Raw genomic sequence first — 56,134 nt, forward strand, 5'->3', positions numbered from 1 at the left:
CGATGACGCCGAGGCCTCGCCGGCGGGCGGGGGCGTCTACGACGCCCTCGACGCCGTCTGGGCGCGCGCCCGCTGGGGTCGGCTCGCCGGGTCGATCCTGCTTCACCTGGCCGCCTGGGGGCTCGGCGCCCTGGAGATCTGGATCGCCCTGGCCTGCATCGGCGTCGGGTCGGTGAGCTTCACCGAGGTCGTGGTGATCGAGGCGCTGAGCCAGGCGATCAAGTCGGCGGCCTTCCCGGTGCCGAGCGGCCTCGGGGTGCAGGAGGGCGGCTTCGTCCTCCTCGGCAGCCTGTTCGGCATCGATGCGGGCACCGCCCTCGCCCTGTCGCTGATCAAGCGCGTACCCGACGTCGTACTCGGCCTGCCGGCCCTGCTGCTCTGGCAGGCCCTGGAGGCGCGACGCGCCATGATCCTGCCTCCGGCGACGTGAAGCGGCTGACATGGATTCCCCACCGCGCGGGCCGTCGGCCGTGCCCGTCGGCCTGGCCGCGACGCTCCTGCCGGTGGTGGCCCTTCTCGGCAGCATCGTCTCCCTCAGCGTCGGCACGTCCTTCGCCAAGCACCTGTTCCCGGTCCTGGGCGCGGAGGGCACCACCACGCTGCGCGTCGGCCTGTCGGCGCTGATGCTGGTGATGATCTGGCGGCCCTGGCGCCTGCGCCTGAGCGGTGCCGATCGCCGGTCTCTGCTGCTCTACGGCGCCGTCCTGGGCGCGATGAACCTGCTGTTCTACCTGTCGCTGCGCACGATCCCGCTGGGACTCGCCATCGCCATCGAGTTCTCCGGGCCGCTGACGCTCGCCCTCGCGGTGTCGCGGCGGGCCATCGACTTCGCCTGGATCGCCTGCGCCGTCCTGGGCCTGTCCCTCCTGCTGCCCCTCGGCGGCGTCTCCACCGGGCTCGATCCGATCGGGGTGGGCTGCGCCCTCGGCGCGGCCCTGTGCTGGGCGCTGTACATCGTCTTCGGCCAGCGGGTCGGGCATCTCCACGGCGGGCGGGCGGTGGCCGTCGGCATGTCGGTGGCGGCCCTGGTGGTGATGCCCTTCGGGATCGCGAAGGCGGGCGCGCTGCTGCTGGAGCCGGCCATGCTCGGCTTCGGCCTCGCGGTGGCGGCCCTGTCGAGCGCCCTGCCCTACACCCTGGAGATGGTCGCCCTGAAGCGGATGTCGAAGCAGAGCTTCGGCGTGCTCCTCAGCCTGGAACCCGCCGTCGGCTCCCTCGCCGGCCTCGCGATCCTCGGCGAGCGTCTCAGCCCCATCGAGTGGCTGGCGATCGCCCTGATCGTGGTGGCGTCCCTGGGCAATACGGTGAGCAGCCACCGCGGGCGCGTCGCCGCGGCGGCTGCGATGACCCCGACCTGACCCGGTCCCGCAAAGCCGAGCGCCCGCACCCCAACCGATTCGGGGCCGCGGAAGCGGCCCTGTGCCGGATCGGGGGCCTCGCCGGATGAGGGCCTTCGCCCCGCCTCAGGCGGCGCGCACGGTCTGGAGGAAGCGCGCGACCTCGGTGTTGAGGTGCTCGGACTGGTGCGAGAGCTCGGAGGCCGCGGACAGCACCTGACCGGCTGCCGTGCCGGTCTCTTCCGAAGCCTGGGCCACGCGCGCGATGTTGCTCGTCACCTCGGTCGTTCCGGTGGAAGCCCGGGCGACGTTGCGGACGATCTCCTGCGTCGCCGCACCCTGCTCCTCGACCGCGGCGGCGATCGAGGAGGCGACCCCGTTGATCTCGCGGATGCGCGTCGTGATCGAGCCGATGGCGGCGACGGCCTGGCCGGTGACGCCCTGGATCTGGCCGATCTGCGTCCCGATCTCCTCGGTCGCCCGCGCCGTCTGCGAAGCGAGTTCCTTGACCTCGGTGGCGACGACCGCGAAGCCGCGTCCCGCCTCGCCGGCCCGCGCCGCCTCGATGGTGGCGTTGAGCGCCAGGAGGTTGGTCTGGCTCGCGATGTTCGAGATCAGCCCGACCATGTCGCCGATCCGGGCCGAGGCCTGGCTCAGGGCCTGGACCAGCTGCACCGTCTGGTCGGCCTCGCCGACGGCCGTCTGGGCGAGGTCCGACGAGCCCGAGACCTGCCGCCCGATCTCCTGGACCGAGGAGCCGAGTTCTTCGGCCGCCGCCGCCACCGTGGTGACGTTGGCCGCGGCCTGCTCGGCCGCGGCGGCGACGCTGACGGACTGGTTCGCCGTCTCGGCCGCCGTCACCGTCATGGTCTGCGCGGTCGCCTGCAATTCCGTCGCCGCGGACGAGACCATGCCGACGATGCCGCCCACCGCCTGCTCGAAGGCGTCGGCCATCTGGCGCATGCCGGCCTTGCGCTGCTGCTCGGCATCGAGGCGCGCCTGCGCCGTCTCCGCCTCGAGCTGGCGGGCCTGGATCATGTTCTCCCGGAAGATCAGGACGGCGGCCGCCATGGCGCCGATCTCGTCCCGGCGACCGGTCGCCGGGACCTCCGCCGCGGTGTCGCCCGAAGCGAGCCGGCGCATGGCGCCGGTCATGTGCGACAGCGGCCGGGTGATCGCCAGGACCAGCATGACGACGGCGCCGCTCGCGACGAGCGCGGCGAAGAGGACGAAGCCCAGCATCTGGCTCCGCGCATTGTCGTAGGCGCCCTGTGCCTCGGCGCCGCTCGCGGCCGCCGCGGCGACCTCGATGTCCGAGAGCTTGGTCAGGCTGGCGATGACGGTCCGCATCGTCTCGGACATCGTGGTGTTGTACTGCTCCTGCGCCGTCGCCAGGTCGCCGCGCTCCGCCGCGGCGAGGCCGTCCGTCTGCTGGGCGAGGTAGGTCGCCCACTGGCGCTCGAAGGTGGCGTAGATCTCCCGGGTCGACGCGGTCCGGATCTGCTGGGCGTAGCGCGCCTGCTGCGTGCCGAGTTCGGCGATCCGCTGCTGGATCAGCGCCAGAGCCTCCGCCTTCTGTTGCGGGGTCTTGGCGGACAGCACGCGGCCGCCGTTGATGCGAACGCGAAGGGTCGCGCCCTGGATCGCCCCGATGGCTTGCGTCGCGGGAAGCCGAGCCATGCGCAGTTCGGTGGCCGCGCTGTTGATGGTCTCGATCTGCTGGTAGGCCAGTGCGGCCAGACCGAAGATCAGGATCAGCATCACCGAGAAGCAGGCGATGAGTTTGCCCTGGAGCGAGGTCGCGATACGCATTATTGTTACTCTATCTCAATTTGGATGAAATATTACTCCCAGCTATCCTTCCACGAAGTTTCGAACAGGCCGTTAATTCACATCGTACAGAGCGATCGATAAGTCGATTGCACGATCGTCACATTCTAATACGTATCGACCGACGATACTTGGCGCATTGTGCATCTCTGTTGCTGGATCGCGTCAGTTTTATCGCAATCGGTAAGTATGTCCGCTGTCTTCGCGCGATGTCGAAACGTCCATCACGACGGACGATGCCGATCCGCGTGTATTGGCGGGCCGACGCCCAGAGCGGAAAAACCCTCGCTTCCGTGGCGACGTCCGGTTCGACCCGGCCGGCCGGTCGTCGGGCCCGGTCTGTCCGACCCACGATCGGGCTCCGCCGGCCCGGGTCCGATCCGATACGCGCAGGCCGCGCCGGATCGTCCGAGCGCGCCGAACCGAGATCTGGCCCCGATCAGTCCCGCCGATCCAGCGCCGCGACGATGGCCTCCAGGGCGGTCTTCAGCCCCTCTTCCACGGTCGGATGATAGAAGGGCCGGTCGAGGAGGGCCCGTGCGGTCAGCCCGTCCTCGATGGCGAGAGCGAGGAACTGGGCGAGGTGCTCGCAGGCCGGCCCGAGCATCTCGGCGCCCGTCAGGGTGCCGCTGCGGTCGGCATGCAGCCGCAGCGCGCCGGCATTCTCGGCCATGATCCGGGCCCGGCCCTGATCGCCGAAATCCACCGTGCCGAGGACCCTGTCCGCATCCGCGGGATCGTAGGCCTCGCCGACGCTGGCCGCCTGGGGCTCGGTGAAGACCATGGTGAGCCGGGTCCAGGGCCGGGGCGCCTCGACGGCCGCCCGGCCGGAGGCGACGAGGCGCGCGGCGTTGGCGCCGGCGATCCGGCCCTGGCGGGCGGCCTCGTGCAGCACCGGCCGGTCGGCATTGGCGTCGCCCGCGATGAAGATCGGCGCGCCGGTGCAGAGCAGGCTGCGCGGATCGAAGTCCGGCAGGCCGTGATCGTCGAGGCGCAGGCCCGCTTCGGCGAGGCCGAGATGCCGGACGTTGGGCGGCCGCCCCGCCGCCGCGAGGACCCGGGCGAAGGTGCCCGTGGCGCGGGTTCCGGCCTCGTCCGTCCAGGTCAGGCGCACGCCGTCTCCCGCGCGGGCGCCCGCCTCGACCGTGCAGCCGAGGCGGAGGCACATCTCTTCGCCGAAGAGGCGGCGCGCCTCCGCGGCGAGGCCGTCGTCGCGCAGGGCGGCGAGATGCGTGCCCGGATCGAACAGGGTGACGGCGACCCCGAGCCGGGCCATGGCCTGCGCCAGTTCGAGGCCGACGGCGCCGCCGCCGAGCACGGCGAGAGTCTCCGGCAGGTCGGCGATCTCGAACACCGTGTCGCTGGTGAGCAGCCGGTCGCCGAGGTCGCGCAGGGGCTCCGGCACGGCCGGGCTCGATCCGGTGGCGACGATCGCGGCGCGGAAGCGGAGGGCGGTGTGGTCGTCCACCGCCAGGGTGTCGGCACCGGTGAAGCGGGCAAAGCCGGCGACGCGGCGCTCTGCGGGAATGGCGTCGAGGCCCTCGAACACCCCGGCCACGAAGCGGTCGCGCTCGCGCCGGACCCGCTCCAGCACGCGGCGGCCATCCACCCGCACCGGGCCGGCCTCGATGCCGAAGACGCCGGCGTGGCGCGCCGCGTGCGCGGCGTTGGCGGCGGTGATGAGCAGCTTCGAGGGCATGCAGCCCACCCGGGCGCAGGTGGTGCCGCCGGGGCCGGCCTCGATCAGGACGGCGTCGGCGCCGCCGTCCCGGGCGGCGTGGAAGGCGGCGAGGCCGGCGGTGCCGGCGCCGATCACGGCGATGTCACAGGATCTCTCGCGCATCGCGACGGCTCTCGGGTTCGCGCCTCTCGACCCCGGCCACCGGAATCGCGGGCCAACCCGCGGCCTGCGGCGAACGTTCCTGTCTGCGGCAACCCGCCCGTCAGTCGGGCTCGGCGAGCAGGCCCTCGACGAAGGAGGCCAGGCCGGTGCGGCGGGCGCGCTTCAGCCGCTCGGCGATGAGGATGCCCTCCAGGGAGCGGAAGGCGTCGTCGAGGTCGTCGTTGACGATGACGTAGTCGTATTCGCTCCAGCGCTGGATCTCCAGCCGGGCGTTGGCGAGGCGCTTCTCGATGGTGTCCGGGGAATCCTCGGCTCGGCGCTCGAGGCGGTGGCGCAGTTCGGCCAGCGACGGCGGCAGGATGAACACCGTCACCACGTCCTCGGTGAGCTTGGCCCGCACCTGGCGGGTGCCCTGGTAGTCGATGTCGAAGATCATGTCCCGGCCGGCGCCCAGCACCTTCTCAACCGGGCGGCGCGGGGTGCCGTAGAAATTGCCGTGCACCTCGGCCCATTCGAGCAGGTTGTCGGCGCTGCGCAGGGCGTCGAAGGCCTCGCGGTCGATGAAGTTGTAGTGCTTCCCGTCGATCTCCGAGGGGCGGCGCTGCCGGGTCGTCACCGAGATCGAGAGGTCGAGCCCCCATTTCGGATCGGCGGCGACGGCCCGGGTCAGGGTCGTCTTCCCCGCGCCCGAGGGCGAGGACAGGATGAGGATGAACCCGCGCCGCGCGATCGCCCCGGCATTCATCGTCAATGCGTCGCGCATCTCTAAAAAGCCTATTCGACGTTCTGAACCTGCTCCCGGAATTGCTCCACCACGGCCTTCAAGTCGAGTCCGATCCGCGACAGCGCGATGTCATTCGCCTTGGCGCACAGGGTATTGGCCTCGCGCCCGAGCTCCTGGGCCAGGAAATCGAGCTTGCGGCCGATGGCGCCGCCGGCGGCCAGCAGCTCGGCCGCGGAGGCGAGATGGGCCTGGAGCCGGTCGAGCTCCTCGCGCACGTCGGCCTTGGCGGCCAGCAGCACCGCCTCCTGGTGCAGGCGGTCGGGATCGAGGGTGCCGGCCTCCAGCAGCGTCGCGACGGTGGCGGAAAGGCGCGCCTTCACCGCCTCCGGCTTGCGGGCCGGGCAGGCCTCGGCGGCGGCGGTGAGCCGGGCCATCTCGGCGAGCTGGCCCTCGATCACCCCGAGGAGCGCGCGCCCCTCGGCCCGGCGCGCCTCGACGAGGTCGGCCACGAGGCGGATCACCCCCTCGGCGAGGTCGCGGGCCAGGGCCTCCGCGTCGGCGCCCGGCTCCTCGTCGGATTCGATCACCCCGCGGATGCCGAGGAGCCCGTCGAGGGTGGCGGGGGCCAGCCCCTCGGGCCGGGGCACGCGGGCGATGGCGGCGGCGAGCTGGCCGAGCAGCGCCTCGTTGATGCGCACGCGGGGCGCGGCCTCGGGCCGGGTCAGGTTGAGGGAGAGCTGGCACTGGCCGCGGGCCAGGGTCTTCTGCAGGGCGGTGCGGGCGACCTCGCCGACGGCGTCGTAGCCGTTCGGCACCCGCAGGCGCACGTCGAGGCCGCGCCCGTTCACGCTGCGGACCTCCCAGGCCCATTGCACCGGCCCGGTGGTGCCCGCCGCCCGGGCGAAGCCCGTCATGCTGGAGAGGATCATGGCTGTCTTCGCGTTCGTCCCGCCCTCTGTGGGGAAGGGCTGGGGGTGTAGATGGAGGGATGACCCTACGGGAGCGGAGGCCGGTGGCGCCAGCCCCGGCCCTGCCCGGTGGAACGGCACATCGTCATTCCGCGGCGCCGCAGGCGAGCCCGGACCCGAAGGGGCGCGCCGGCGGCGGGCGATCCGGAGCCGCCGACGGGCCGAGGCCTCGCACCACCTGTGTGTCCGGATCCCGGGCTCCGCTGCGCGGCCCCGGGACGACGGGGCGGGTCGTCCGGTTTCGTGGGCGGACGCTACGGCTGCTTGAGCACCGGCACGGTCTTGGGCGAGTTCAGGTCGAAGGTCTTGTTGCGCAGGGGGTCGAGGCGGGTGCCTTCCGAGGCGTCGAAGGCCTTCGGCCGGTTGGCGCCGCCCTCCGGGGTCGCCGCCATGTTGGTGCCCTCGGGGGCGTAGGCCGAGGCGGTGCCGGGAACGGCGGAGGCGCCCGGCGGATCGGCCTTGTCGACCACCGCGTCCGGCGTCGGCGTCTGGCGGGCGCGCTCGACCTGGCGCCAGCGGGCGACGTTGCGGGAATGGCCCTCCAGGGTCTCGGCGAAGGCATGGCCGCCGGTGCCGTCGGCCACGAAGAACAGGTCCTTGGTGCGCGAGGGGTTGGCCACCGCCTCCAGGGCGGCGCGGCCCGGATTGGCGATGGGACCCGGGGGCAGGCCCTCGATCACGTAGGTGTTGTAGGGCGTCGCGCGCTCGATCTCGGCCCGCTGGATGCCGCGCCCGAGGGTGCCGCGCCCGCCCACCAGCCCGTACACGATGGTCGGGTCCGATTGCAGCTTCATGCGCTTGTTGAGGCGGTTGACGAACACCCCGGCGACGCGGGGCCGCTCGTCGGCCCGGCCGGTCTCCTTCTCGACGATGGAGGCCAGGGTCACCATCTCGGCCGGCGTCTTCACCGGGATCTCGGCCGAGCGCCGCAGCCAGATCTGGTTGAGCACCTCGCGCTGCTTGGCGCGCATCAGGTTGACGATCTGCTGGCGGGTGGCGCCGCGCTCGAACTTGTAGGTGTCGGGCAGGAGCGAGCCCTCGGGTGGGATCTCGTTGATGTCGCCGGTGAGCACGTCGTTGTCGTTGAGCCGCATCACGATCTGCTCGGAGGTCAGCCCCTCCGGGAAGGTGATGGCGTGCTGCACCTGCCGGCCGGAGGCGAGGGTGTCGATGGCCTCGCCGATGCTCGCATGGGCCTTGAACGTGTACTCGCCGGCCTTCAGGGCCTTGCCCGAGAAGCGGGCGGCCCACTCGAACAGGGCGGTGTGGGTGATGACGCCCTCGCGGGAGAGCGCCTCGGCGATCTCGGTGGTGCCGCTGCGGGGCGGGATGACCACGACCTTGTCGGCGGGCAGCGGCCCCGGCTCCTTGGTCTGGCGCTCGAACAAGGTCACGCCGATCATCACGGCGATGGCCAGAACGACCGAGGCGGTGAGCAGGCCGGAGATGCGGGCGAGCAGCCCGCCGCGCTCACGGACCGGACGGTCGGGCGGCGGCGGCGCGGCGGTGGGCTTGATCGCCTCGCTCGGGCTGCGGGGCGACAGGCGGTTGGGCAGGGCCGGCTCGTCGGAGGCGATCGGCGCGGGCGCCGGGGTTTTGTCGCGCTTGCGGAAGAACATGGACATCCTGTTCGGGCCTCAGGTCCCCGCCCCGGCCGCCGCCGGAGTGTTGGGGAATCCGCGCGTCGGAGTCGAGGGGGTGGGCGCACGGGACGGGTATCTTGGCGCGCGAACTTGGTAGGTTTTGTGGCGGAAGGAGGAATCGGTGTTACATCCTCTAGTCGTATCGACAGAACCACGATTGGCTGCATTTCCTGCTAACGGCGACACAGACACCGGTGCAGTACGCGAGGAAATAATATGAACGTTGTGTTTAACGAATTTCATTCTGAATCATCTAATAAAGACATAAGCTGTAAAGTAAGCAAAATACATTTTTGTCAAGGAGAAGAAATCGAATTTGATCAGAACGGAATTACTATTGTAACCGGACCGAATAACTCCGGTAAATCTCAAATACTCCGGGAGATCGCTAGAAGATTACCTATGCGACGCTCACAAAATTCTCAACATCCATCCATCGCTAATAATATTGTCTATAACTTTCTTGGGACTTCTATTGATTTATGTGAAGTTGCCCAAAAGAGTACGATTGTTAAAGGGAACGAGGGATGGTTCATTCAATATCTTCAACAAAAAGTCCCAATCCAAGTTCTTTTAAGTCAAGTAGGGCACCATCCTCAAATTATTGAGGCTTTGTTGCGAGCAATGTTGACTTATTTGCCCACAAATTCGCGGCTACAAGAGCTAAGAACGTCTCCCATGCAGATTTTGGGAGGGACCTACGGGCCTAATTCGCAGCCACCAGCGTTAAGAAGAATGCATGAAGATATTCGGATAGAAAAGAAACTGAATCGACTAACTCAAGAAATATTTGGAATGAAATTTATTATAAATCGTTTTGCATTTCATGATTCGCGACCCTACTTACTTGATTTCGATATTCCTGAAAATATTGACAGAGATAGCGACGAATTAGCGAGGTGGTTCGAGTCTCAGCCGATTTTGGACCAACAAGGGGACGGAGTAACCGCATTTTGTGGAATATTGGCTACAATATTCGCCGATCCACGCCCCCTAATAGTCCTCGATGAACCGGAACTATTTTTGCATCCTCCGCAAATTAGGCAATTGGCTAGAATTATCGCAACGGAAACACCAGACAGCACTCAAGTGTTTGTTGCGACGCATTCGGATGAATTTGTACGTGGCATGATAGAATTTGGATCGGAGAGAGTAAATGTTATTAGAATAACTAGAAATACAAAATTGTTTACGGGAAACAAAATAAATATCCTGGACTCAGATCGAATAGAAGAGCTTTGGAGAGATCCGCTCCTCAAGACCTCAGATGCGCTATCGAGTTTATTTTATAGTACTGCTGTAGTTGTAGAAGGCGACAGCGATGCAAGATTTCTTAGGTCTATGGTCGATACATTAGAAAACGATGAGACTCTTGCAACTGAGATTCGATTTTTTCATTGCGGCGGGAAAGACAGAATTCATCGTATTGCAAGTGCTTTTCGCGCGATAGGGATAACTACTGCAGCAGTAGTGGACATTGATATCTTGGACGATAAATCAAAAATTATGCAACTCGTCGAAGCCTTTGGCGGCGACACCACGGAATTTTCGGATGATTTGAATATCGTTAGCAAGCATGTACTGGAGAAAAAAAGCCTAGAAAATGTCGGTCTTGCTAGAAGTAAAATTATTGAGATTCTAGATAAGCTCGACTCGAAGAGACCACTTACAACGAAAGCTATAAATTCTTGCTTAGAAATATTTAAAAGCTCTAATCCATGGGCCCCACTTAAAACCGCCGGTATCGAAGCTTTCGATCCAGGGGAACCGTCGATGGCCATCGATCGTATTATCACAAATTCGAAATCTTTGGGAATAATTATCAATCGTTACGGAGAATTAGAAAGTCTATGGAAATTCGCTTCAGGCAGTAAAAGCCAATGGCTTGCTGCTGCTCTTGAGAGAAATTTGAAGTCTGACCCAAAAATGAAAAAAGCTAGAGATTTTACTAAAGAAATAATCGAAGTAATCTCACAGCTTAGCTTGCGGCAGGCTTAATCCACGCGCCGCATCACCAAGCTCGCATTCGTCCCACCGAACCCGAACGAATTCGACAGCACCGTATCCACCCGCTTGCGCTTGGCCTCGTGCGGCACGAGGTCGATCGCGGTCTCGACGGAGGGATTGTCGAGGTTGAGGGTCGGCGGCAGGATGCCGTCGCGGATGGTCAGGATCGAGAAGATCGCTTCCACGGAGCCGGCCGCACCCAGCAGGTGGCCGATGGAGGACTTGGTGGAGGACATCGAGGCGCGGGCCGCGTGGTCGCCCAACAGGCGCTCCACGGCCTTCAGCTCGAGCTCGTCGCCCATGGGCGTCGAGGTGCCGTGGGCGTTGATGTAGTCGAGGTCCGAGGCCTGGATGCCGGCGCGCTTCACGGCGGCGCTCATGCAGCGGAAGGCGCCGTCGCCGTCCGGGGCCGGCGAGGTGATGTGGTAGGCGTCGCCCGTGAGGCCGTAGCCGATGACCTCGGCGTAGATCTTGGCGCCGCGGGCCTTGGCGTGCTCGTACTCCTCGAGCACGACGACGCCGGCGCCCTCGCCCATCACGAAGCCGTCGCGGTCGCGATCGTAGGGGCGCGAGGCCTTGGTCGGGTCGTCGTTGAAGCCGGTGGAGAGGGCGCGGCAGGCGGCGAAGCCCGCGAGCGCGAGGCGGTTCACCGGCGATTCGGCGCCGCCCGCCACCATGACGTCGGCATCGCCGAACTGGATCAGCCGGGCCGCGTCGCCGATGGCGTGGGCGCCGGTGGAGCAGGCCGTCACCACCGCGTGGTTCGGGCCCTTGAGGCCGTGCGCGATCGAGATCTGGCCGGAGGCCAGGTTGATGATGCGGCCGGGAATGAAGAAGGGGGAGATGCGGCGCGGACCCTTGTCGTGCAGGGTCACGGAGGCGTCGTAGATGCCGCCGATGCCGCCGATGCCGGAGCCGACCATGACGCCGGTGGCGCACTGGTCCTCGTAGCTCGTCGGGTGCCAGTCGGCGTCGTTCAGGGCCTCGCCGGCGGCCGCCATCGCGTAGACGATGAACGGATCGACCTTGCGCTGCTCCTTCACCTCCATGAAGGCGTCGGGATCGAAGCTGCCCTCGGAGCCGTCGCCGAAGGGCACGGAACACGCGATGCGGCAGGCCAGGTCGTCGACGGGGAATGCCGTCACGACCTTGGCGGCCGATTCGCCGGCGATCAACCGGCTCCAGGTGGCTTCGACCCCGCTGGCCAGCGGCGTCACCATCCCCAAGCCCGTCACCACTACCCGACGCATCGCGCTATCCCGAACCGGTCCTGTCATCACAACGAATGGCGCGCGGGGTCCGTTTCACGAGACCCCGCTGGCGCGCGACCCGTGGCCTTAAGCGGAGTTCTTCTCGAGGAACTTCACCGCATCGCCGACCGTCTGGATGGTCTCGGCGGCATCGTCGGGGATCTCGACGTTGAACTCTTCCTCGAACGCCATCACGAGCTCGACGGTGTCGAGGCTGTCGGCGCCGAGATCATCGATGAAGTTCGCGCCCTCGACCACCTTCTCCGGCTCAACGCCGAGGTGCTCGACAACGATCTTCTTCACGCGCTCAGCGATATCGCTCATCGGTCTTGGTCCTTAGCTCTTCAAGGTCGTGATGGTGCAAGGATCTTGTTGGTGAAGAGTCTTGCTGGTGGAAGGTCTTGCTGGTGGGAAGGTCTGTGAAGGTGCCGTGGCCGCCGTCCCGTCCCCGGGACTGGCTGTTCGGATTGAGCGGCCGGTGTGTTCGATCGCGCGTTTCGGGCAAGTCACCGTACTTGTCCAGTCAGTGACCCACGTTTTTCAAACATCCGCAACACGCTGAATCGGCACCCCCCTCGCACGGCAGCCGGGGTGTTAACACAGGGTTCCGACGCTGGCGAGAGCCTGTTCACAACCCGTTCATCGCTGTGGCCTTTTCGAGCCAATCGCCCGTTTTTCGGGCTGTGCGGTGCAGCGAGACGGGGGCGCCGGCGCCTCAGTACATCGCCATGCCGCCGTTCACGTGCAGGGTCTGGCCGGTGACGTAGGCGGCCTCGTCGGAGGCGAGGTAGATCGCGGCCGCGGCGATGTCGGTGCCGGTGCCGAGCCGCCCCATCGGCACGCGCCCGAGGATGCCCTCGCGCTGCTTGTCGTTGAGGGCGTCGGTCATCGGCGAGGTGATGAAGCCCGGCGCGATGCAGTTGACGGTGAGGTTGCGGGTGGCGACCTCGGCCGCCAGCGCCTTGGTCATGCCCACGAGGCCCGCCTTGGCCGCGGCGTAGTTCACCTGCCCCGGATTGCCGGTGGCGCCCACCACCGAGCCGATGTTCACGATGCGGCCGTGCCGGCGCTTCATCATGCCCTTCACGGCCGCCCGCGAGAGCCGGAACGCCGCCGAGAGGTTGACGGCGATCACCGCGTCCCACTCGTCGTCCTTCATCCGCAGCACGAGGTTGTCGCGGGTGATGCCGGCATTGTTCACCAGGATGTCGAGGCCGCCCATCGCGGCCTCCGCCGCCGGCACCAGGGCCTCCACCGAGGCCTTGTCGGAGAGGTCGCCCGGCACGACGTGGACGCGCTCCCCGCCGAGCTCCGCCGCGAAGGCCTCCAGGGCGGCCTGGCGGGTGCCCGAGACGGCGAGGGTCGCCCCCTGCGCGTGCAGGCCCCGCGCGATGGCGCCGCCGAGGCCGCCGGTGGCGCCGGTGACGAGGGCCTTGCGGCCGGTCAGGTCGAACATGGGCTTTCCTGTGGTTCAGCCGAAGGCGGGGAAGGACGCGATGTCGTCGGGGGTGCCGACCGCGCTCGCCGCGGCGCCGGGCGCAATTCGCTTGACGAGTCCGGTGAGCACCTTGCCGGTGCCGATCTCGCTGAACTGGTCGATTCCGGCGGCTGCCATGGCGGCGATGCATTCGCGCCAGCGCACGGTGCCGGTGACCTGGGCGACCAGCGCTTCGCGGATCGCGGACGGATCGGTGACGGGGGCGGCCAGAACGTTGGCGTAGACCGGCACCACGGGGCTGTGCATCGCGACCTCGACAAGCGCTCTCTGCATACGAGCGGCGGCCGGCGCCATCAGCGAGCAGTGGAACGGGGCCGAGACGTTGAGCATGACGGCCCGCTTGATCCCGCGCGACGGGGCCAGCGCCACCGCGCGCTCGACCGCGGCCCGCTCGCCGGAGAGCACCACCTGGCCGCCGCCATTGTCGTTGGCGACCTCGCAGACCGCGCCCTCGGCGGCATCCGCGGCGATCGCCTGGGCGGCCTCGGCATCGGCCCCGATCAGGGCCGCCATGGCACCGGCCCCGGGGGCCACCGCGTCCTGCATGGCGGTGCCGCGAATGCGCAGCAGCCGGGCGGCATCCGCGATGGAGAAGGTGCCGGCGGCGGCGAGCGCGGTGTACTCGCCCAGCGAATGCCCGGCGACGCAGGCCACGTCGCGCTTCAGATCGAGGCCGCGCTCGGCCTCCAGCACCCGCAGCGTCGCGAGGCTCGCGGCCATCAGGGCCGGCTGGGCGTTGGCCGTGAGGGTCAGTTCCTCCACCGGCCCCTCGAACATCAGGCGCGAGAGCGGCTGGCCCAGGGCCTCGTCGACCTCCGCGAACACGTCCCGGGCCTGGTGGAAGTGCTCGGCCAGCGCCCGCCCCATGCCGACCGCCTGGCTGCCCTGGCCCGGGAAGATGCAAGCGCGCGCCATCTGAAGTCCTCGTCGTGCCGGATCGCCCCGAGAGGCTTGGCCCCGGGGCAGGAAGGGCGGCGCAGTCGCACCGCCCGCCACCTGTGTCAACATGGCACTGCAGCGACGCGGAGCGCCTTCACCCCTCGTTGAAGAAGTCGACCGTACCGGAATCGAGGCTGTAGGAGGCCCCGACGATCCGCAGCTTGCCGGCCTTCAGCGGGTCCAGCAGTGACGGTTCGGAGGCGCTGCGCAGGCGCTCCACCACGCGATTGACGTTGGCGCGCACGCAGTTCTCGGTGAAGTCGCCCGGTTTGTCGCGCTGCGACAGCACCGCGGGCACGATCGGCTCGATCATCCGCCCGATCGAGCCCGGGAAGACGGTGTTGTTCCTGACGACGTCGATGGCCGCCTCCACCGCACCGCAGCGGCTGTGGCCCATCACCAGCACCAACGGCACGCCGAGTTGCGAGACGCCGTATTCGATCGAGCCGAGGGCCGCGGTATCCACGCAGTTCCCTGCATTCCTCACGATGAAGAGCTCGCCGAGACCACGCCCGAACAGGATCTCAGGCGACACGCGCGAATCGGAGCAGCTCACCAGCACCACGAAGGGAGTCTGCCCGAGCGCGATCTCGATCCGGCGCTCGCGCCCCTGCACCGCCCGGACCGGGCTATCGGTCTGGTAGAGGCGGTTGCCCTCCTTCAGGGCCTCCAGCGCCTGGTCGGCGGTCAGGGTCGTCTTCCTGGTCGACGGAGCCGCCGCGGAGGCGATGCCAGGGACGGCGGTGGCCGCGAAGCAGCCGGCCGCAAATCCGCATCCGCAGCCGAGCAGGCCGCGGCGGGTGAGCTGTGTCGTCATGGCCGCGTTCGTCCCCTTCCCCGCGTCGGAGCTTCGCCGCGGCAACTCCCGTCTACAGCCGACCGAAGCGCTGCGTCGCTGAGGCGTTATGCGGGGGACGGAGCGCGGATTGCCGGAGGATCGTCGAACGTGCGCAACAGGATAGACGGGCCGCGGCGCTTGTTGCCCGACGTCAAGGGGTGTATGAGGCGAGCTCAGCCCAGAAATTCCGTCCGAGGAAGGAGCCGTCCGCCATGGCTCGCGTCACCGTTGAAGACTGCATCGACAAGGTCGAGAACCGCTTCGAGCTGGTTCTGCTGGCCAGTCACCGTGCCCGCCTGCTCGCCGCGGGTGCACCGCTGACGATCGACCGCGACCGCGACAAGAATCCCGTCTGCGCCCTGCGCGAGATCGGCGACGCGACGATCACCGCGGACGACCTCAAGGAACAGCTCATCCACTCGATGCAGAAGTACGTCGAGGTCGACGAGCCCGAGGCCGAGACCGTGCCGCTCCTGTCGAGCTCGCCCGCCGCTGCTGCGGTCGCTCCGCCCTCGTCGAGCGACGACAGCGCGGTTCAGTTCGACCGCATGAGCGAGGAAGACCTCCTGCGTGGCCTCGAGAACCTCGCTCCGCCGACCGAGACGGACGACGAGGCCGAGTAAACCTCTTCCGACCCGATCGATCATTCGAAGAACCCGGCCTCCGAGCCGGGTTTTTTCGTTTCCAAGGCTCGAATCGCGGCCGATGCGACGCCGTGGGGCTGGCGTGCTCGCGTGCGATGCGGGACACATCCAGGGAGCGGGTCCGGGACCGGGTCCGCCGCGCGTGAAAGGGTCTTCCGGCGGATGATGCGCCAATACGAACTTGTCGAACGGGTGAAGCGCTACAATCCCGCGGCGAACGAGGCCCTGCTCAACCGCGCCTACGTCTACGCCATGCGTGCCCATGGCACGCAGAAGCGCGCCTCGGGCGATCCGTTCTTTGCCCATCCCCTCGAAGTCGCCGGAATTCTCACCGACCTCCGGCTCGACGACGCCACCATCGTCGCCGCGGTGCTGCACGACACCGTAGAGGACACGGCCGCCACCCTCGACGAGATCCGCGAGCTGTTCAGCCCGGAAATCGGCGCGCTGGTGGACGGCCTGACCAAGCTGAAGCGCCTCGACCTCGTCTCGAAGCGCGCGGCGCAAGGCGAGAACTTCCGCAAGCTGCTCCTGGCGGTGGCGGCCGATGTCCGCGTGCTTCTCGTCAAGCTCGCCGACCGCCTGCACAACATGCGCACGCTCCATCACATGCGCGCGGACAAGCGCGAGCGCATCGCGGAGGAGACCCTCGACATCTACGCGCCGCTCGCCGGCCGTATGGGTATGCAGGAACTGCGCGAGGAATTGGAAGACCTCGCGCTCCGGAACCTCAAACCGGAGATCTACGCCACCATCGAGCAGCGCCTTGCCGACCTCTCGGCGAAGTCCGAGCGCCTCGTGGAGAGCATCGAGCACGATCTGACCGCGAAGCTCTCGGCGCAAGGCATCAAGGCCGTCGTCACGGGACGCCAGAAGCGGCCCTACTCGATCTCCGCCAAGATGGAGCGCAAGTCCGTCGCCTTCGAGCAGCTGTCGGACATCTTCGGCTTCCGGGTCGTGGTCGAGACGTTAGCCGATTGCTACGGTGCGCTCGGCGTCGTCCATACGAGCTGGCCGATGGTTCCGGGCCGGTACAAGGACTACATCTCGACGCCGAAGCAGAACGACTACCGCTCGATCCACACCACGGTGATCGGCCCGAAGAGCCAACGCGTCGAGCTGCAGATCCGCACCGCCGCCATGGACGAGATCGCCGAGTACGGCATCGCGGCGCACGCCCACTACAAGGAGAGCGGCGGCAAAGACGAGATCGGCGGTGGACATCCCCGTCTCGCGACCGAGAGCGGTGCCTATCAGTGGCTGCGCCGAACGATCGAACTTCTGGCCGAGGGCGATAGCCCGGAGGAGTTCCTGGAGCACACGAAGCTCGAACTCTTTCAGGACCAGGTGTTCTGCTTCACCCCGAAGGGACGCCTGATCGCCCTCCCCCGCGGCGCGACCCCGATCGATTTTGCCTACGCCGTCCATACCGACGTCGGAAACACGGCAGTGGGTGCCAAGATCAACGGCCGCATGGCGCCGCTGCTGCACGAATTGGTCAACGGCGACGAAGTCGAGATCGCCCGCTCGGACGGTGCCTCACCACCCGCGGCATGGGAATCTCTGGTGGTCACCGGCAAGGCGCGCGCTGCGATCCGGCGGGCGACCCGCTCCGCGGTGCGGCGCCAATATGCCGGCCTCGGCCGCCAGATTCTCGACCGTGCCTTCGAGCGGGCGGCCAAGAGCTTTTCCGAGGACAAGCTGCGCGGTGCGCTTCCGCGCCTCGCCCGCCAGAGCACCGAGGACGTGTTCGCCGCGGTCGGGCGCGGCGAGATGTTCTCCGGCGATGTCGTGCGGGCAGTCTATCCGGACCACAAGGATGAGCGCCGCAGTGCTCCGGCGCCCTTGCCGCAGCCGGCCTCCACGGACGGCGCCGGGCGCCTCAGCCTCGCCAAGGATCAGACTATGCGCCTGACCTTCCCGGAAGGGACGGGTACGGACCACGGCCGATCGGACGGCATCCCGATCCGCGGGCTCGACAGCGACCTGCCGGTGAGCTTCGCACCCAATGGTGGTGCCGTGCCTGGCGACCGCATCGTCGGCATCCTCACCCCCGGGGTCGGCGTCACGATCTACCCGATCCAGTCGGCGGCCCTGGCCGCCTTCGACAACGAGCCCGATCGCTGGCTCGACGTGCGCTGGGACGTCGAGGCCGGGACCAGCGAGCGCTTCCCGGCGCGCCTCGCCCTGCAGTCGATCAACGAACCCGGCGTCCTCGCGCAGATCGCTCAGGTCATCGCCGACCATGACGGCAACATCGACAACGTCTCGATGAAGCGAAAGACGCAAGACTTCACCCAGATCGTCATCGACCTCTCGGTCTGGGACTTGAAGCACCTGAACGCGATCGTGTCCGAGCTTCGTGGCAAGCGGACTGTCAACAAGGTCGAGCGGGTGAACGGGTAGGCCCGACCGGCGTTGTGGAGGGACCAAGCCCCGGCCCGGCGCTGCCCAGGCACCGTGCGACCCGTAGGCTTGGCCGCAGGCTGCTTCACTTCCGTAGCATGACCGGGTTTTACATCCATTGCGCGCAAGCCCGGGATACAGGACTTTCTTGGTTGTAGACCGGAGTGGAGCCGTTAAGATCGACGCGAAACATTATTCTTAAGTCAGCAAAATTTGACTTTTCGCGACGCCGAGCCTTAATCAATCAGAAGGTATTGCAGTCGACATATCAGGGCTGCGCGATCAGTCCGCAGACCTTTGCGACGCTCGATTTTCCAGAATTTCTACAGCAACACTGAGCGTAACAGCCAAAATCTAATCACGCTGCCGCCGACATTTCAAATATTCATTCCTTTTCCCCTGTTAAGTGGATTTTTTGATGAGCGCACAACAGCGCAGCGCCCTGTTTATCGATGGCGCCAATCTCTATGCGGCAACGAAAGCACTCGGCTTCGATATCGACTACAGAAGACTCCTGAGGGAATTTCAGTCGCGAGATTCGCTGCTCAGGGCCTTCTACTACACCGCAATCGTCGAAGATCAGGAATATTCTTCGATCCGCCCATTGATCGACTGGCTCGACTACAACGGTTTTCGGGTCGTTACCAAGCCTGCCAAGGAATTCGTCGACTCGATGGGTCGGCGGAAGGTGAAGGGCAACATGGACATCGAGTTGGCGATCGATGCGCTGGAACTCGCTCCCCACATCGACCACATGGTGTTGTTCTCCGGTGACGGAGACTTCCGCTCCCTGGTGGAGGCGATGCAGCGCCGCGGTGTCCGGGTCACCGTCGTCAGCACGATCCAGACGCAGCCCGCGATGATCGCGGACGACCTGCGGCGGCAGGCGGACGAGTTCGTCGACCTGGCGCACTTGGTCTCGCGGATCGGCCGCGATCCCGGCGAGCGGGCGTCGCGCGGCCCGGACAACCGGAACAACGGCGACACTGGGACCCGTTCCCGCGGCGAGACGCCGGAACGTTCGGCGCGCCCGAGCCCGGCACTGGAAAGCCGCTACGGCATCCGCCAGGACGACGAGCCGGTGGGCTCGTGAGACTTCCGGCCTCCGGCATCAGCCCTTGTCGCGCATGATCCGGGCGCGGTCGCGCTGCCAGTCGCGCTCCTTCGAAGCCTCGCGCTTGTCGTGGAGCTTCTTGCCGCGGCCGAGGCCGAGCTCGATCTTGGCCCGGCCACGCTCGTTGAAATAGATCTTCAGCGGCACGACGGTGAAGCCCTCGCGCTGGGTGGCGCCGATCAGCTTGTTGATCTGCTTGCGGTGGAGCAACAGCCGGCGCGGTCGCTTGGTCTCGTGGTTGAAGCGGTTCGCCTCGACGTATTCCGGGATGTAGGCGTTGAACAGCATCAGGTCGGTGCCGGACGGACCGGCATAGGCCTCCCCGATGGTCGCCTTGCCCTTGCGCAGGGATTTGACCTCAGTCCCCGTCAGGGCGAGCCCGGCCTCCAGCGTATCGGTGATCTCGTAGTGGTAGCGGGCGGCGCGGTTGTCAGCGACGACGCGGCGGTTCGATTCGGGTTTGGGAGCCATCACAACGTCGGGTCAGGCCGGTCGCGCCATCGCGGCCGGGCCGAGGGATATGGTTCTGCGCGGACCGCTTTGCCAGGCGGGCTCAGGCGTCCAGAAGGCCCGCGTGACGCAGGGCGGCATCGACGAGCGCCTTTGTCTCCGCGCCGACCGTGAGGAGCGGCAGCCGCACCTCGTCGGTCATCAGGCCGAGGCGTGCGAGCGCATACTTCGCCGGTGACGGATTCGGCTCCACGAACATGCTGGCATGCAGCGGCATCAGCCGATCCTGGATCTGCAGCGCCCTGGCGTAATCGCCGCCGAGTGTTGCCTCCTGCAGGTCGGCGCAGAGCCGGGGCGCCACGTTCGACACGACCGAGATGCAGCCGCAGCCGCCATGGGCGTTGAAGCCCAAAGCGGTCGCATCTTCGCCGGAAAGCTGGATGAAGTCTTCACCCATGGCCTGACGCTGCAGGCTGACCCGGTCGAGCTTGGCCGTCGCGTCCTTCACGCCGGCGATGTTCCTGAGTTCGTAAAGGCGCGCCATCGTTTCGACGCTCATGTCGACGATGGAGCGCCCAGGAATATTGTACAGGATGATCGGAATGCCGATGGCGTCGTTCACGGCCTTGAAATGCGCGTAGAGCCCGGCCTGGGTCGGCTTGTTGTAGTACGGCGTGACCACGAGCACGGCATCGGCTCCGGCCTTCTCGGCGTGGCGGGCGCGCTCCACAGCCTCGGCGGTGGAGTTCGAGCCGGCGCCGGCAATCACGGGCACGCGGCCGGCGGCCTCCTCGATGCAGATCTCGACCACGCGGTCGTGTTCGGCATGGCTCAGGGTCGGACTCTCGCCGGTGGTGCCGGTGGGAACGAGCCCATGGATGCCTTCAGCGATCTGCCAGTTCACGAATTTGCGGAAGGCCGCCTCGTCGAAGGCTCCGTCCTTGAACGGAGTCACGAGGGCGGTCATCGCGCCCCTGAGGCGTCGTGTGGAGGTCTCGGTCATCCTGGCGTTCCCAGCCGTCGGTCTCGTCATGGGCCGGTGTTCCGGCAGCGGCACCGCTTCGCGCGGACGGGCAGACATAGGCTCTCGCCCGCACCGGCGCAAACGCTGCTTTTACGGGGTTAATGCCTTCTTAATGCCCTCTGGGTGAGCTTGAAGGCCTGTCCACGGTGATGGGACTGGAAGAACCATGGTGTTCTCGACGCAGCGCGCAGCCCTGATGCTGGCCTTCAGCCTTGTTTCGGCCGGAGCCATCGCGGCCTCCTCCGGTCCGGAGGCGGATGCCCCGAGCCTACGCCCGGCCAGCGACGCGGTGGCCCCCTCCTCCGCCCTCCCGGAGGCCAAGGTCGCAGACCCGACGGCGGCAGATGCCCTGAAGATCGAGGCGAAGTCGCCTGAGACCGCGCCGAGCCAGGGCCTCCCCGCTGCCGCGAAGGCCTACGCCTCCGCCGATCCCGAGGCCGGAATTGCCTTTCCGATGCCGGACGCCACCGTCTCCCCGGCGGCGCCCGTCCCGGAAGTGCCCGACTTGAGCCGAGCAGCGCAGGTGGCGCCCGATATCGATCTACCGGCCCTGCGCCAGGCGATCGACGCCTATCGCAAGGGGCGTGTCTCCGAGGGCGACCGGCTGCGGGACGGCTTCAAGGATCCGGCGGCGCGCGCCCTCCTCGAATGGGTGGCGATCCGGGCGGGGGCCGGCATCGGCTTCGAGCGCACGGTCGCGTTCACTCGCAGCAATCCGGACTGGCCGGCCGGCCCCCTCCTTCGGCGCCGGGCCGAGGAGGCCCTGCTCACCGAGCGTCGTAATCCTGCAACCGTGAGGGCTTTCTTCGCTGTCTCGCGGCCCGCGAGTGCGCCGGGCAAGTTCGCCCTGGCGCTGGCCTCCAAGGCGGACGGCCTCGACGAGGACGCCGCGGCCCTGGTCCGCGACCTGTGGCGTTCCGAGACTTTCGGCCGAAATCTCGAGGCGAAGGTCCTCGACGCCTTTCCGACGACCCTGACGCGGATCGACCACCGCTACCGGATGGAGCGCGCGCTGCTGAAGGAGGATTACGACACCGCCGGTCGGGCCGCGACCTTGGCCGGCGGCAGCTACGCGACCCTGGTTCGCGCCCGCCGGGCCGTCGAGGACAAGAGTTCGGCGGCCCCCTCCGCACTCAACGCGGTCCCCCCGTCCCTGCGGAGCGATTCCTCCTACATCCTGTCGCGGGCGCAATATCTGCGCCGGCACGACAAGTTCACTGAGGCGGCCGCGATGCTCGCCACAGCACCCTCGAATCCTGACGTCCTAGTCGATGGCGACGAGTGGTGGGTCGAGCGCCGGATCGTCGCGCGCAAGCTCATCGACAGCAACGACCCGGGCGCCGCCTACGCGGTGGCCCGCGCGCCCTGCGCCCGCACCGTCGAGAAGCGGATCGAAGCCGAATTCCACGCCGGCTGGATCGCGCTGCGCTTCCAGGGCGACGCCGCCAAGGCGGCGCTGCACTTCGCCGAAGCGGCCCGGATCGCCGAAACACCGATTTCCCTGGCCCGCACCGCCTACTGGCAGGGCCGCGCCGCGGAGGCCCTGGGCCAAGCCGAGGCCGCCAAGGCCTTCTACGAGCGCGCCGCCCTCCAGCCGATCGCGTATTACGGACAGTTGGCGCGGACGAAGCTCGGACGCTCCAGCCTGGCGCTGCGCAGCATCCCTGCGCTCGATGCCGCTCAACAGGCCGCTTTCGATCAGCGCCTCTACGTCCGGGCCCTGAAGATGCTCGAGGCCGCCGCGATCCGCGACTTGGCCCTGCCCCTCTACATCGATACCGCCAACCGCCTCACCGATGCGGCCGAGCTCGAAGCGCTCGGAAACGTCGCCGCCGAGCAGCGCAACTCCCGTGCCCTGGTGGCCATCGGCAAGATCGCTGTCCAGCGCGGCTTGCCCCTCGACGCGCATGCCTACCCGACCATCGGCATCCCGAACTACGAGGCCTCCTCCGCCGTGCCCCTCGTGGAGAAGGCGATGGTCTTCGCCATCGCCCGGCAGGAGAGCCAGTTCGACCCGCAGGCCCAGTCCAGCGTCGGCGCACGCGGCCTGATGCAGATGATGCCGGCCACCGCCCAGCGCACCGCGCGCCGGGTCAGCGCGAGCTTCGACACCGACCGTCTGACCAGCGACCCCGCCTACAATGCCCGTCTGGGGCAGGCCCATCTCGGCGAGTTGATGGAAGATTGGCGCGGCTCGTACATCCTCGCCTTCGCCTCGTACAATGCCGGCGGCGGCAACGTGAAGAAGTGGATCGACGCCTACGGCGACCCGCGCAAGGGCGGAGTCGATCCCATCGACTGGGTCGAGCGCATCCCCTTCACCGAGACGCGCAACTACGTTCAGCGCGTGATGGAGAACCTGCAGGTCTACCGCAATCGCCTCGACGGCAAGAGCGCCCTCCTCATCGATGGCGACCTGCAGCGCGGAGCGCGCTGAGGACGCGTGGTCAGGCGGGCACGGCCGCGCTAATTGGCGGGGTCTGTCCCGCCTGCCCCGGATCCGCCGTGCCCGAACCCATCGAACCCGCCGCCATCACCGCTGCCGTCCTGGTCATCGGCGACGAGATCCTGTCCGGGCGTACCAAGGACAAGAACATCGGCACCATCGCGGATTACTGCACCGCCATCGGCATCGATCTGAAGGAAGTGCGTATCGTTCCCGACGAGGCCGACCGCATCATCGCCGCCATCAATGCCCTGCGGGGCTCCTACACCTACCTGTTCACCACTGGCGGCATCGGCCCGACCCACGACGACATCACGGCCGACTGCGTAGCCGCCGCCTTCGGCGTGTCGATCGACGTCGACCCGCGCGCGAAGGCGATGCTGCTGGAGCGCCACCGGCCCGAGGATTTGAACGAGGCGCGCCTGCGCATGGCCCGCATTCCGGCCGGGGCCGACCTCATCGCCAATCCGGTTTCCAAGGCGCCGGGCTTCCGCTTGGGCAACGTCATCGTCATGGCCGGCGTGCCTGGTATCATGCAGGCCATGCTCGACAATGTCGGACCGACCCTGGCGACGGGTGCCAAGGTGCTGTCGGAGACCATCGAGGCCGGCAACCTGCCCGAGGGCACCTATGCGGGCGGCCTTGCGGCCATCGCCAAGGCCCACGCGATGGTCTCGATAGGCTCCTATCCGTCGATGACACCGATTGGTTTTGCCAATCGGATCGTCGTGCGCGGCCGGGACGGCGCGGCTTTGGCCGCCGCCCGGGCCGAGGTCGCTGCGTTCCTCGAGGAATTGCGCGGCGGCTCACCCGCCTGAACATTCGCGCTCCCGATCCGCTTCCATCCGAGCGACCCCTCATCGATCGAGCGACACCGGGAGCAGATGTGATGGTCGATGAGCGCGAGGACGGGGTCGACACGAAGGCCGAGACCGTCGCGGAGATCGGTCGGCCCGACGCCTTCGTGCTGCACGAGGTCATCCGTCTCGAGGGCGACGAGGAGCTCCGCCGCCAGGGGAGCGCCCTATTGCTATCGGCCGTCGCCGCCGGTCTGACGATGGGATTCTCCCTCATCGTGCCCGGCGTGCTGAAGGCGCACCTGCCCAAGGCGCCCTGGGCCGTCCTAATCACGAGCCTCGGCTACGCCACCGGCTTCCTCATCGTCGTCCTGGGTCGCCAGCAGCTGTTCACGGAGAACACGCTGACGCCGATCCTGCCGCTGCTGCACGACCGGAGTCGGACGACCCTGAGGCGGGTCCTCCGACTCTGGGGAATCGTGCTGACGGGCAACATCGTGGCGACGGCGATGATCGCGGCGGTGCTCGCCTATTCGGATGCCTTCGAGCCGAGTGTCCACGCCGCGTTCTCGACGCTCAGCCAGCACGCCATCGGATCTGCCTTCGGCACCACGATGATCAAGGCCGTCTTCGCCGGCTGGCTCATCGCTCTGATGGTGTGGATGCTGCCGGCGACGGGCTCGGCCGCGCCGTTCGTCATCATCCTCATCACCTGGCTGGTCTCGATGTGCGGACTCAGCCACATCGTCGCCGGCTCGGTCGACGCATTCTACCTCGTCTTCGCCGGCCAGGCGACGATGGTCGACTATGCTTGGCGATTCTTCCTGCCGACGCTCATCGGCAACGTCTTCGGTGGGACCGCCCTGGTGGCGGTGCTGAACTTCGGACAGGTCGCGCCGGAGGTCGAGGAGCAGAAGGCCTCAGACGGCGAGGCGTGACCCGCCATCAATCGACCCGGTCGGGGTGCCCCCGCACGTAGCCGTGGGAGATCAGCCGATCTCGCCGAAGAGTTCGCCGCTCAGCCTCGCACAGATCGGTCAGGGCATCGGCAACGGCGCGGTGCAGGGCCAGGATCGCGTCGCCCGCCGCCTCCTCCAAGTAGGCGGCGACGATCGCCTCCGCCGGCGCGATCCAGGTGGGCGCGGGGGTGGAGCGGGACTGCATCGAAGATCCTGATTGAGAACATATCAGGAACATGCGGCGGAAGGCTCGGAATGGTCAACTGGGTCGCGGAGCTTTTCCGAAGAAACGATCCGTCGAGGAGGCCGGCGCACGAAGATGGGCCGGCACCGCCGTCACGCGCGAACCAGTCCCCTGCCCTTCACGGCGGCCGCCAGTGCTTTCAAGTTGCGGTTGAGGTCGGCGATCTCGTTCAGGGCGATCGTCTTGTGGCCGTCCTTGACCGCGCGCTCGATGTCGCTGACCTGGTCGGTCGCGATGCGCTTCAGTTCGGCGGCGAGCTGGTCCCGTGTCATCGTCGCTCCTGTCACGGCTGGAGGGTTGCCGATCCGGAGATAGCGCAACGTGCTTAACCGGCCGTTGTCGGCCTCCGCACTGCACCAGTCGATCGCGGCAGAACCCACGATGCGGCGAAAATCAGTCCGTTACCTGACGCTTCCGAAGGGGGTGTGTCCTGTGGGGCATAGTGCGTCGTGACAACCCCGGGTAGCTTGACGGCAATTCTCCGACCCTGGGACAGACACCCCGATGATCGCAAAATTCCTTCTGGCCGGCGCTGCTTCGCTCGTTGCCCTCGGCGCGGCCCATGCCGCCGACCTTCCACGCCGTCAGGCGCCGCCGCCGGTCTTCGTGCCGGTACCGGTCTTCACCTGGACCGGTTTCTACATCGGCACCCACAGCTCGTACGCGTTCAGCGACAACCAGACCATTCGTACGGTCGGCAACAACCTGAACACCTCCACGAACGTCGCGCTCGGCCGCCGTGCTCCCAGCTTCAAGGCTGAGCAGGACGGCATCGGCAATGTCGGCGGTGGCATCGGCTATAACTACCAGTTCACCCCGGGCTCCGGCTTCGTCGTCGGCGCCGAGGCCGACGTGACCTGGACCGACATCGGCAAGCGCCGCGATTACTTCGGTCCGGCCATCGCCCAGAACAACTTCATTCCGGATCCGAGCAGCTACCGGAACCGTCTGAACTACCTCGGCACCGTGCAGGGCCGCCTCGGCTACGCCTTCGACCGGTTCCTGGTCTACGGGACCGGCGGTTTCGCCTACGGCGACGTCAAGTACCAGGCCGACTTCTTCAACACCGCCAACCAGCTCGCCTATTTCGGTCGCTACAAGGGCATGGAGACGGGCTACGTCTACGGCGGCGGCATCGAGTACGCGATCCCCACCGATAGCTTCCTGAACCGCTTCAACTTCATCGGCGGCCTCCTCGGCGCCAGCGCGATCACGCTGAAGGCCGAGTACCTTCGCTACGACCTCGGCAGCCGCAACGTTCTGGTGAACAACACCGGTCTCGGCGCTCCGGCCACCGGCTCGTACACCTCGCGCTTCAACACCGAGGGCAACCTCATCAAGGCCGGCTTCAACTACAAGTTCGGCTCGATGTAAGGTTTGGATCGGCGGCCCTCAGGGGTCGCCGCTTTCCGCGATCACAAGGAAAAGCCCCGCTCGCGAGAGCGGGGCTTTTTGCCGTTCGGGGATGTCGGGGGCGGATCAGGTGCGCCAGGGATGCTCGGGCAGTTCGGTCGAGCCGATGGAGCTGGCGCCGGCCAGCGCCACCGCGTGGTCGTTCTCCACCGTCGAGCCGCTGACGCCGATCGCGCCAGACATCTCACCGTCCTTGTCCACGATCGGGATACCACCCGGGAAGGTGATGAGGCCGTCGTTCGAGTGCTCGATGCCGTAGAGCGGACCGCCCGGCTGCGAGAGCTGGCCGATCTGGCCGGTCATCATGCCGAAGAACACCGAGGTCTTGGCCTTCTTCTGCGAGATGTCGATGGAGCCGACCCAGGCGCCATCCATCCGGTAGAATGCCTTCAGATTTCCGCCGGAATCCACGACGGCGATACACATCTGCGTGCCGAGCTCAACGGCCTTGGCGCGAGCCGCTTCGATAGCCTTGTGCGCGTCTTCGATGGTCACGTGCATGATGGGATCTCCTTGGATGGATGGTGGGAGTCTTGTGTCATGCGGCCGCCGGTGAGCCGGGTCCGCATTGGTTTGACAACGCTCGCTGCTGACGGCCTTGGGCTTACGAAGGGCGACCCGGACTGGTGCCGGAATCCGGCCCCGAAACAAAAGGGCCGCCCTCGAAGGGGCGGCCGAGTCATGGGTCTCTTCGTGCGTCGCGCCGAGCCTTCAGCTGGCGGACATCGCGTTGGCCTTCTCGATCAGCGCCTCGGCCATGCGGATGGAGGCGATGTCGATGAGGCGGCCGTCGAGGGAGACGGCACCACGGCCGGCCTTGGCGGCCTCTTCCATGGCCTCGAGGATGCGACGGGCCTTGGTGACCTCGGCCTCTGAGGGGGTGAAGACCTCGTTGGCGAGATCGATCTGCGAGGGGTGGATCGCCCACTTGCCCTCGAAGCCGAGAGCGGCGCAGCGGCGGGCCGCCGAGGTGTAGCCGTCCGGATCGGAGAAATCGCCGAAGGGGCCGTCGATGGGGCGCAGGCCGTAGGCTCGGCAGGCGATCAGCATACGGTTCTGCGCGAACAGCCAGGGGTCCTGCCAATGAGTTTCGCGATTACCGGCCTCGTCCTTGTCGGTGAGCACCGAGAAGTCCTTGTTCACGCCGCCGATGACGGTCGAGCGCGCGCGGGTCGAGGCGGCGTAATCGGCGACGCCGAACGACATAGCCTCCAGGCGCTTGGAGGAGGTGGCGATGGCCTCGACATTGGCCATGCCCAGCGCCGTCTCGATCAGCACCTCGAAGCCGATCTTCTTCTCGCGCTTCTTGGCCTGCTCGATCTGAGTCGTCAGCACGTCGATGGCGTAGACGTCGGCCGGCACGCCGACCTTGGGGATGAGGATCATGTCGAGGCGCGGACAGGCTTCGACGATGTCGACGACGTCGCGGTACATGTAGTGGGTGTCGAGACCATTGATGCGGATCATCATGGTCTTGCTGCCCCAATCCAGGTCGTTGAGCGCCTGAATGATGTTCTTGCGGGCCTGCTCCTTGTCGTCCGGAGCCACCGCGTCCTCAAGGTCGAGGAAGATGACGTCGGCCTTCGAGCTCGCGGACTTCTCCATGAAGGTCGGGTTGGAGCCGGGGACGGCGAGCTCCGAGCGGTGGAGACGCGGGGTCGCCTGCTGGATCAGGGTGAAGCTCATTGGGTATCCTTCCTGTTCGACGTGTTCTGGACGTTCATGAGACCCGAAAGTCGGGCCACCATACCGATGGAGGCCGGCCCGCGCGCTAGCCCGAAGGCCGCGGAGCCCCTCCCGTACCCTTACAATTTCGTCAGCCCGTCGCGCCGAAGCCGACGGCGATACAGTTGATTGACAGCAACAGGGCAGATTTCACCGCCTCGCGCTGGTCTTCGTCCTCCTCCGAGCGGAAGCGGCGCAGCAGTTCGACCTGCTCCCGGCTGACCTGGTTGATGGTCGGCAAACGGCCATTGAGGCGGTCGCGGAACAGGGGGAAGCGCTCGGCGAGCTCGCTGCCGCCGCTGACCCGCAGAGCCATCTCGCGGGTCAGGGCGTACTCGGCCTCGATCAAGGGAAAGATGCTGTTGCGCGCGCCCTCGTCGGGGACGAGGCTCGCGTAGTCGCGGGCGATCTCGAGATCGACCATCAGCAGCGTCTTCTCGACCTCGTCGAGGATGAGGCGGAACGGCTTCGATTCGGCGAAGAGCCGCTGCAGCTGCGCCTCGCCCTGCTGGCCGCGCACGTCGAGGAAGCTCTTCAACCCGGAGCCGACGCCGTACCAGCCGGTGATGACGTGGCGGTTCTGCGACCAAGCGAACACCCAGGGAATGGCGCGCAGATCGGACAGCGAACGCGCGCCGAAGCGGCGTGCGGGCCGCGACCCGATGTTCAGGAGCGCGATCTCGTCCAGCGGACTCGCGGACCCGAAATAGGTCACGAGGTCGGGGTGCTGGATCAGGTTGACGTAGGCCGCGCGCGAGGCACCCGACAGGGCTTCGAGGCAGTCGTCGAATTCGCTGCGCGGCGTCCGGGCCGCCTCGCGCTCCGATTTCAGGGCGTGCTGAAAGACCGAGGAGGCGAGAAGCTCCATCTGGTAGGCGGCGGTGCCCCGGTTGGCGTATTTGAACGACACGACCTCGCCCTGCTCCGTCGTGCGGAAGCGGCCGTTGATCGAGCCCGGCGGCTGGGCGGCGATGGCCCGCGCGGTCGGGGCGCCGCCGCGGCTCACCGAACCGCCACGGCCGTGGAAGAACGCGATCGGCACGCCCGAGGCCTTACCGAGCTGGGTCAGCTTGTCCTGCGCCTTGTAGAGTTCCCAGTTCGAGGCGACGAAGCCGCCGTCCTTGTTCGAATCCGAGTAGCCGATCATGACTTCCTGCACGCCGCCCTGCCAGCGGGTGGACCGGCGCACGAGCGGGATCGAGAACAGCTCCTTCATGATCGCCGGCGCAGCGCGAAGATCGTCGATGGTCTCGAACAGCGGCACGATCGGCAGGCAGCAGATCTCGGTGCCGGCGGCGTCGAGGAAGTTGCCGGCTTCCTTGGCGAGCAGGTAGGCGCCGAGGATGTCCTGCACCGAGCGGGTCATCGACAGGATGAACGAGCCGAAGGCTTCTCGGTCGAGCTGCTCGCGCATCTCGCCGACCAGGGCGAAGGTTTCCAGGGTCTCCCGGGCGTCGTCGGGCAGATTCTCGAAGCTCCGCTCGCCGCTGCGCGGCCTTGCCAGCTCGTCGATGATCCACTTCTTCCACTCGGGCGAGTCGACGTCCGGCGGCGTTCGGTTCTGCCCGTTGGCCTGCGTCCAGAGAGCCTGCAGCGTCTTCGTCGTGCGGGTGGTGTTCTCGCGCAGATCCAGGCGGACGGTGGAGAAGCGAAAGATCTCGACCATGCGCCGAACCGGGCGCACGAGATCGACGGCCAGAGACGGGCACTTCGCGTCGGCGAGCCCCTGCTCCAGGGTGCGCAGGTCGTTGATCAGGCCGTCCGCGCTCGGATAGTCCGGCCCGGTCGAGCGCTGGCCCTTGTTGCGCAGGATGGTCGCCTCGAGCTTGCGTAGGACGCAGGTGAGGAACTGGCGATAGGCCTCGCCCGGGTTGCGGCTGGCGATGGCGCGACCGTCTCCGCTCTCGGTCAGCATCTGCGCCAGGGCCGTCTTGAACGTCTCCGGCACCGGCAGCGAGCGCTCGGTCAGGGAGAGCGTGCGGCCGAGCGCAGTGACGCCGTCGCGGTAACGCCGCAGGGAGGCGAGTGCGTTGCGCTGCAGGGTGGCGCGGGTGACGGAGGAGGTGACGTAGGGGTTGCCGTCGCGGTCGCCGCCGATCCAGGAGCCGAACTGGAAGAACGGCGGCACCTCGAACTTCTCGTCGGGATAATACTGCGTCAGGCTCTCCTCCAGGGAATAGAGCACCTCGGGCAGCATCTCGAACAGCGTCTCGTCGAAGAAGTGCAGACCCCAGGCGACCTCGCGCTCCACGGTCGCCTTCTCCAGGTGCAACTCGCCCGTCATCCAGACGAGCTCGATCTGGTCGCGCAGCTCGTTCATCAGGCCGTTGCGCTCGCGCTCGGTCCAGCGCGGCAGCTCCAACTCGCGCAGCACGAGGTAGATCCGGCGGAACTTCTCCAGCACGGTGACCCGCTTGCCCTCGGTGGGATGCGCCGTGATCGTCGGCCGGATCCGCAGGTCCTTCAGCAGGGTGTGGATCTCGGGCGCCTTGATGCCGCTGGCCGCCGCATCGGCCAGGACGGCGCTGAAGCTTCCGCTCAGGGCCTCGCGGCCCTTGGTCCGCTCCACCTGCCGGCGCCGGCGCATGGCGGCGTTCTGCTCGGCGATGGAGAGCAGCTGGAACCAGATGCCCTGCACCTGGAGGGCGCGGGCGAGGAGTTCGGGCGAAAAGTCCGAGATGTTGGCGCGCCCATGCAGCACGTCCTCGAGTTCGGGCTCGTGCCGGCGCGCCACGGCGAGAAGGGCATGGAACAGGATGTCGAGGGCTTCCTTCGACGAGGTGCCCGTGATCACGGGCGGCGCGAAGGTGTGGTCGACGGCTCCAACCGGAGCGTGAAGAGTATCCGTCATCGAAGGCCACCTTGAGAAAAATTCTTCGCCGACTGACCGCGACGGAAGCGGGCGATGGGAAGGCGGTGACGTTGAGCGATCAGAGGCTATGGGCTGCGCGTGCCCTCTCCTTACTGCGGGAGAGGACCGCTCTCGACGCGGGTCGGGTGAGGGAGGAGCCTCTCCGGATGTGGCGCCCCCCTCTCCCGCCTGCTCCGCAGGCCCCTACCCCCATCGTGGGGGAGGGTTGTCTCGCCTCAGGCGGCGAGCTTGCGCATCACCTGCGCCACCGTGGCGCCGAACTCGCCTGGGCTCGGCGCAACGGTTAGGCCGTAGGAGCGCATGATCTCGGCCTTCTCGGCGGCTGAGTCGCCGGTGGCGGAGATGATCGCGCCGGCATGGCCCATGCGGCGCCCCTTCGGAGCCGTGAGGCCGGCGACGAAGCCGACCACCGGCTTGGACATGTTCTCCTTGATCCAGGCCGAGGCCTCGGCCTCCTGCGGACCGCCGATCTCACCGATCATCAGCACGGCCTGGGTCTCAGGGTCCTGCTCGAAAAGGGCGAGATGGTCGAGGAAGGACGAACCGTTGATCGGGTCCCCACCGATGCCGACCGAGGTCGAGATGCCGATGCCCTCGGCCTTCATTTGGGCGGCGGCCTCGTAGCCGAGGGTGCCGGAGCGCGAGATCACGCCGACATTGCCCTTTAGGTAGATGTGGCCGGGCATGATGCCGAGCATGGACTTGCCGGGGGAGATGATGCCGGCGCAATTGGGGCCGACCACCATGGTCCGGCGCTCCTTGGGATAGCGGCGCAGGTAGCGCTTCACCCGCATCATGTCCTGCGCCGGGATGCCGTCGGTGATCGAGCAGATCAGCGCGAGGCCGGCATCGGCGCCTTCCATGATGGCGTCGGCCGCGAAAGGCGGTGCCACGAAGGTGATCGAGGTGGTGGCGCCGGTTGCCTCGACGGCCTCTTTGACGGTGTTGAACACCGGCACGCCGAGATGGGTCTTACCGCCCTTGCCGGGGGTGACGCCGCCGACGACGTTGGAGCCGTACTCCATCATCTCCTTGGCGTGGAAGGTGCCCTTATCGCCCGTGATGCCCTGGATCAGGATCGGGGTCTTCTCGTCGATCAGAATGCTCATGACGTATCCTCCCCTGCGTCTCAGTGGCTTTTCTTGGCGGCTTCGCAGGCCTGGACGGCCTTCGCCGCCGCGTCCGACAGGCTGTCGGCGGTGATGAGATCGAGGCCGCTCTCGGCCAGGATCTTCTGGCCCGCCTCGACATTGGTGCCGGCGAGGCGAACCACGAGGGGCACGTCGATCTTCACCTCGCGCGCCGCCTGGATGACGCCCTGGGCGACCCAGTCGCAGCGATTGATGCCGGCGAAGATGTTGACGAGGATCGCTTTGACGTTGCGGTCGGAGAGGACGAGGCGGAAGGCCGTGGCGACCCGGTCCGGCGACGCGCCGCCGCCGACGTCGAGGAAGTTCGCAGGCTCTCCGCCGGCGTGCTTGATCATGTCCATGGTGGCCATGGCGAGGCCGGCGCCGTTGACGATGCAGCCGATCTCACCCTCGAGGCCGATATAGGAGAGGTTGTGCTCGGCGGCCTGGGCCTCGCGCGGGTCGCCCTGCGAGGGATCGTGCATGTCGGCGATGTTGCGCCGGCGGAACATGGCGTTGTCGTCGAAGGACATCTTGGCATCGAGGGCCAGCACCCGGTCGTCCTTGGTCACGACGAGGGGGTTGATCTCCAGCATGGTGCCATCGCAGTCGCGGAACGCCCGGTAGGCGTTCATTATCGTCTTCACGGCGGCCGAGACCTGCTTGATGTTCAGGCCGAGCTGAAACGCGATCTCGCGGGCCTGGAATTGCTGCAGGCCGACCGCCGGCTCGACGACCACCTGGATCAGGGCCTCGGGCTCGTTGGCGGCGATTTCCTCGATGTCCATTCCGCCGCGCTGGGAGGCGATGACCCGGACGCGCTCGGCCTTCCGATCGAGCACGTAGCCGAGGTAGAGTTCCCGCTCGAAGGGATCGGCGGTCTCGACATAGACGCGCTGAACGGGCTTACCCTCTGGTCCGGTCTGCAGGGTCACGAGGCGCTTGCCGAGAAGGTCCTTGGCGGCGTCGCGAACCTCGTTGTAGGTGCGGCAAAGCTTGATGCCGCCGGCCTTGCCGCGGGCGCCCGCGTGGATCTGAGCCTTGACCGCCCAGAACGAGCCACCGAGCTCGGTGGCCGCATAGACCGCTTGGTCGGCGCTGAAGGCGACGGCTCCCTTCGGAACGGCGACGCCGAAACCGGCAAGCAGTTCCTTGGCCTGGTACTCGTGCACGTCCATGAGCGTTCTCCTCGGCGTTTCTTCCTTGCCGCGACTGTCTCGTAAATTTCACTTCACGGAAAGTCCTTTGCGACTTATATTTTTTTACAGCCTCGTTCACTCTGCCTTGAAGGCAGCTCGACTGTATTCAGTTTGCACAAGAGCTGCCCCGATGGCGTCGGGAGCAGCTCTTGGTATATCAGATCACGCGTTTTGACTTCGCATGACGCCTCTGCGTTCGCGACGGACGCTCAGTTCACCTTCGCCTTCACGATATCGTAGATCGACTCGTTGAGGGGACCAGCCGAACCCAGGAGGGTTTCGAGCTCACGCAGGCGCTCGTCCGCGAAGGCGCGGTCCTCAAGGCCCTTGGCATTCACGTAGACGTTGAGGGCAGCGCTGCGCAGGCCTGCATGGGCCGAGAGCACCGCGACGCCGGCATCCGAGATGACGTTGAGGTTGCCCTTGTCGGCCACGATCTGGGCGAGGTCGATGACCTTGCGGCAGGCGCGGCAGCAGGCGAGCGGCACGTCGGTGGCGACCTTGAGGGCGGCCTGGATCTTCTCCTGGCGCGCCGCCTTGTCCTCGTCCGTGACCTTGGGGAGTCCGTAGGCCCCCATCACCGCATCGAAGGCCTCGACGTCGTCGGCGATCATGCCGGTGAGCTCGGTGCGCAGGGCCTCGGACTGGGCGAGGATCTGCTTCAGCTCCTCTTCGACCTCGACGTACTTCTTCTTCCCGACGGTGAGGTTGCACACCATGCTGAGGAGTGCGGCGCCCATGGCGCCGGAGATGGCGGCGGCACCACCCCCGCCGGGGGTGGGCGCCGAGCTCGCCAGACCGTCGAGGAAGGTCTGGATGGTCTCGTTCGCGGCGTTCTCTTTCGTGGCCATGGCGGTCAGGCCATCTTCTTCGCGAGGGCGTAGATCGCCTCGGCGTCCAGCACCTGCTCGGTGTTGTCGAAGAGCTGGCCCACGCAGGCGCGGTGCAGCTTGAGCTTCAGGCCGCCGATGCCGAGCGCGCCGAAGACCTTCTTGCCGTGGCGGTCCTTGCCCTTGTCCATGGCCTCGATTCCGCCGAAGCCGAGCGGCGGCTGGGCGTTGTAGTCGGCCACGAACTCGATGCTGGCCTCGTCCTTCCAGGCCTCCTCGGGCAGGAGCTCGAGACCGATCGCGCCGGCCGAGAACACGATGTTCTGGCCCTTGACGATCTGCGCGCGCGAGGCAGCGTCGGAGGTCTCGGCGGCCTTGATGCTGACCTTGAACCGCTTGTTGATCTGGTCGGCGGCGGCCTGCGCCTTATCAAGCGAGCGCCCGCAGAGCGTCACTTCGGCGCCCTCCTGGGCGAGCAGGGCGGCCGAACGCATGCCGACCGGGCCGGTGCCGGCGAGGACGACGGCCTTCTTGCCTTCGAGCGACCCGGCGGCTTTCTGGACCAGGGCGACGCCAGCGGCGGCGGTGGTGTTCGAGCCGTTGGAATCCAGCATGATCGAGACGCGGAACGGACCGAAGAAGCGCTTCTTCACCGCCTCGAAGACCGCCTCGCCGGCCGCCATGCTGCCGCCGCCGACGAAGATCGCCGTCGACTTCTTCTCGGAGCCGCCGCGGGTGTAGATCGTCCCGTCGACCAGGGCGCCGACATTGTCAGGGGTCACGTTGCCGTAGCCGGTGATGTGATCCGCGCCGCCATCGTAACCGACGACCACGTCGAACACGCTCGGGACGGCGTCGGTATCGAATTGGAACAGCAGCTTCTTCATTGTCTCAGAATCCCTGTCGGTCCCGCGCTCGGCGCGGCTGGCATATGGTCTCGATAGATCGACCGCTTCGGCGATCATGCGGCGCTCCCCCGGCCGGTCGGAGCGCAAACCGCCTTCACACCACGTTCTGCGGCTTGCCGGCAACGTAGGCCTCGACGTTGTCGACGAGTTGATCTGCGAGGATCTGCATCGCCTCCTTGCTCGCCCAGGCCACATGCGGGGTGACGATGAGGTTCGGCAGATCGAGCTCGCAGAGGATGTTGCCGTTCTTCGGAGGCTCGGTCATCACGACGTCGAAGCCGGCGCCACCGATGGTACCGGCCTTCAGCGCCTCGGCCAGGGCCTCCTCGTCCACGAGGCCGCCGCGGGCGGTGTTGATGAGAAGCGCGTGCTTCTTCATCTTGGCGAGCTGCTCGCGGCCGATCATGTTGCGGGTCTCGGGCGTCAGCGGCGCGTGCAGCGTGATGACGTCGGATTCCGTGAGGAGCGTCTCGAAGTCGACGAGGCCCTCCTGGGGAAACACGTCGTAGGCGATGACCTTCATGCCGAGGGCTTCCGCGCGCTTGGCGATCGACTTGCCCAGCGCACCATAGCCGACGATGCCGAGGGTCGAGCCGGCGATGTCGTGGATCGGGTAGTCGAAGTAGCAGAACTGGGTCGACTTCGCCCAATCGCCTCGGCGGACCGAATTGGCATAGGGCACGATGGCCCGGCGCAGGGCGAACATCAGGCCGATCACGTGCTCGGGCACGGTGTTGAAGGCGTAGTTTCGGATGTTGACGACCGTGATGCCCTGGGCCTTGGCGGCCTCCTTGTCGACCACGTCGGTCCCGGTGGCGGCCACCGCGATCAGCTTGAGGTCGGGCAGTTGCTTCAGGGTGTCGGCCCGCATCGGGACCTTGTTGATCAGCGCGATCTCGGCGCCCGTCAGGCGCTCGACGATCTCCTCCGGCGTCCAGGTCGAGTCGTACTCGACGTAATCATGCGGGAAGTTGAACGCGCGCACCTTGGCGTCCAGGGACTCGCGGTCGAGGAACACGATCTTCTTCGTCATGGAATCCTCTGGCCGATCCGGCCACGTCACGGATAGAGCAGGTCGCGGATGGGTCGTCGGGCATGCCGGAGCGGGCGGACCCGCCCCGGCACCTCGAGATCAGGACTTCGACAGCGGGTTCTCGCGCAGGTAGCTCGACGCGGCGGCGACGCCGGAGCCGGGCTGAACCTTCACGCCGTGGTCGAGCATCGCCATCTCGGCACCCGCGATGGCGCCCAGCAGCGACAGCTCGTTCATGTCACCGACGTGGCCGATGCGGAAGACCTTGCCGGCGACCTTGCTCAGGCCGGCGCCGAGCGCGAGGTTGTAGCGCACGTAGGCGTGCTTGATGATCGCGGCGGCGTCGACGCCCTCCGGCACGAGGATTGCCGTGACGGTGTCGGAGTTCCACTTGGGATCCTTGGCGCAGGTCTTCAGGCCCCACGCGGCCACGGCCTGGCGGGTCGCCTCGCCCAGCACGTGATGGCGGTGATAGACGTTCTCGAGGCCTTCCTCGTTGAGGCAGGCGAGCGCCTCGCGCAGACCGTAGAGCAGCGGCAGCGACGGGGTGTAGGGGAAGTAGCCGGCCGGGTTCTGCTTCTGGTGGTCGGCCCAGTCGAAGTAGACATGCGCCAGGCGATCGTTCTGACCCGACGAGGTCTCGGCGGCCTTGAGCGCCTTCTGGCTCACGCAGATCACGCCGAGTCCGGCGGGGAGCATCAGGCCCTTCTGCGAGCCGGCGATCGCGCAATCGACCTTCCACTCGTCCATCTTGAACGGCAGCGAGCCGATCGAGGAGACGCCGTCCGCGAACAGCAGGGTCGGGTGGCCGGCCGCGTCGATGGCCTTGCGCACGGCGCCGACATCGCTGGTGACGCCGGTCGCGGTCTCGTTATGGACCACCATCACGGCCTTGATCTCGTGGTTCTTGTCGGCGCGCAGGGCCTCGCCGATCCGCTCCGGGTTGGCGCCCGTACCCCACTCTTCGTCCTGCACGATGACTTCGAGACCAAGGCGCTCGGCCATGTCGATCCAGAGATGGCTGAACTGGCCGAAGCGGGAGGCCAGCACCTTGTCGCCGCGCGACAGCGTATTCGACAGAGCGGATTCCCAGATGCCGGTGCCGGAGGCCGGGAACAGGAAGATGGTGCCGTCCTTCGAGCCGTAGACCGCCTTGGTGTCTTCGAAGAGCGGCTTCGTCAGCGCCGGGAAGTCCACCGAGCGGTGATCCTCGGACTGCACCATCATCGCGCGCATCACGCGATCCGGGATGTTCGTCGGGCCCGGGACGAACAGGTGGTTCCGGCCGGGACGTCGCGTTGCCGCCATGATGTTTTCTCCGTTTCTCACGTTGCGCCCGCACGCGCTCCGCGTGCGGCGACACAGATGCGCCGAGGGGTGGAGCGGACCGCGCGGACCATCCCGGATTGATCCCGGATGGTCCTGGCGGCCGCTGGTCAGATTAATCGCGGGACGAACTCGTGCGTGCGCGACGCCCGGACGGATGGCGGACCCATGTCCGCTCGCGCCGAAGGCTGACCTTCGACGCCCGTCGCCGCACGCGCCACCGAATACCTCAAGCCTCTTCTCCATGGGCCGGGTCGCGCTCGAACCGCGCTGACCGCTGAGCCGTTTTCAGCGTCGTCGTCCCCGGGGACGGCACCCTTGGTTCGCCTCGATGGGCTCCGGTCATGCGTCCTCGGACGCGGCCCGGTGGGGCACCTTGAGCGGGACTATGCCCGGCTTCAGCCTGAAAGGAAAACCCGAAATACTTGGTCTCAAGTCAAAATTTTTTTTGTGGAAGAAGAGCTTACGTCGCGGCGCGGGACGAGCGCGGTGTCCGGGGGGCGACGTCATCAAACTGATACGGGAATCCGGTTTGGCTCATGGCATCGGAGGATGTTCCGGAGGCGATCGTGGGCGAAGAGACCGAGGCGACCCGCGTCCGGACGCTGTTCCTGTCAGACATGCATCTTGGGACCAAGGGCTGTCAGGCCGACCTGTTGCTGGAATTTCTGCGCGATTACGATGCGGACGAGATCTATCTCGTCGGCGACATCATCGACGGCTGGCAGCTCAAGTCGGGCTGGTACTGGCCGCAGAGCCACAACGACGTCGTGCAGAAGCTCATGCGCAAGGTGCGCAAGGGTTCGACGCTGGTCTACGTCCCGGGCAATCACGACGAGTTCCTGCGCGACTACATCGGCATGACCTTCGGCGGCATCGAGATCGCCGACCAGCGCCTGCACGAGGCAGCCGACGGCAAGCGTTACCTCGTCATCCATGGCGACCAGTTCGACATGGTGGTGCGCCACGCCAAGTGGCTCGCCTTCCTCGGCGACGGCGCCTACACCTTCGCGCTCTTCATCAACACCTACGTCAACACCGCGCGCCGCCGCCTCGGCCTCGCCTACTGGTCCCTCTCCGCCTGGGCCAAGCTGAAGGTGAAGAACGCCGTCAATTTCATCGGCAAGTTCGAGGAACTCCTCAGCGCCGAAGCCAAGCGCGTCGGCGCCGATGGTGTGATCTGCGGACACATCCACCACGCGGCCAACCGACAGATCAACGGACTGACCTACCTCAATACCGGAGACTGGGTGGAATCCTGCACCGCCATCGTCGAGCACTACGACGGCACCATGGAAGTTCTCCACTATCCGAGCCTGCTGCGGGCGCGCAGCGCCCGGTCCGACCTCGTCGGACGCCCGCGGCCCGACGGAGCCCGGGCCGTCGCGTGAGGCTCCTCATCGCCACGGATGCCTGGCACCCGCAGGTCAACGGCGTCGTCCGCTCGCTGGAGAACATGGCGGCGGCCGGGGCGGCCTACGGCTTCGACCCCGTGTTCCTGACCCACCAGGACTTCGCCTCCCTGCCGTTGCCGGGCTATCCTGAGATCCGGCTTGCCTACGCCACCAAGCGCCACGTAGCTCGCCTCTGGGACGAGCTGCAGCCGACCCATGTCCACATCTCCACGGAGGGGACGGTCGGCTACGCCACCCGGCGCTATTGCCTCGCTCATCGCCGGCCCTTCACCACGAGTTACCACACCCGCTTCCCGGAATACCTCTCCGCCCGCGCACCTGTGCCGGAGGCCTGGAGCTACGCTTGGCTGCGGCGCTTCCACGGCGCGGCGAACGGCACGATGGTCTCGACCCCGTCCCTGGAGCGCGACCTCGCCGCGCGTGGCTTCACCAACCTGATGCGCTGGACGCGCGGCGTCGACACCGACCTGTTCCGACCCCGGGCGGAGGGAACGCCGGAGCCGGCCGACCTCGCCGGCCTGCCTCGCCCGATCTTCCTGTCGGTCGGCAGGCTTGCGGTCGAAAAGAACCTCGAGGCGTTCCTGCGCCTCGACCTGCCCGGCACCAAGGTCGTCGTCGGCGACGGTCCGGACCGGGCGCGCCTCGCGGCGCTCGCGCCCGAAGCGCGCTTCCTCGGCACCCGGACCGGCGCCGATCTCGCGGCACTCTATGCCGGTGCCGATGCCTTCGTGTTCCCGAGCCTGACCGACACCTTCGGCATCGTGCTCCTAGAAGCCCTGGCCTGCGGCGTCCCGGTGGCCGCCTATCCGGTGACCGGCCCCCTCGACGTCATCGGGCGGACCGGTGCCGGTGTCCTCGACCACGACCTCAGAAGCGCGGCCCTCGCCGCCCTGGACATTCCACGGGCGCGCTGCCGCAGCGAGGCCCTGCGTTACACCTGGGCGGAGAGCGCGCGCCAATTCTACGACAACATCGCCCGCGCGCACGGCACCGCGCCGGTGCGGTTCCGGACGACCGGCAAGGCCCCGCGAGGCGTCGCCGAGCTCGGCTGAAACGTGGACCGGACGCGCCTCGCGCGCTAGGGCACCGGATTGCCCCCTCCCCCGGAACCCGCCCGATGCCGCCGTTCGACCCGTGCCTGGCCGAGACCTACCCGGCGGTCATCGGCTGCGACGAGGTCGGGCGCGGCGCCCTGTGCGGGCCCGTGATCGTCGCGGCGGTCTGGTTCGAACCCGCCGCACTTGAACCCGGCCTGCTCGGCCGCCTCGACGACAGCAAGCGCCTGAAGGCCGCCGAGCGCGAGGCACTGACGCCACTGATCCGGGCACAGGCCCGCGTCACCGTGGCGGCGGGATCGCGCGCCCTGGTGGATCGGATCAACGTGCGCGCCGCCACCCTCGACGCGATGCGGCGGGCGGTCCTCGCGCTCGGCCTCGACGCTCCCGTCTGGGTCGACGGCCGCGACCCCGTCCCGGGCCTCGCCCTCCCGTGCCGCGCGGTGATTGGCGGCGACCGGCTGGTGCCGCAGATCGCGGCCGCCTCCATCGTCGCCAAGACCCTGCGCGACGCTCTGATGCGGCGGCTCGCCGGCCGCTACCCGGATTATGGCTGGGCCAGCAATGTCGGCTACGGAACGCGCACCCACCTCGCCGGCCTCGCGAGCCGGGGCCGGTCGCCTCATCACCGTCTGAGCTTCACCCGCGCCTATGACTTCAGAACAGGCTCAGCTGGTCCGTCGGAACCCTGAACAGATCGGTCCGCAGGCGGCGCCGCACCTCGGGATAGCCGAGGCGCTGCCGGGCCAGGCGCATGCGCTGGCGGATCAGGTCGGCATAGGCCCCGGTGCCGGTCATCCGCGTGCCGTAGGCGGCATCGTAGGCGCGCCCGCCCCTGGCCTCGCGGACCAGCGACATGACGTGCCGTTGGCGGCCGGGGTAGTGCTCGGCGAACCAATCGTTCACCAGGGCATCGAGTTCGAGGGGCAGACGCAGGAGCACGTGGCTCGCCTCCACGGCCCCGAAATCACGGGCTCTGGTGAGGATGGCCTCGATCTCGTGATCGTTCAGCGAGGGGATGATCGGCGCGGCGATGACCATCACGGGAATGCCCGCCGCGCTTAGGCGTCCGATCGCCTCCAGGCGTTTTTCCGGGTGCGGCGCCCGCGGTTCGAGCCGCCGCGACAGCGCCGGGTCGAGGGTCGTCACGGATACGGCCACCTTCACCAGCCCGTCCCGTGCCAGGTCGGTCAGCAGGTCGAGGTCGCGCACGACGAGGTTCGACTTCGTAACGATCCCGACCGGGTGGCGGAAGCGCGCCAGGACCTCCAGCACCGCGCGCGTCACGCGATGCTCTCGCTCGATCGGCTGATAGGGGTCGGTGGCGGTGCCGAGGGCGATGGTCGCCGGGCTGTAGCCCGGCGCGGACAGCTCTCGTTCGAGCAGGACGCCGGCATTCACCTTCCGAAACAGCTTGGTCTCGAAATCGAGGCCCGGCGAGAGGCCCACATAGGCGTGGTTCGGCCGCGCGAAGCAGTAGACGCAGCCATGCTCACAGCCCCGATAGGGATTGATCGACCGATCGAACGAGATGTCGGGCGAGGTGTTGCGGGTGATGAGCGTGCGGGCGTGCTCCGGCCTCACCTCGGTCCGCAGAGGAGCTGCAGCCTCGAGCCCGAACCACCCGTCGTCGAAGGTTTCCCGCCGCGCTGCTTCGTATCGCCCGCCCGGATTCGCCGTGGCACCCCGACCGCGCCGCTCGGCCGGTTGCGGCGTCGTCTCGCCCAGGCGTCGCGGCGGTTCGAGGCTGGACGGTATCGTACGGGAGAAGTCTGCAGGCATGAACCAAATTCAACAGAAGCGACAGGTCAAGAACATATCACGAACACAGAGGGCGCGGAGTGCGAATATTTCAGGCAGACCGCTCGTCCCTCAGCATTTCTACCCGCCTGCCCACGGCGCTTTGCCGTGAGATGGCTTTGCGCGACGCAAAAATGCGGTATGCGCGCGCATGCTCTCGGCTCTCATCTCAGTGACCCGGCCCGCCGACCCCGATGCCGTCGATCAGCTCGCCGATACCCTCGGCGCTCTGGTGGCGGGCGTCGCGGCAGGGCTCGTCGGCGACGCGGTGATCATCGTGCCCGCGGCGAACTCGGCCATCGAGACCGTCGCCGAGGCGACCGGCGCCAAGGTCGTATTGCGCGGGCGTGGTTCGTCGCCCTGGTCGGCGGGCGCGAAGGCCGCACGGCGGGACTGGGTCCTCTGCCTGGAGGCCGGCGACGTCCCGGCCGAGGGCTGGATCCGTCTGCTCGACCGCTTCATCGGCACCGCCCGGCCGGAGGTTTCGCTGGCCCGCCTGCGCCGTCCCCATACCGGCCTTCCGGCGCGCCTGGCTGCCCGGGGCGAGAGCGTGATCGGCGCACACGCACCGCGCGCCGGCGACCTCGTGCGTCGTGAGCGTCTGCTGGCCGGGCCGAAGTTCAGCCGCCGCCTGAAGGCCCGCGCACTCTCGGCGCGCCTCGACCGGGCGTGATCGCGCGGATGCGGACCGCGGCTGGCCCGCGAGTCGCCGGAGGCGTCAGGGATTTGTCAGGGCGTCACGGCCCTGAACGCGGTCACGGGATCCATCCGGCTTCGCCAGGGGACGAGGCCGGATGCTAGGACCCGGGCCGCGACGAGGAATGCGACCGCTCCCAGCCCTGCACCGACGATGAGGTCCGTCAGGTAGTGGCTTCCCTGAACCGGTGTCGCCGCCAGCATCAGGCCGTTGAGGGCGGCGGCGAACCAGCGAATGATTGGAAGCGACCAGGCGGACATCACGAAGATCGCGGCGGCCGCGGCATGCCACGAGGGAAACGTCACAAGCCGTAGATCGGGGAAAGCCGGCAGGACGGACGGCAGCTCGGCCCGTCGAAGCCACAGCAACGGCTGCGTCATCCCATCCGTGAAGTCGAGGGATGCATCCGCGTGCTGGTCGGGCGTCATGCCGTGGAAGTGATAGGCGCCGAGGGCCGGGAGGAAGAAGGCCCCGAGACAGACGAGGCAGAACGACAGCGGGAGCGCGACCTGAAGGCACCCGAAGCTACCCAGGTCTCGTCGCCAGACGAAGGCGGCGCCCAGCAGGAAGGGCTGAACCCAGATCGACCCATAGGCGAGATCGAGAACCCGGCTGAGGACGGGATGCGCCGTGACCCAGCGGAAATACAGGCCCCAATCGAAACCAAACGCCCGGTCCGCTGCCGCCAAACCTGCGTCGACGAAAGAGAATTCGCGACCGAAATGAAAGAGGATGTACTGCGCGCGATAACTCGCGACGCCGGACATGAAGAAGAACGCTGGCACAAAAATGCAGAGGGCGAGGCGCGTTTCATTTCGTATGTTCAGATAGTAAAACCCTCCTGCCGCGAGGGCCACCGACATCGCCACGAACACCAGATCGGACTTGAGGGCCTGCTCTCCGCTGAGTACCTCCGGCGCCATCCGGCAGAACAGGATTCGCGCGATAGCTAGTGCCAGGACGATGAAGAAGGCGGCCCAGATCACACCGGCACTGCGGTCCATGCCCCGCACGGGCGTGACATCGTTCGAGGCCATCCGGAGATCCCTGGAGTGTTCTACACCTCCAGGTAGTACGGCACCGGTTACGATTGCCTGAATTCGGCAAGAGCACTGGGGCCGACAGGCCGACTTGTCAGCCCCTCTACGCTACCAGGATCGCGGTTGAGGACTGGCCGTTTTCAGACTCGTGCACGTGGACCGCCACGGTGCACCGGCGAGCCTCTCTCGACGGCGATGGTCGGGAGACACGAAGGAACCGGATACCGCGCCCGATATGGAGCCTCATGAAACCATGGAAGCCCGGTCGCGGATGTTTTGGGCGCGTGTTCGAAAGTGGCCGAAGCCGAGCCGCCTGCGCGGCCCAGCGATTTGCTCGTTCTAGACCGTGAGCGAAGCGCCACGCCGCAGGTGCTCGTCGAGGCGGGGCATGATCTCGACGAAGTTGCAGGGACGGTGGCGGTAGTCGAGCTGAGCCGAGAGGATGCCGTCCCAGGCATCGCGGCAGGCGCCGGGCGAGCCGGGCAGCACGAAGATGTAGGTCGCGTTGGCGACACCCGCCGTGGCGCGCGACTGCAGCGTCGAGGTTCCGATCTTGTCGTAGGAGATTCGGTGGAAGACCGCCGAGAAGCCGTCCATCCGCTTCTCGAACAGCGGCTCGATCGCCTCCGGGGTGACGTCGCGCCCCGTGAAACCGGTGCCGCCGGTGGTGACGATCACGTCGACGGTCGGGTCCCGGCTCCAGGCCTCCACCTGCTCACGGATCGCCGCAACCTCGTCCGGCACGATCGCGCGCGCCGCCAGGGTGTGGCCAGCCGCCGCGAGGCGCTCCACGAGGGTGTCGCCCGAGCGATCGTCCTCCGCGCTGCGGGTGTCCGAGACCGTGAGGATTGCGATGGCCAGCGGGATGAAGTTGCGGGTCTTGTCCGATGCGACCATCATCACTTCCCTTCATCCTGAGCGCCGGCGGAAACGGGGCGACGGTATCCCAAACCTCCACCGCCCGACAGCGCGTCGGCCGCGCCTCAGTTACGCGCGGCCCGGAACGTGTCGCAGGATTTGGTCTGGCCGCTGCGGTAGCCCGTCATGAACCAGCGCATCCGCTGTTCGGAAGAACCGTGCGTGAAGGAATCCGGCACGGCATAGCCCTGTGACTGCTTCTGGAGCTTGTCGTCGCCGATGGCGCTGGCGGCCTGCATCGCCTCTTCGATGTCGCCCTGTTCCAGCGAATTGTACTTGTCGTTGGAGTTCTTGGCCCAGACGCCCGCGAGGCAATCCGCCATCAGCTCGATGCGTACGGAGAGCTGATTCGCCTCCGTCTTGCTCCCAGCGGCCTGCTGGCGACCCTGGACCTTGCCGAGGATGCCGAGTTCGTCCTGAACGTGGTGGCCGACCTCGTGCGCGATGACGTAGGCGTAGGCGAAATCGCCCTTCACGCCAAACTTCTGTTCCATCTCCTTGAAGAAGGATGTGTCGAGATAGACCTTCTTGTCGATCGGGCAGTAGAACGGCCCCATGGCGGCCTGGGCCGAACCGCAGCCGCTGCGGGTGCCGCCCGTGTAGAGCACCATCGCGGTCGGGCGGTACTGGCGCCCGGTCTGGTTCGGCAGGACCTCCTTCCAGACGTCCTCGGTGTTGCCGAGGATCGCGGCGGCGAAGCGGCCGCTCTCGTCGGTGGGCTTGGTCTTGCGCTGGGTCTGCGTCTGCGGATCGACCTGTTCCTGGCGCGAGCGCCCGCCCCCGGACATCTGCTCGGCCCCGCCGATCAGGATGGCGGGATTGATGCCGGTGACCCAGCCGATGATGCAGAGGATGACGATGGTGCCGATGCCCAGTCCGCCCGCACCGCCGCCGGGGAAGCTGAAACCGCCGCCGCCGCCCTCGCCGCGCCGATCCTCGACATTGTCCGAAGAGCGGAAATCTTCCCAGCGCATGATCTCGTTACACCCTGTCCAGACACGCGGGACCATACACGGCCGCGTGAAGTAAGTCGCAGGCGCGGGGTACGGTTCCGCTTGGGCGCAGGCCCTAGACGGCTCCGGCCTTCCCGTCGAGAGCCGCGCGCAAGGTTCGGAAGTCGCGCCAGGCGAGGCGCTTCTGCAGGGGCTGGCGCAGCAGGTAGGCCGGATGGAGTGTCGCCAGGGCACGGATCTCGCGACTTCCCACCCGATAGGGATAGAAGCGGCCGCGCGCCTTCAAGATACCGTCCTTGGTGCCGGTGATCGCCTGGGTCGCCGGGCTGCCGAGGCAGACGATGAGGTCCGGATCGGCGAGCTCGATCTGCCGCTCGATAAACGGCTTGCAGATCGAGACCTCCTGCGGGGTCGGGTTGCGGTTGCCCGGCGGTCGCCACGGCACGATGTTGGTGACGTAGGCGTTGCTGCGGTCCAGTCCGATCGCCGCCATCATCCGGTCGAGGAGCTTGCCCGAGCGGCCCATGAAGGGCTTACCGACGCGGTCCTCGTCGGCACCCGGCGCCTCGCCGATGAACATCAGCTTCGCGGCCGGATTGCCATCGGCGAAGACGAGGTTCTTGGCGGTGAACTTGAGGGGGCAGCCGTCGAAGCCGGCGAGCAGCGCCTCCAGTTCCTCCAGGGTCTGAACGTCCTTGGCCCGCGCCCGGGCGTCGCCCGCCGCCTCGCCGGGCCTCGCCGAGGCCGATTGCCCGTAGGTCCGGGCGGGCGGCGGCGCCGGTCCGCGCGGGGGCAGTTCGGTGCGGAAGGTTTCGTCGGCAGGAGGACGGACCCGATCGAGAGCCTGCCGCTCAAGGACCGGACGTCTCGGAGCGGCTCGCGCCGGCTCCGGCGCGTCGATCTCGGCGAAGCGGTCATGGGGCGCCTCGTCGAGGAACAGGTCGAGCCCGGCCTCGACGTGGAAGTCGAGGTTCGCGATCAGGTCCGGCTGTCGGTCGTCACCCTGGCTCATGCTCTGTGATGTGGCGCCTCAGCGACCTGTGGACAACGGGGCGTGCGACGTCACGCACCACCTTTTGCCCCGCGCGACATCGTCACCACCCGTGGTCCAGGACCAGTGAGACGCTTGCGTTCGCAGGTTGGAATGGGTTGAGAGAGATCCTCAAACATGGGATCGCACGACCGAGGCGCCCGCGGAAAGCGGATGCACGACAGGAGGATGACGGATGGCGCTGCCCGAACGCGAGGCGATGGAGTTCGACGTGGTGATCGTGGGCGCCGGCCCGGCCGGGCTCGCGACCGCCATCCGCCTCAAGCAATTGGCGCCCGACGTCAGCATCGTGGTGGTGGAGAAGGGCTCCGAGGTCGGTGCCCACATCCTGTCCGGCGCGGTGATCGACCCGTCCGGCCTCGACGCCCTGCTCCCCGGCTGGCGACAGGACGAGGCACGCCCGCTGAAGACGGCGGTCGAACGCGACGAGTTCATGTTCCTCACCAAGAACAGCGGCGTGACCATGCCGAACCTGTTCTTCCCCAAGCTGATGTCGAACCACGGCAACTTCGTCGGTTCGCTCTCCAACGTCACCAAGTATCTCGGCGCCAAGGCCGAGGAGCTCGGCGTGGAAATTTATCCGGGCTTCCCGGCCTCCGAGGTGCTCTACGACGAGGCCGGCGCCGTGGCCGGAGTCGCCACGGGCGATCTCGGCATCGGCAAGGCCGGCGAGCCGCGCGACGACTACACCCGCGGGATGGAGCTTCGCGCGAAGTACACGGTCTTCGGCGAGGGCGCGCGGGGATCGCTGACGAAGACGCTGATCGACCGTTTCAAGCTGAACGCCCACAGCGACCACCAGAAGTACGGCCTCGGCGTCAAGGAACTCTGGCAGCTCGCCCCCGACAAGTTCCAGGCCGGCCTGGTGCAGCACACCATGGGCTGGCCGCTGCCGAACAAGGCCGGCGGCGGCTCCTGGCTCTATCACTTCGACGACGGCCTGCTCTCGGTCGGCTTCGTCACGCACCTGAACTACGAGAACCCGACCCTGTCGCCGTTCGAGGAGTTCCAGCGCTTCAAGACCCACCCGATGATCCGCGAGACCTTCGAGGGAGCCAAGCGCATTGGCTACGGCGCCCGCGCCATCATGGAGGGCGGCTGGCAGTCCGTCCCGAAGCTCGTCTTCCCCGGCGGCTGCCTCGTCGGCGATTCCGCCGGCTTCGTGAACGTGCCGCGCATCAAGGGCTCGCACAACGCGGTGCTCTCCGGCATGCAGGCGGCCGAGGCCCTGGCCCAGGCGCTCGAATCCGGTCGCCAGGGAGACGAGCTCGTGACCTACGAGAACGGCTGGCGCGACAGCGCCATCGGTCAGGATCTGAAGCGTGTCCGCAACGTCAAGCCGCTCTGGTCGAGATACGGCACCCTGATCGGTGTCGGCCTCGGCGGCCTCGACATGTGGTCGAACACGATCCTGGAGGCCTCGCCCTTCGGTACCCTCAAGCACGGCAAGCCGGACCATGCCACGCTGAAGCCGCTCAAGGACGTCAAGCCGATCGTCTACCCGAAGCCGGACGGCAAGCTGACCTTCGACCGACTCTCCTCGGTCTACCTGTCGAACACCAACCACGAGGAGGACCAGCCGGCCCACCTCAAGGTCCGGAACCTAGAGCTGCAGAAAGCGTCCGAGCACGACGTCTATGGCGGACCGTCGGCGCGCTACTGTCCGGCGGGCGTCTACGAATGGGTCGAGGATGCCGGCGCCGGCGACGGCGTCCGCTACCAGATCAACGCGCAGAATTGCGTCCACTGCAAGACCTGCGACATCAAGGATCCGAACCAGAACATCAACTGGGAGACGCCGGAAGGCCCGGGCGGACCGAACTATCCGAACATGTGAAGCGGGGCCGGGGACCGTCCCGTTCACGGATGGATGAGACGGGATGGCGGGCGCGAGACGCCGCCATCCTTATGCCTTGCGAGGATGGCGGTTAGAGTCCAGTGTCCCGCCCCAATCGAGCCCGGCCGCCGAGGCGGCCGGTGCGCAGGAGCCGCGATCGGTGCCCATGAACGGAAACGCCAAAACCAGCCGGACCGGCCGCCGGGTCCTCTCGGCCCTCGCCGTCTGCCTCGCGGGTTCGCCGGCAGCCTACGCGGCCCAGCCACGGGAATCCGCTCCGATCTCCGAATACGAGCCGGCGGAATCGCTGGAGGGCAATTTCCTCTCCGCCTACATCGCCGGTGCCTCCAAGGACACGGCCGCCGCCGCGAGCTACTACCGCGAAGCGGTGAAGGCCGACCCGCGCAATGCCGAGCTCCTGGAGCGCGCCTTCGTGTCGCTGCTCGCCGACGGCTCGCTCCCGGATGCCTTCCGGGCCGCCGAGCGCCTGACCTCCCGCGACGGCTCGAACGGCCTCGCGCAGCTCGCCCTCGGCGTGCGCCAGATCAAGGCCGGGCAGTTCGCCCAGGCGCGCCAGAACTTCGCCCGCAGCGGTCGCGGTGCGGCCGCCGACCTGACCGGCACCCTGCTCACCGCCTGGGCCTTCGCCGGGGCCAATGACGGCAAGCGCGCTCTGGAGACCATCAACAAGCTCAAGGGCGAGCGCTACTACAACACCTTCCGCGACTTCCATGCCGGGCTGACCGCCAGCCTCGTGGGCGATCAGGCGGAAGCCGAGCGTCGCCTCAAGGCCGCCTACGACGCCGACCGCAACACCTTGCGCATCGTCGACGCCTATGCGCGCTTCGAGGCCCAGGCCGGGCGCACCGACCTGGCGATCCAGGCCTATACCGAATTCGACAAGCTGCTGCCGCGCCATCCCATCGTGCGCGATGCCCTGACGAAGCTGAAGGAAGGCAAGCCCCTCAGCCGGCTCGTGAATTCGGCCCAGGAGGGGGCCGGCGAGGTCCTGTACGGGCTCGGCTCGGCCGGATCCACCCAGGGCGACGAGCTGCCGGCGGTGGTCTACCTGCGCCTCGCCCTCTACCTCGCGCCCGAGCACGCCCTCGCCCGGCTGACCCTGGCCGACATCCTCGACCGGATGAAGCAGACCGAGCGGGCCAACGAGGCTTATTCCCAGATCCCCACCACGTCGCCCCTGCGCCTCAACGCCGACGTCCAGGTCGGGCTCAATCTGGAGCAGATGGGCAAGGGTGACGAGGCCATCGCCCATCTCGATGCCGCCATGAAGGCGCATCCGGACGACATCGACATCATCACGGCCCTCGGCAACGTCCAGCGCTCGCGCAAGAAGTACGAGGAAGCGGCCGAGACCTACAGCCGCGCCATCGCGCTGATCGGCGACAAGCCCGCGTCGAACTACTGGACGACGTTCTACTTCCGCGGCACCGCCTACGAGCGCGCCAAGCAGTGGCCCAAGGCCGAGGCCGACCTGAAGAAGGCCCTGGAGCTGGTGCCCGCGAGCCAGCCCGGCGCCCGGGCCCAGGTGCTAAACTACTTGGCCTATTCCTGGGTCGACCAGAACATGAACATCGACGAGGCCTTCACGATGCTGAAGCAGGCCGTCGATGCCGCGCCGCGCGACGGCATGATCATCGATAGCCTGGGCTGGGCCTATTTCCGCCTCGGCCGCTGGGACGATGCCGTGCGCGAGCTCGAGAAGGCGATCGAGTTGAAGCCCGGCGACCCGACGATCAACGACCACCTCGGCGACGCCTACTGGCGTGCCGGGCGCCGCCTGGAGGGTAAGTTCCAGTGGCAGCACGCCAAGGACCTGAACCCCGAGCCGGACGATCTCGAGAAGATCAACGCCAAGCTCAAGGACGGCCTGCCCGAGCTCGACAAGCCCTCGGCCACCGCCGAGAGTCCCCCCGAGAACAAGGTTAACCCGGAACTGCCGAAGGGGGCACCGGCCCCGAACGAGCCTCCGGGCGCCGCCGACAAGAAGAGCGGCGGCTGACCGCGCCGGAGGCTTGACGGGACGCGCATCGCGGGGTCAGACCGGCTCCGCGATTGCCCGACCCCTCAGCACCGAGTGTCCGTGTCCCTCCTCGTCACCCGCGCTCCGGCGAAGATCAACCTCACCCTCCACGTCCTGGGCCGCCGGCCCGGCGACGGCTACCATGAGCTCGAGAGCCTCGTGGTCTTTACCGGATCCGGCGACACGCTCACGCTGAAGCCGGGGCCGGATCTGGCGCTCACCGTGTCCGGCCCGACGGCCGGCCCGGCCGGCCCCCTCGATGACAACCTCGTCATTCGCGCCGCACGCCACCTCGCCCACCTGCGGCCGGGCCTGCGGCACGGCGCCTTTCATCTGGTGAAGCGACTCCCGGTGGCCGCGGGCATCGGGGGCGGCTCGTCGGATGCCGCCGCGGCCCTTCGGCTCCTCGGCCGCCTGAACGATCTCCCTCCCGACCATCCCGACCTCGTGGCTTCCGCCCGCGCCACCGGCGCCGACGTTCCGGTCTGCCTCGTGCCGCGTGCGCGGATGATGTGCGGTGCCGGCGAGGCTGTCGGCCCGGCCCTGGACATGACGCCGATCCCGGCCGTCCTCGTCAATCCAGGCGTCCCCGTCGAGACGGCACCGGTCTTCCGAGCCCTCGGCCTCACGGTCGGTGAGCGCCATGGCACGGACAGGCACCCCATCATCGCCCGCGGACTCTCGGCGGAGCGGCTGTTGGAGGCGATCACCCCTGCCCGCAACGACCTCGAAGCGCCGGCTCGCAGCATCGCCCCCGTGATCGACGTCGCCCTCGACGCCTTGCGCGCCGCCGCCGGATGCCGGCTCGCACGGATGTCGGGCTCGGGCGCCACCGTGTTCGGTCTGTTCGGGCATCGCTCGGAAGCGGCGTTGGCGGCGCACCGTCTCGCGCGAGATCATCCAGCCTGGTGGGTCAGCGCAGCCATTTTGCGCTAAGCTTTCGTCCGAACGGTCGGACAGCAACTTTCCGTGCATCGCCGCCGAGTCGACGCGTAAATTTTACGCTCGATCAAGATTCGAGTCGGCAGGGTCGCCCGATGCGCGGAGCGATGTATGCCTGACCAGAAAAACAATTCATGGGGAGAGGGCGAGCTTCGCGAACTCCTCTGCCTGATGATGATCGGATGCTGCGTCTGGATCGTCGGCACGCGCCTCGGACTCTTCACTCTGCTGATCGATGCGACGCGAACCCATGAGCTTCAGGACCTCCTGATGCTGACCCTCTGCATGAGCCTGGGCCTCGTCGCCGCCGCCATACGCAAATCGTTCAAGCTGCGCCGGGCGATGCGGGACCGGGACGGCGCCGAGGCCCAAGCCGATTCGGTGGCGCGCCACGATGCCATGACGGGCCTGGCCAACAGGCGGCTGTTTCGCGAATCCCTCGAGGCCCGGATCCGGACGACGACGGGCGTTCCGCTCGTTGCCGTCATGCTGATCGATCTCGACCGCTTCAAGCCGGTGAACGACGTGCATGGGCACGCGGCGGGCGATGCCGTCCTGTGCGTGATCGCCGACCGCCTGCGCGCCCTGGCACCGACCGGCAGCCTCGTCGCCCGCCTCGGCGGCGACGAGTTCGCCATCCTCCTCGATCATGACGGCGATCCGGAAAGCCTCGCCCGGCTCGCCCAGGCGATCATTGCGTCGGTCTCGCAGCCGATCGCCTGGACCCAGAGCCGACTCAAGATCGGCGCCACGATCGGGATCGCGACGGCGACCGAGGAGAGCCGCACCGCCGAAGCCCTTCTGCACGCCGCCGATGTCGCCATGTACCAGGGCAAGCGAGACGGCCGCGGCACGTTCCGCTTCTTCCATCTCGACATGGGGCACGCCCTCAAGGCGCGGGCCACGCTGGAAGGCGAATTGCGGGTCGGCATCGACCGCGGCGAGATCGAGCCGTTCTACCAGCCCGTGGTCGCCCTGCCGGGGCGCGAGCTCATCGGCTTCGAGGTTCTGGCCCGCTGGAACCATCCGCGCCTCGGAATACTCAGCCCGGCGGAGTTCATCACGCTGGCGGAGGAGACCGGTCTGATCGGCGACCTGACCTGGTCGTTGATGCGCCGGGCGTGTCGCGATGCCCGTGCCTGGCCGCCCCATCTCCAGTTGGCGATCAACATCTCGCCGCTCCAGCTGCGCGACCCGCATTTGCCGGAGCAGATCCTCGGCATTCTGAACGAGGCCGGCTTCGCTCCCGGCCGCCTGGAGATCGAGATCACCGAGACGGCCCTGGTGAACGACCTCGAAGCGGCCCGCACCGCGTTGAAGGCGCTGCAGACGTTCGGGGTCCGCATCGCCCTGGACGATTTCGGGACCGGGTATTCCAGCCTCTACCACTTGCGTGAGTTGCAGTTCGACAAGCTGAAGATCGATCGCAGCTACGTCGAATCGATGCGGCTGAGCAGCGAGCGCGCCAAGCTCGTCGACGCCATCATCGCTCTCGGTTCGAGCCTTGGGCTCCTGACCACCGCCGAGGGCATCGAGAGCGGGACCAGCGTCGACTGGCTGGCCGGGCAGGGCTGCACCTATGGGCAGGGGTACCTGTTCGGAAAGCCCATGGACAAGGCGACAACCGACGGGCTGCTCAGGCTCTGGTCCGATGACACCGGCCGGATCGTGATCGCCCCCTCCCAGGCAGAGGCGTCCGAACTGGCCACGCGTAACCTTCCAGGCCTCGCACTCCCGACTGTCGGTCGCCGGGCGGCCGCCTGACGGCGACCGGAGTGGCACAGGCGTTCAATGCGCCCGGGCGATGCAGAAATCGACGACCTGGAGCAGCGCATTCTTCATCGGGCTGGCCGGAAACGCCTTCAGGGCGTCCCGGGCCCGATCGCCGTAGAGTCGGGCGCGAGCCATCGTCTCTTCGAGGGCACCGTGCCGCCGCAGGATGGCGCGCGCGGTATCGAGATCGGGCTCAGTGACCTCGCCGAGCTCGAGGGTGCGCTTCCAGAACCCACGTTCGCTGCCCGTGGCGCGCCGTACCGCCAGGACGATGGGGAGCGTGATCTTGCCCTCCCGGAAATCGTCGCCGACGTTCTTCCCCAGGGTGTCGCTGGTGCCTCCGTAGTCGAGCACGTCGTCGATGAGCTGGAAGGCGATGCCGAGGTTCATGCCGTAGGCCCGGCAGGCGGCCTGCTCAGCCTCGCCGCGCTCGGCGAGGACGGGACCGACCTCGCAGGCGGCGGCGAACAGCTCGGCGGTCTTGGCACTGATGACCGCGAGGTACTCGTCCTCGCTCGTCTCGGTGTTCTTGGCCGCGGTGAGCTGCATCACCTCGCCTTCGGCGATGATGGTGGCGGCCGCGGACAGGATGTCGAGGGCCTTCAGGGACCCGACCTCGACCATCATGCGGAAGGCTTGGCCGAGGAGGAAGTCGCCGACGAGGACGCTTGCCTCGTTGCCCCACTTGATGCGGGCCGCGACCTTGCCGCGCCGCATGTCGCTGCCATCGACCACGTCGTCGTGCAGGAGCGTCGCGGTGTGCATGAACTCGACGCTGGCCGCGAGCTTCACAGCGCCGTCGCCAGCGTAGTGGCACAGGTCCGCCGTCGCCAGGGTCAGGATCGGCCGGAGGCGCTTCCCGCCCGAGGAGATGAGATGGTTGGCCACCTCCGGAATCATCTGGACGTCGGATCCGGTGCGGGACAGGATCGTCGCGTTGACGCGCTCCATTCCGCCGGACACCAAGGCAACGAGGTCGGCCAGGCTCGCCTCCGGATCGGGGCTGCTCTCATCGATCGGAACTACGACGCCCAAGACCTTGAGGCCTCCCGCTTCCCTACGCGAACCCGGCGCGGCCTGATCGACCGCGTCCGTGACACCCCATCGCATGCGCCCGGTGGCGCTGCAACACGCACCATGCCGCAAGGTATACCGCGCGGTGGCGCACGGAATGACGTCGGGGAGAGGTGTATGACCGAGCTGATACGTAGCAACGATGTCGTCCTGATCGGCTTCGCCCAGTCGATCCTTGAGGCCGCCGCCATCCCGGCTCTGGTCGCCGACCAGCATATGAGCTTGCTCGAAGGCTCCATCGGCGCCTTTGCGCGACGACTTCTGGTGCCCCACGACCAAGCGATGCAGGCCCGCCGCGTCCTCACGGATGCGGGCCTCGCCCATGAGCTGCGCGATGCCTGAAGGTCTCCCGGACCTCTGGCTCGGCGGACGGCTCCGCCTCCATCAGCCCCCGCGTGGCGCACACCGGGCCGGAACCGACGCTGTGCTGCTGGCCGGCCTCATCGCACCCGGTCCCGGCGAGGTCGTCTGCGACGTCGGCGCGGCGAGCGGGGCGGTCGGCCTCGCCGTCGCGCTCCGCAGTCCCGGCTGCCGCGCGGTGCTGGTGGAGCGCGAACCGGAGCTCGCCGACCTCGCCCGCCGAAACGCGGAGGAGAACGGTCTCGCCGCACGCGCGACGATCATTGCGGCGGATGTGCTGGCGCCCGCGGCGCGACGGCATGCCGCCGGCCTGCTCCCCGGCCTCGCCGACCTCCTCCTCACCAATCCGCCGTTCTTCGAGCCGGGTCGGCACAGGACCTCACCCATCGCGGCCAAGGCGAGCGCCCATGACTTGGCGGAAGGCGGGCTCGATGCCTGGCTGCGGGCCTGCGTCGACCTGTTGCGCCCGCACGGGCGCCTGGGCCTGATCCATCGGGCCGATCACCTGCCCGCTTGCCTCGACTCCCTCACCGGGCGGTTCGGCGCGGTGGCGGTCCGGCCCGTCCATGCGCGGCGCGATCAGCCGGCGATCCGCATCCTCGTCAGCGCGGTGAAGGGAAGCCGCGCACCGTTCCGGCTCCTGCCGCCCGTGATCCTGCACGACGAGACCGGGCAATTCACCCCCGATGTCGCGGCCCTCAACGAGGGCCGCGGCTGGATCGGCGCGGCGGCCGATCCGGCCTGAGGGGCAGTCCTCAGTAGAAGGTCCGCAGCCGATAGGGACGATGCCAGACATGATGGCGATGGCCCCAGCCATGGTGGTGGCGCCAGTGGTGACGATGGTGGCGGTGCCAATGGCGACGGTGATGCCAATGGTGGCGATGGTGCCAATGGCGGCGGTGATGCCAGTGGCGCCGGTGTCCGTGCCAGCGCGCCTGCGCCACCAGCGGCGCCTGTGCTGCGGCCTCGATCCCGGCCACCGGCAGCGGCGCCGCGTTCGCAATCGCTCCGAAGCCCATCGCCCCGGCCAGCATCCCCAATGCGAGGACCATCCAACGCATCACGCGCATGGTCGTGTCTCCCTTGCTGCTGCATGGGCCGTCCGCGACGCCCATCCGCCGCCAAGGTTCGGCGGCGTGAGGCGACAACGACGACGCTGGCAAAATGGTTCGTCCCGCCCCAACTCAGCGCTCGGAACGGCCGGCCCGGTCGTCTCCGGTCGGCGCGTGAGTGACGCCGCTCCCCTCCAGCCCGAGTCGCGACAGCATGCCACTTTCCCTGCCGGGTCCCCTGCGCGCGCTGCTGCCAAGACGCTGGCGCCGGGAAGTGCCGCGCGTCGCCGTCCTGCGCCTCAGTGGGGCGATCGGTGCGGTGTCGCCGTTCCGCGCCGGACTCTCCATCGGCGGCCTGGCGAGCAGCCTGGAGCGGGCCTTCTCGACGCCCGGTATCGTCGCGGTGGCGCTGGTCATCAACTCGCCCGGTGGCGCGCCGGCGCAGTCGCACCTGATCCACCGGCGCATCCGCGCCCTGGCGGACGAGAAGAATCTCCCCGTCCTCGCCTTCGTGGAGGATGTGGCGGCGTCGGGTGGATACATGATCGCCTGTGCGGCCGACGAGATCATCGCCGACCCGATGTCCCTGGTCGGATCGATCGGTGTCGTCTCGGCGGGATTCGGCTTCGATCGTCTGATCGAGCGGATCGGAATCGACCGCCGTGTCCATACCCAGGGCGAGGCGAAGGGGATGCTCGACCCGTTCCGGCCGGAAGACCCCGCCGACGT

Annotated in this window: 51 protein-coding genes (2 of these 51 running past the window's edge); 21 read left to right on the top strand and 30 right to left on the bottom strand. The window is 67.5% G+C overall.

Annotated elements, in window-relative coordinates; genetic code table 11:
- Together AC0IWM_RS07830 and AC0IWM_RS07835 are read left to right on the top strand one after the other, a co-directional pair.
- On the top strand, nt 1–430 hold the end of the coding sequence (locus AC0IWM_RS07830) for a lysylphosphatidylglycerol synthase domain-containing protein (RefSeq protein ID WP_471753994.1). Its footprint begins 677 nt before the window's first position; only the last 430 of its 1,107 coding nucleotides appear in the window; the start codon falls outside the window, past its left edge; its stop codon occupies nt 428–430.
- Between the two features lie 10 nt (nt 431–440).
- Nucleotides 441–1,358: an EamA family transporter gene (locus tag AC0IWM_RS07835; protein ID WP_471753996.1), complete on the top strand. Its 918-nt coding sequence runs from the start codon at nt 441–443 to the stop codon at nt 1,356–1,358.
- Nucleotides 1,359–1,463: 105 nt separating this feature from the next.
- Here AC0IWM_RS07835 and AC0IWM_RS07840 read toward each other — a convergent pair whose 3' ends face one another.
- From AC0IWM_RS07840 to mltG, 5 genes are all read right to left on the bottom strand, one after another.
- On the bottom strand, nt 1,464–3,149 hold the full coding sequence (locus tag AC0IWM_RS07840) for a methyl-accepting chemotaxis protein (protein ID WP_471753998.1): 1,686 nt from the start codon (nt 3,147–3,149) through the stop codon (nt 1,464–1,466).
- A 457-nt stretch (nt 3,150–3,606) separates the two neighbouring features.
- A complete protein-coding gene (locus AC0IWM_RS07845) occupies nt 3,607–5,010 on the bottom strand; it encodes a dihydrolipoyl dehydrogenase (protein WP_471754000.1) in 1,404 nt (467 codons plus the stop codon).
- A gap of 100 nt (nt 5,011–5,110) precedes the next feature.
- Nucleotides 5,111–5,773: a guanylate kinase gene (gene gmk / locus AC0IWM_RS07850; RefSeq protein WP_471754002.1), complete on the bottom strand. Its 663-nt coding sequence runs from the start codon at nt 5,771–5,773 to the stop codon at nt 5,111–5,113.
- Nucleotides 5,774–5,784: 11 nt separating this feature from the next.
- Nucleotides 5,785–6,663 (bottom strand): YicC/YloC family endoribonuclease, encoded by an 879-nt coding sequence (locus AC0IWM_RS07855; protein WP_471754004.1) that lies wholly within the window; start codon nt 6,661–6,663, stop codon nt 5,785–5,787.
- A 293-nt stretch (nt 6,664–6,956) separates the two neighbouring features.
- Complete coding sequence (gene mltG / locus AC0IWM_RS07860; protein WP_471754006.1) at nt 6,957–8,321, bottom strand: endolytic transglycosylase MltG; 1,365 nt, start codon at nt 8,319–8,321, stop codon at nt 6,957–6,959.
- Between the two features lie 240 nt (nt 8,322–8,561).
- Here mltG and AC0IWM_RS07865 point away from each other — a divergent pair, with 240 nt between their 5' ends.
- The gene (locus AC0IWM_RS07865) at nt 8,562–10,343 is read left to right on the top strand and encodes an ATP-dependent nuclease (RefSeq protein WP_471754008.1); all 1,782 of its coding nucleotides are present in this window, start codon (nt 8,562–8,564) and stop codon (nt 10,341–10,343) included.
- On the opposite strand, the gene fabF is transcribed toward AC0IWM_RS07865, so the two are convergent.
- From fabF to AC0IWM_RS07890, 5 genes are all read right to left on the bottom strand, one after another.
- The gene (fabF, locus tag AC0IWM_RS07870; protein WP_471754010.1) at nt 10,340–11,602 is read right to left on the bottom strand and encodes a beta-ketoacyl-ACP synthase II; all 1,263 of its coding nucleotides are present in this window, start codon (nt 11,600–11,602) and stop codon (nt 10,340–10,342) included. The two genes, AC0IWM_RS07865 and fabF, sit on opposite strands and share 4 nt — an antisense overlap.
- A gap of 87 nt (nt 11,603–11,689) precedes the next feature.
- Complete coding sequence (locus tag AC0IWM_RS07875; RefSeq protein WP_018044468.1) at nt 11,690–11,926, bottom strand: acyl carrier protein; 237 nt, start codon at nt 11,924–11,926, stop codon at nt 11,690–11,692.
- A gap of 391 nt (nt 11,927–12,317) precedes the next feature.
- Entirely contained in the window at nt 12,318–13,058 is a 741-nt protein-coding gene (gene fabG / locus AC0IWM_RS07880; RefSeq protein ID WP_471754012.1) for a 3-oxoacyl-[acyl-carrier-protein] reductase, read from the bottom strand.
- Nucleotides 13,059–13,073: 15 nt separating this feature from the next.
- A complete protein-coding gene (fabD, locus tag AC0IWM_RS07885; protein WP_471754014.1) occupies nt 13,074–14,015 on the bottom strand; it encodes an ACP S-malonyltransferase in 942 nt (313 codons plus the stop codon).
- Nucleotides 14,016–14,133: 118 nt separating this feature from the next.
- Complete coding sequence (locus AC0IWM_RS07890) at nt 14,134–14,856, bottom strand: carbonic anhydrase (protein ID WP_471754016.1); 723 nt, start codon at nt 14,854–14,856, stop codon at nt 14,134–14,136.
- Nucleotides 14,857–15,089: 233 nt separating this feature from the next.
- On the opposite strand from AC0IWM_RS07890, the gene rpoZ reads away from it, so the two are divergent.
- From rpoZ to AC0IWM_RS07905, 3 genes are all read left to right on the top strand, one after another.
- Entirely contained in the window at nt 15,090–15,500 is a 411-nt protein-coding gene (gene rpoZ, locus AC0IWM_RS07895; protein ID WP_471754018.1) for a DNA-directed RNA polymerase subunit omega, read from the top strand.
- A 183-nt stretch (nt 15,501–15,683) separates the two neighbouring features.
- A complete protein-coding gene (locus AC0IWM_RS07900; protein ID WP_471754020.1) occupies nt 15,684–17,927 on the top strand; it encodes a RelA/SpoT family protein in 2,244 nt (747 codons plus the stop codon).
- Nucleotides 17,928–18,345: 418 nt separating this feature from the next.
- A complete protein-coding gene (locus AC0IWM_RS07905; RefSeq protein ID WP_471754022.1) occupies nt 18,346–19,020 on the top strand; it encodes a LabA-like NYN domain-containing protein in 675 nt (224 codons plus the stop codon).
- An 18-nt stretch (nt 19,021–19,038) separates the two neighbouring features.
- Here the strand turns inward: AC0IWM_RS07905 and smpB are convergent, their stop codons facing one another.
- Together smpB and dapA are read right to left on the bottom strand one after the other, a co-directional pair.
- The gene (smpB, locus tag AC0IWM_RS07910) at nt 19,039–19,512 is read right to left on the bottom strand and encodes an SsrA-binding protein SmpB (RefSeq protein ID WP_055957959.1); all 474 of its coding nucleotides are present in this window, start codon (nt 19,510–19,512) and stop codon (nt 19,039–19,041) included.
- Nucleotides 19,513–19,594: 82 nt separating this feature from the next.
- Nucleotides 19,595–20,494 carry a 4-hydroxy-tetrahydrodipicolinate synthase gene (gene dapA, locus AC0IWM_RS07915; RefSeq protein ID WP_471754024.1) on the bottom strand — a complete coding sequence of 300 codons (900 nt, stop codon included), beginning with the start codon at nt 20,492–20,494 and terminating at the stop codon, nt 19,595–19,597.
- A gap of 187 nt (nt 20,495–20,681) precedes the next feature.
- Between dapA and AC0IWM_RS07920 the strand changes: the two genes are divergently transcribed.
- The 3 genes from AC0IWM_RS07920 (at nt 20,682) to AC0IWM_RS07930 (ending at nt 24,696) form a co-directional block, all read left to right on the top strand.
- Complete coding sequence (locus AC0IWM_RS07920; RefSeq protein ID WP_471754026.1) at nt 20,682–22,952, top strand: lytic transglycosylase domain-containing protein; 2,271 nt, start codon at nt 20,682–20,684, stop codon at nt 22,950–22,952.
- A gap of 68 nt (nt 22,953–23,020) precedes the next feature.
- On the top strand, nt 23,021–23,779 hold the full coding sequence (locus tag AC0IWM_RS07925; protein ID WP_471754028.1) for a competence/damage-inducible protein A: 759 nt from the start codon (nt 23,021–23,023) through the stop codon (nt 23,777–23,779).
- A gap of 71 nt (nt 23,780–23,850) precedes the next feature.
- The gene (locus AC0IWM_RS07930) at nt 23,851–24,696 is read left to right on the top strand and encodes a formate/nitrite transporter family protein (RefSeq protein WP_471754030.1); all 846 of its coding nucleotides are present in this window, start codon (nt 23,851–23,853) and stop codon (nt 24,694–24,696) included.
- A gap of 7 nt (nt 24,697–24,703) precedes the next feature.
- On the opposite strand, the gene AC0IWM_RS07935 is transcribed toward AC0IWM_RS07930, so the two are convergent.
- On the bottom strand, nt 24,704–24,922 hold the full coding sequence (locus AC0IWM_RS07935) for a hypothetical protein (protein ID WP_471754032.1): 219 nt from the start codon (nt 24,920–24,922) through the stop codon (nt 24,704–24,706).
- A gap of 131 nt (nt 24,923–25,053) precedes the next feature.
- Nucleotides 25,054–25,233, bottom strand: coding sequence for a hypothetical protein (locus tag AC0IWM_RS07940; protein WP_056475241.1), 180 nt, complete (start codon nt 25,231–25,233; stop codon nt 25,054–25,056).
- Between the two features lie 232 nt (nt 25,234–25,465).
- Here AC0IWM_RS07940 and AC0IWM_RS07945 point away from each other — a divergent pair, with 232 nt between their 5' ends.
- Nucleotides 25,466–26,335, top strand: coding sequence for an outer membrane protein (locus AC0IWM_RS07945; RefSeq protein ID WP_471754034.1), 870 nt, complete (start codon nt 25,466–25,468; stop codon nt 26,333–26,335).
- Nucleotides 26,336–26,440: 105 nt separating this feature from the next.
- Here the strand turns inward: AC0IWM_RS07945 and AC0IWM_RS07950 are convergent, their stop codons facing one another.
- The 9 genes from AC0IWM_RS07950 to AC0IWM_RS07990 form a co-directional block, all read right to left on the bottom strand.
- Nucleotides 26,441–26,875, bottom strand: coding sequence for a GlcG/HbpS family heme-binding protein (locus AC0IWM_RS07950; RefSeq protein WP_471754036.1), 435 nt, complete (start codon nt 26,873–26,875; stop codon nt 26,441–26,443).
- Between the two features lie 210 nt (nt 26,876–27,085).
- Nucleotides 27,086–28,060: an HpcH/HpaI aldolase/citrate lyase family protein gene (locus AC0IWM_RS07955; protein ID WP_471754038.1), complete on the bottom strand. Its 975-nt coding sequence runs from the start codon at nt 28,058–28,060 to the stop codon at nt 27,086–27,088.
- A 130-nt stretch (nt 28,061–28,190) separates the two neighbouring features.
- Nucleotides 28,191–30,950 carry a phosphoenolpyruvate carboxylase gene (locus AC0IWM_RS07960; protein WP_471754041.1) on the bottom strand — a complete coding sequence of 920 codons (2,760 nt, stop codon included), beginning with the start codon at nt 30,948–30,950 and terminating at the stop codon, nt 28,191–28,193.
- A 236-nt stretch (nt 30,951–31,186) separates the two neighbouring features.
- Nucleotides 31,187–32,080 carry a succinate--CoA ligase subunit alpha gene (gene sucD, locus AC0IWM_RS07965; protein ID WP_471754044.1) on the bottom strand — a complete coding sequence of 298 codons (894 nt, stop codon included), beginning with the start codon at nt 32,078–32,080 and terminating at the stop codon, nt 31,187–31,189.
- Between the two features lie 20 nt (nt 32,081–32,100).
- Nucleotides 32,101–33,279: a malate--CoA ligase subunit beta gene (locus AC0IWM_RS07970; protein WP_056475259.1), complete on the bottom strand. Its 1,179-nt coding sequence runs from the start codon at nt 33,277–33,279 to the stop codon at nt 32,101–32,103.
- Nucleotides 33,280–33,509: 230 nt separating this feature from the next.
- Nucleotides 33,510–34,151: a methenyltetrahydrofolate cyclohydrolase gene (gene fchA, locus AC0IWM_RS07975; protein WP_471754046.1), complete on the bottom strand. Its 642-nt coding sequence runs from the start codon at nt 34,149–34,151 to the stop codon at nt 33,510–33,512.
- Between the two features lie 5 nt (nt 34,152–34,156).
- Nucleotides 34,157–35,017 carry an NADP-dependent methylenetetrahydromethanopterin/methylenetetrahydrofolate dehydrogenase gene (locus AC0IWM_RS07980; RefSeq protein ID WP_056475264.1) on the bottom strand — a complete coding sequence of 287 codons (861 nt, stop codon included), beginning with the start codon at nt 35,015–35,017 and terminating at the stop codon, nt 34,157–34,159.
- Nucleotides 35,018–35,132: 115 nt separating this feature from the next.
- Complete coding sequence (locus AC0IWM_RS07985; RefSeq protein WP_471754049.1) at nt 35,133–36,071, bottom strand: D-2-hydroxyacid dehydrogenase; 939 nt, start codon at nt 36,069–36,071, stop codon at nt 35,133–35,135.
- 99 nt (nt 36,072–36,170) lie between these two features.
- On the bottom strand, nt 36,171–37,379 hold the full coding sequence (locus tag AC0IWM_RS07990; protein WP_471754051.1) for an aminotransferase class V-fold PLP-dependent enzyme: 1,209 nt from the start codon (nt 37,377–37,379) through the stop codon (nt 36,171–36,173).
- Between the two features lie 557 nt (nt 37,380–37,936).
- Between AC0IWM_RS07990 and AC0IWM_RS07995 the strand changes: the two genes are divergently transcribed.
- The 3 genes from AC0IWM_RS07995 to AC0IWM_RS08005 all read left to right on the top strand — a co-directional run bounded on the left by AC0IWM_RS07995 (nt 37,937) and on the right by AC0IWM_RS08005 (nt 40,559).
- The gene (locus AC0IWM_RS07995; RefSeq protein ID WP_471754053.1) at nt 37,937–38,788 is read left to right on the top strand and encodes a UDP-2,3-diacylglucosamine diphosphatase; all 852 of its coding nucleotides are present in this window, start codon (nt 37,937–37,939) and stop codon (nt 38,786–38,788) included.
- Complete coding sequence (locus tag AC0IWM_RS08000) at nt 38,785–39,864, top strand: glycosyltransferase family 4 protein (protein WP_471754055.1); 1,080 nt, start codon at nt 38,785–38,787, stop codon at nt 39,862–39,864. Before AC0IWM_RS07995 ends, AC0IWM_RS08000 begins: the two co-directional genes overlap by 4 nt.
- A gap of 65 nt (nt 39,865–39,929) precedes the next feature.
- The gene (locus AC0IWM_RS08005) at nt 39,930–40,559 is read left to right on the top strand and encodes a ribonuclease HII (protein ID WP_471754057.1); all 630 of its coding nucleotides are present in this window, start codon (nt 39,930–39,932) and stop codon (nt 40,557–40,559) included.
- Here AC0IWM_RS08005 and AC0IWM_RS08010 read toward each other — a convergent pair.
- Nucleotides 40,525–41,649, bottom strand: a complete 1,125-nt coding sequence (locus AC0IWM_RS08010; protein ID WP_471754059.1) for a PA0069 family radical SAM protein — start codon at nt 41,647–41,649, stop codon at nt 40,525–40,527. The genes AC0IWM_RS08005 and AC0IWM_RS08010 overlap by 35 nt on opposite strands.
- A 169-nt stretch (nt 41,650–41,818) precedes the next feature.
- On the opposite strand from AC0IWM_RS08010, the gene AC0IWM_RS08015 reads away from it, so the two are divergent.
- Nucleotides 41,819–42,340, top strand: coding sequence for a glycosyltransferase family protein (locus AC0IWM_RS08015; protein WP_471754061.1), 522 nt, complete (start codon nt 41,819–41,821; stop codon nt 42,338–42,340).
- A gap of 56 nt (nt 42,341–42,396) precedes the next feature.
- Here AC0IWM_RS08015 and AC0IWM_RS08020 read toward each other — a convergent pair whose 3' ends face one another.
- The 4 genes from AC0IWM_RS08020 to AC0IWM_RS08035 form a co-directional block, all read right to left on the bottom strand.
- Nucleotides 42,397–43,401 (bottom strand): phosphatase PAP2 family protein, encoded by a 1,005-nt coding sequence (locus AC0IWM_RS08020; protein WP_471754063.1) that lies wholly within the window; start codon nt 43,399–43,401, stop codon nt 42,397–42,399.
- A 342-nt stretch (nt 43,402–43,743) separates the two neighbouring features.
- Nucleotides 43,744–44,301, bottom strand: a complete 558-nt coding sequence (gene moaB / locus AC0IWM_RS08025) for a molybdenum cofactor biosynthesis protein B (RefSeq protein ID WP_471754145.1) — start codon at nt 44,299–44,301, stop codon at nt 43,744–43,746.
- Nucleotides 44,302–44,387: 86 nt separating this feature from the next.
- Nucleotides 44,388–45,296: a KPN_02809 family neutral zinc metallopeptidase gene (gene ypfJ, locus AC0IWM_RS08030; RefSeq protein WP_471754065.1), complete on the bottom strand. Its 909-nt coding sequence runs from the start codon at nt 45,294–45,296 to the stop codon at nt 44,388–44,390.
- Nucleotides 45,297–45,390: 94 nt separating this feature from the next.
- On the bottom strand, nt 45,391–46,287 hold the full coding sequence (locus AC0IWM_RS08035; RefSeq protein WP_471754067.1) for a uracil-DNA glycosylase: 897 nt from the start codon (nt 46,285–46,287) through the stop codon (nt 45,391–45,393).
- Between the two features lie 214 nt (nt 46,288–46,501).
- Here AC0IWM_RS08035 and AC0IWM_RS08040 point away from each other — a divergent pair, with 214 nt between their 5' ends.
- The 4 genes from AC0IWM_RS08040 to AC0IWM_RS08055 all read left to right on the top strand — a co-directional run bounded on the left by AC0IWM_RS08040 (nt 46,502) and on the right by AC0IWM_RS08055 (nt 52,910).
- Complete coding sequence (locus AC0IWM_RS08040; RefSeq protein WP_471754069.1) at nt 46,502–48,163, top strand: electron transfer flavoprotein-ubiquinone oxidoreductase; 1,662 nt, start codon at nt 46,502–46,504, stop codon at nt 48,161–48,163.
- A 166-nt stretch (nt 48,164–48,329) separates the two neighbouring features.
- Complete coding sequence (locus AC0IWM_RS08045) at nt 48,330–50,183, top strand: tetratricopeptide repeat protein (RefSeq protein ID WP_471754147.1); 1,854 nt, start codon at nt 48,330–48,332, stop codon at nt 50,181–50,183.
- 81 nt (nt 50,184–50,264) lie between these two features.
- Nucleotides 50,265–51,140, top strand: coding sequence for a 4-(cytidine 5'-diphospho)-2-C-methyl-D-erythritol kinase (locus tag AC0IWM_RS08050; protein ID WP_471754071.1), 876 nt, complete (start codon nt 50,265–50,267; stop codon nt 51,138–51,140).
- A 117-nt stretch (nt 51,141–51,257) separates the two neighbouring features.
- Nucleotides 51,258–52,910 (top strand): putative bifunctional diguanylate cyclase/phosphodiesterase, encoded by a 1,653-nt coding sequence (locus tag AC0IWM_RS08055; protein WP_471754073.1) that lies wholly within the window; start codon nt 51,258–51,260, stop codon nt 52,908–52,910.
- Between the two features lie 24 nt (nt 52,911–52,934).
- Here AC0IWM_RS08055 and AC0IWM_RS08060 read toward each other — a convergent pair whose 3' ends face one another.
- Complete coding sequence (locus AC0IWM_RS08060; protein ID WP_471754075.1) at nt 52,935–53,954, bottom strand: polyprenyl synthetase family protein; 1,020 nt, start codon at nt 53,952–53,954, stop codon at nt 52,935–52,937.
- Nucleotides 53,955–54,110: 156 nt separating this feature from the next.
- Between AC0IWM_RS08060 and AC0IWM_RS08065 the strand changes: the two genes are divergently transcribed.
- Nucleotides 54,111–54,335 (top strand): putative signal transducing protein, encoded by a 225-nt coding sequence (locus AC0IWM_RS08065; RefSeq protein WP_471754077.1) that lies wholly within the window; start codon nt 54,111–54,113, stop codon nt 54,333–54,335.
- A complete protein-coding gene (locus AC0IWM_RS08070; protein ID WP_471754079.1) occupies nt 54,328–55,098 on the top strand; it encodes a tRNA1(Val) (adenine(37)-N6)-methyltransferase in 771 nt (256 codons plus the stop codon). Before AC0IWM_RS08065 ends, AC0IWM_RS08070 begins: the two co-directional genes overlap by 8 nt.
- A 10-nt stretch (nt 55,099–55,108) precedes the next feature.
- Here AC0IWM_RS08070 and AC0IWM_RS08075 read toward each other — a convergent pair whose 3' ends face one another.
- Nucleotides 55,109–55,423 (bottom strand): hypothetical protein, encoded by a 315-nt coding sequence (locus AC0IWM_RS08075; RefSeq protein WP_471754081.1) that lies wholly within the window; start codon nt 55,421–55,423, stop codon nt 55,109–55,111.
- Nucleotides 55,424–55,619: 196 nt separating this feature from the next.
- Between AC0IWM_RS08075 and AC0IWM_RS08080 the strand changes: the two genes are divergently transcribed.
- Nucleotides 55,620–56,134: the 5' portion of a S49 family peptidase gene (locus AC0IWM_RS08080; protein ID WP_471754083.1), read on the top strand. 340 nt of this gene lie beyond the right edge of the window; the window shows 515 of its 855 coding nt (coding positions 1–515); it begins with the start codon at nt 55,620–55,622; its stop codon lies beyond the right edge, outside the window.

It is taken from the genome of Methylobacterium sp. AC433, from assembly GCF_979253015.1.

Coding starts and splice junctions, on each gene's coding strand:
- gmk (WP_471754002.1), bottom strand. CDS start 5,773: ATGCGCGACGCATTGACGATGAATGCCGGGGCGATCGCGCGGCGCGGG.
- AC0IWM_RS08040 (WP_471754069.1), top strand. CDS start 46,502: ATGGCGCTGCCCGAACGCGAGGCGATGGAGTTCGACGTGGTGATCGTG.
- AC0IWM_RS07855 (WP_471754004.1), bottom strand. CDS start 6,663: ATGATCCTCTCCAGCATGACGGGCTTCGCCCGGGCGGCGGGCACCACC.
- AC0IWM_RS07840 (WP_471753998.1), bottom strand. CDS start 3,149: ATGCGTATCGCGACCTCGCTCCAGGGCAAACTCATCGCCTGCTTCTCG.
- AC0IWM_RS07985 (WP_471754049.1), bottom strand. CDS start 36,071: ATGACGAAGAAGATCGTGTTCCTCGACCGCGAGTCCCTGGACGCCAAG.
- AC0IWM_RS07960 (WP_471754041.1), bottom strand. CDS start 30,950: ATGACGGATACTCTTCACGCTCCGGTTGGAGCCGTCGACCACACCTTC.
- moaB (WP_471754145.1), bottom strand. CDS start 44,301: ATGGTCGCATCGGACAAGACCCGCAACTTCATCCCGCTGGCCATCGCA.
- AC0IWM_RS07905 (WP_471754022.1), top strand. CDS start 18,346: ATGAGCGCACAACAGCGCAGCGCCCTGTTTATCGATGGCGCCAATCTC.
- AC0IWM_RS07945 (WP_471754034.1), top strand. CDS start 25,466: ATGATCGCAAAATTCCTTCTGGCCGGCGCTGCTTCGCTCGTTGCCCTC.
- AC0IWM_RS07835 (WP_471753996.1), top strand. CDS start 441: ATGGATTCCCCACCGCGCGGGCCGTCGGCCGTGCCCGTCGGCCTGGCC.
- fabF (WP_471754010.1), bottom strand. CDS start 11,602: ATGCGTCGGGTAGTGGTGACGGGCTTGGGGATGGTGACGCCGCTGGCC.
- AC0IWM_RS08010 (WP_471754059.1), bottom strand. CDS start 41,649: ATGCCTGCAGACTTCTCCCGTACGATACCGTCCAGCCTCGAACCGCCG.
- sucD (WP_471754044.1), bottom strand. CDS start 32,080: ATGAGCATTCTGATCGACGAGAAGACCCCGATCCTGATCCAGGGCATC.
- AC0IWM_RS07920 (WP_471754026.1), top strand. CDS start 20,682: ATGGTGTTCTCGACGCAGCGCGCAGCCCTGATGCTGGCCTTCAGCCTT.
- AC0IWM_RS07900 (WP_471754020.1), top strand. CDS start 15,684: ATGATGCGCCAATACGAACTTGTCGAACGGGTGAAGCGCTACAATCCC.
- AC0IWM_RS07970 (WP_056475259.1), bottom strand. CDS start 33,279: ATGGACGTGCACGAGTACCAGGCCAAGGAACTGCTTGCCGGTTTCGGC.
- AC0IWM_RS07995 (WP_471754053.1), top strand. CDS start 37,937: ATGGCATCGGAGGATGTTCCGGAGGCGATCGTGGGCGAAGAGACCGAG.
- AC0IWM_RS08015 (WP_471754061.1), top strand. CDS start 41,819: ATGCTCTCGGCTCTCATCTCAGTGACCCGGCCCGCCGACCCCGATGCC.
- AC0IWM_RS08065 (WP_471754077.1), top strand. CDS start 54,111: ATGACCGAGCTGATACGTAGCAACGATGTCGTCCTGATCGGCTTCGCC.
- fchA (WP_471754046.1), bottom strand. CDS start 34,151: ATGGCCACGAAAGAGAACGCCGCGAACGAGACCATCCAGACCTTCCTC.
- AC0IWM_RS08075 (WP_471754081.1), bottom strand. CDS start 55,423: ATGCGCGTGATGCGTTGGATGGTCCTCGCATTGGGGATGCTGGCCGGG.
- AC0IWM_RS07845 (WP_471754000.1), bottom strand. CDS start 5,010: ATGCGCGAGAGATCCTGTGACATCGCCGTGATCGGCGCCGGCACCGCC.
- AC0IWM_RS08045 (WP_471754147.1), top strand. CDS start 48,330: ATGAACGGAAACGCCAAAACCAGCCGGACCGGCCGCCGGGTCCTCTCG.
- AC0IWM_RS07875 (WP_018044468.1), bottom strand. CDS start 11,926: ATGAGCGATATCGCTGAGCGCGTGAAGAAGATCGTTGTCGAGCACCTC.
- AC0IWM_RS07865 (WP_471754008.1), top strand. CDS start 8,562: ATGAACGTTGTGTTTAACGAATTTCATTCTGAATCATCTAATAAAGAC.
- AC0IWM_RS07890 (WP_471754016.1), bottom strand. CDS start 14,856: ATGACGACACAGCTCACCCGCCGCGGCCTGCTCGGCTGCGGATGCGGA.
- AC0IWM_RS08035 (WP_471754067.1), bottom strand. CDS start 46,287: ATGAGCCAGGGTGACGACCGACAGCCGGACCTGATCGCGAACCTCGAC.
- AC0IWM_RS07950 (WP_471754036.1), bottom strand. CDS start 26,875: ATGCACGTGACCATCGAAGACGCGCACAAGGCTATCGAAGCGGCTCGC.
- ypfJ (WP_471754065.1), bottom strand. CDS start 45,296: ATGCGCTGGGAAGATTTCCGCTCTTCGGACAATGTCGAGGATCGGCGC.
- mltG (WP_471754006.1), bottom strand. CDS start 8,321: ATGTTCTTCCGCAAGCGCGACAAAACCCCGGCGCCCGCGCCGATCGCC.
- rpoZ (WP_471754018.1), top strand. CDS start 15,090: ATGGCTCGCGTCACCGTTGAAGACTGCATCGACAAGGTCGAGAACCGC.
- AC0IWM_RS08005 (WP_471754057.1), top strand. CDS start 39,930: ATGCCGCCGTTCGACCCGTGCCTGGCCGAGACCTACCCGGCGGTCATC.
- AC0IWM_RS08055 (WP_471754073.1), top strand. CDS start 51,258: ATGCCTGACCAGAAAAACAATTCATGGGGAGAGGGCGAGCTTCGCGAA.
- AC0IWM_RS07990 (WP_471754051.1), bottom strand. CDS start 37,379: ATGGCGGCAACGCGACGTCCCGGCCGGAACCACCTGTTCGTCCCGGGC.
- fabG (WP_471754012.1), bottom strand. CDS start 13,058: ATGTTCGACCTGACCGGCCGCAAGGCCCTCGTCACCGGCGCCACCGGC.
- smpB (WP_055957959.1), bottom strand. CDS start 19,512: ATGGCTCCCAAACCCGAATCGAACCGCCGCGTCGTCGCTGACAACCGC.
- AC0IWM_RS07980 (WP_056475264.1), bottom strand. CDS start 35,017: ATGAAGAAGCTGCTGTTCCAATTCGATACCGACGCCGTCCCGAGCGTG.
- AC0IWM_RS07940 (WP_056475241.1), bottom strand. CDS start 25,233: ATGACACGGGACCAGCTCGCCGCCGAACTGAAGCGCATCGCGACCGAC.
- AC0IWM_RS08070 (WP_471754079.1), top strand. CDS start 54,328: ATGCCTGAAGGTCTCCCGGACCTCTGGCTCGGCGGACGGCTCCGCCTC.
- fabD (WP_471754014.1), bottom strand. CDS start 14,015: ATGGCGCGCGCTTGCATCTTCCCGGGCCAGGGCAGCCAGGCGGTCGGC.
- AC0IWM_RS08020 (WP_471754063.1), bottom strand. CDS start 43,401: ATGGCCTCGAACGATGTCACGCCCGTGCGGGGCATGGACCGCAGTGCC.
- AC0IWM_RS07930 (WP_471754030.1), top strand. CDS start 23,851: ATGGTCGATGAGCGCGAGGACGGGGTCGACACGAAGGCCGAGACCGTC.
- AC0IWM_RS07955 (WP_471754038.1), bottom strand. CDS start 28,060: ATGAGCTTCACCCTGATCCAGCAGGCGACCCCGCGTCTCCACCGCTCG.
- dapA (WP_471754024.1), bottom strand. CDS start 20,494: ATGACCGAGACCTCCACACGACGCCTCAGGGGCGCGATGACCGCCCTC.
- AC0IWM_RS07935 (WP_471754032.1), bottom strand. CDS start 24,922: ATGCAGTCCCGCTCCACCCCCGCGCCCACCTGGATCGCGCCGGCGGAG.